Genomic DNA, 57,671 nt, shown 5'->3' with positions numbered 1-57,671 from the left:
TGGCGTATCTTTGAGCCGCTGTCGCTGACCACCGGCGTGCGTATGGACGACCACGAAACCTACGGCGACCACTGGAGCCCGCGTGCTTACCTGGTTTATACCGCCACGGATACCCTCACGGTGAAAGGGGGCTGGGCGACCGCCTTTAAAGCTCCCTCTCTACTTCAGCTCAGCCCGGACTGGAGCAGCAACTCCTGCCGCGGCAGCTGCAAGATTGTCGGCAGCTCCGATCTGAAACCGGAAACCAGTGAAAGCTTTGAGCTGGGCCTCTACTTTGCGGGTGACGAAGGGGTATTAGATGGCGTGACGGGCAGCGTGACCGCGTTCCAGAACGACGTTGACGATATGATCGGCATCAACCGCACCTCAAGCGTAACGGAAGCACCGAACTATCCGAACTTTGTGGGCTTCGACAGCAACGGCGTGCCAGTCTTTAAATATTACAACGTCAACAAAGCGCGCATCCGCGGTGTGGAAACGGAAGTGAAAGTGCCGTTTAACGACCAGTGGAAACTGACGCTGAACTACACCTATAACGACGGACGGGATCTGAGCGACGGGGGCAACAAGCCGCTGCAAAACATGGGCTTCCATACCGCTAACGGTACGGTGGACTGGGCACCGCTGGACGACTGGGCGTTCTACGTGTCGGCAAACTATACCGGCGAGAAGCGAGCAACCACAGCGACGGAAGGAACGCCAGGCGGCTACGTTATCTGGAATACCGGCGCGTCGTGGAAAGCGACGAAAAACGTCAAGCTCCGTGCGGGCGTGCTGAACCTGCTGGATAAAGACCTCAACCGCGACGACTACAGCTATAACGAAGATGGCCGTCGTTACTTCGCGGCGGTGGATTACTCGTTCTGATTTTCCCGGGCTCTCTCCCATTGGGGAGAGAGCCCGTAGGGCGGATAAGCATCAGCGTCATCCGCCGGGTTCAGAATGCTAAGCCAGATGCTCCGCATGGAACCGTAAATGGTCCTCCACGAATGAAGCAATAAAATAGTAGCTATGGTCGTAGCCCGGCTGAACGCGCAGGGTTAACGGCCAGTTTTTTTGCCTTGCCACTTCGGCAAGCTGCGCGGGCTGGAGCTGGTCGGCAAGGAACTGATCCGCATCGCCCTGGTCGATCAGTGTCGGGATTGCGTTTGCCGGATCTGCGGCCATTAACAGGCAGCAGCTGTCCCACTTCTGCCACTCGCTTTCGTCATTGCCCAGATAGGCTGCAAACGCTTTTCGGCCCCACGGCACGCGGGTTGGATTGACGATTGGCGCAAAGGCGGAAACGGAACGGAAGCGGCCCGGATTTTTGAAAGCGATGCTTAGCGCGCCGTGTCCACCCATGGAGTGGCCGAAGATGGACGCCTTTTCGCTGATGCTGAAGTTGTCGGCGATCAGCGCGGGCAGCTCGTCACAAATATAATCATACATGCGGAAATGTTCCGCCCACGGCTGCTCGCTGGCGTTCAGGTAGAAGCTCGCGCCCTGGCCCAGATCGTAGCTTTCGTTATTCGGCACGTTGTCGCCGCGCGGGCTGGTATCCGGCATCACCAGAACAATACCCAGCTCGGCTGCGACCCGCTGTGCGCCTGCTTTGGTGGTGAAGTTTTCATCGTTACAGGTTAATCCGGAAAGCCAGTAAAGAACGGGAGGAGGCGTAGTGGTCCGCGGAGACGGCAGAAAAATACTGAACGTCATTGGGCACTTCAGTACCGCAGAATCATGGCGCCACCGCTGCTGCCAGCCTTCAAAACAGCGGTGTTCTTCGAGGAGTTCCATCCAGAGGTTCCTTAATTATATTCAGTATCGTTGAACAATTTTCACTTCAACCCAGTCTAGCTATGCTGCATCATGCTGACAACGGTATTGTAACATTTGAGGTGTCTGTGGCGGCGCGCATTGCGTTAACGGGGTTTCTGGTGCTGGTGGTGGCGATGGGGATTGGGCGCTTTGCCTTTACTCCACAGGTGCCGCTGATGATCTCAGAAGGTCAGCTGACCTTGACATCAGCAGGTCTGGTCGCAGCCATCAACTATCTTGGCTACCTGGTTGGCGCATGGGATGCCATGCGCGCGCATCGGCGTGTCGAACTGCGTCTGCTGGCAGGTGTCTGGGGGGCGGCTATTCTGACGCTGCTCTCGTCGACCGTTGATTCAGCGCTTTGGCACGCCGTGATTCGTTTTCTGATCGGCTGGGCGAGCGGCTGGGCGATGGTGCTGATAGCCGCGTGGAGCAATGAGAAGCTGGCGCATCTGGGCAAGCCGGGATTAAGCGCCGCCGTATTTGCCGGGCCTGGGGCTGGGATATTCCTCAGCGGTCTGCTGGCGGTGGGGATCCATAGCCTGGATTTAACCGCGAGCGAAGCCTGGCTGGTTTACGGCATTCTTGCGCTGGTCTTCGTGTTATTGATTGCGCGAAATTTACCCCGTAAAGGGGAGCTGCATCGCCCGGAAACCGCACCGCAGCCGCTGGTACTGAATGCTCCCCTGAAACGCCTGGTGTGGAGCTACAGCCTGGCGGGATTCGGGTATATCCTGCCGGCGACGTTTTTATCGCAGATGGCGGCGGCCCGCTTTCCGGCCAGCGTATTCGCCCAGTTCGCCTGGCCGATTTTCGGCGGGGCAGCGGTGGTGGGCATCGCCATCGGCATTGCCACGCGCCATCTGCTGCACAGCAATCAGCGCCTGGCTTTGGTACTCTGGCTGCAGGCGGTCGGCGTATTCGCCTCTGATTTGGTGCCCGGCATGACGGGCCTGGTGCTGGGGGCCGTGCTGGTCGGCGGCGGGTTCCTTTGCGCGGTACAGCTTTCGCTGCAGTACGGTCGCGAAATGGCACCGGAACACACGAGATACCTGGCCGGGTTGCTGACTACGGGCTACGCCGTCGGCCAGCTTATCGGGCCTGCATTATCCGCATTATCAACGGCATTAACACATCAACTGGAACCGGCGTTATACGTTGCCGGGGTAGCATTAATTATTGGCGGTGCGCTGGTCTGGAAAAGGTATTGACGATTTCAATAATTATCCTTCCCACCACTGGATTATGCGAGCGCGCTCGCGCACAATGAGCGCACACTTTGTCCCACGTAGGGCAGAGGTCAGCCACACCTGCAGGAGAAAACAGCATGCCATCATTAAGTCACGAAGCCGCTCTCGTTCACGAGGCCCTCGTTGCACGCGGCCTGGAAACGCCGCTGCGTCCGCCGATTCGTGAAATGGATAACGAAACCCGCAAGCGCGAGATTGCCGGACATATGACGGAAATCATGCAGTTGCTGAATCTGGATCTGAGCGACGACAGCCTGATGGAGACGCCGCACCGTATCGCCAAAATGTATGTCGATGAGATTTTCTCCGGCCTCGATTACGCGAACTTCCCGAAGATCACCGTCATTGAAAATAAGATGAAGGTTGATGAAATGGTGACGGTTCGCGATATCACGCTGACCAGCACCTGCGAACATCACTTTGTGACCATCGACGGCAAAGCTACCGTGGCCTATATCCCGAAGGATACGGTCATCGGCCTGTCGAAAATCAACCGCATCGTGCAGTTCTTCGCCCAGCGTCCGCAGGTTCAGGAACGCTTAACCCAGCAGATCCTGATTGCCCTGCAAACCCTGCTTGGCACCAACAATGTGGCGGTATCTATTGATGCGGTCCATTATTGTGTGAAAGCCCGTGGGGTGCAGGACGCCACCAGCGCGACGACGACAACCTCACTAGGTGGGCTGTTTAAATCCAGCCAGAATACACGCCAGGAGTTCCTGCGCGCCGTTCGTCATAGCTAATTACTAAGCAGGCAGGCTACCATGGAAAGAAATGTCACGCTGGATTTTATCCGTGGTGTCGCCATCCTTGGTATTTTGCTGCTCAATATCGTCGCCTTCGGCCTGCCCAAGGCGGCGTATATCAATCCTGCCTGGTCCGGCTCCGTCTCCCTTCATGATGCCTGGACATGGGCCGTGCTCGACCTCTTCGCGCAGGTCAAATTTCTCACCTTATTCGCTTTGCTGTTTGGCGCGGGCCTGCAGATGTTGTTACATCGCGGCAAGCGCTGGATTCAGTCCCGCCTGACGCTCCTTGCCCTGCTCGGCTTTATGCACGCTTTGCTGCTGTGGGATGGCGATATTCTGCTGGCCTACGGCCTGGTCGGACTTATCTGCTGGCGCATGATCCGCGAGGCGCCGACGACCCGGCAGCTGTTTAATACCGGGGCGCTGCTTTATCTCATCGGGGTAGGGGTGCTGCTGCTGCTCGGCTTTATCTCGGGTAATGCGCCGAATCGCTCCTGGGTGCCGGATCTTGCCAACATTCAGTATGAACAATATTGGAAGCTGAACGGCGGCGTGGAAGCCATCAGCAACCGCAGCGATCTGCTCTCCTCGAATCTGCTGGCGCTCGGCGCACAGTACGGCTGGCAGCTGGCAGGCATGATGCTGCTGGGGGGAGCGCTGATGCGCAGCGGCTGGCTGAAAGGGCAGTACAGTTTGCCGCACTATCGCCGTACAGGCTGCTTGCTGATCGCGGTGGGCATGGTGATAAACCTGCCGGGAATTTACGCCCAGTGGCACCTGGACTGGAGCTATCGCTGGTGTGCTTTTATTCTGCAGGCGCCGCGCGAGCTGAGCGCACCGTTTCAGGCGATAGGCTATGCCGCTTTGGCCTACGGCTTCTGGCCGTGGCTGTCCAGATGGCGTCTGGTAGCGGCAATTACCTGCGTTGGCCGCATGGCCCTGTCTAACTATCTGCTGCAAACGCTTATCTGCACCACATTGTTCTACCGCCTCGATCTGTTTATGAAGTTCGACCGCCTGCAGCTGCTCGCCTTAGTGCCGGCGGTATGGGCGGTCAATATTCTCTTCTCCGTGCTGTGGTTACGCCACTTCCGCCAGGGGCCGGTTGAGTGGCTGTGGCGACAACTAACCGCACGTGCTGCGGGTGTTTCATTAAAGCCGTCAGCAAGATAATGACTTGCATCACAAACGTTAATGAATTGTATGTAACCGTTTTCATGAGTGTGATCCTCTTCACGTAAAGCCGCCCCGACTCGCTGCCAGAATAGCCACCTTGCCAAACACAGGGTTCCGCTATGAGACCGACACATCCTCCGCACGGTGATAACTATGATCACCATCCGTGACGTTGCACGCATTGCCGGTGTTTCCGTAGCGACGGTTTCCCGCGTCCTGAACAACAGCGCGCTGGTCAGCCCTGAAACCCGTGAAAGCGTGATGCGGGCCGTGGCTCAGACCGGCTATCGTCCCAACGCCAACGCCCAGGCGCTTGCTACCCAGGTGAGCGACACCATCGGCGTGGTGGTGATGGATGTCTCCGACCCCTTCTTCGGCGCGCTGGTTAAAGCGGTGGACGTTGTGGCTCAGGAGCACAATAAATATGTGCTGATCGGCAACAGCTACCATCAGGAAGAAAAAGAGCGTCACGCTATTGAGGTGCTTATCCGCCAGCGCTGCAACGCGCTGATCGTGCACGCCAAGGCGCTGAGCGACGAAGAGCTTGCCGAATTCCTTGAGCATATTCCCGGCATGGTGCTGATCAACCGCATCGTGCCGGGTTACGCGCACCGCTGCGTCGGCCTCGATAACGTGAGCGGGGCTTTAATGGCGACCCGAATGCTGTTCAATCAGGGGCATCAGCGCATCGGCTATCTGGCTTCCAGCCACAATATTGAAGATAACGAACAGCGCCGGGAAGGGTGGCTGCGTGGCCTGGCGGAGCAGGGGATTGTGGCTCCGGAGAGCTGGGTCGGCGTGGGCTCACCGGATATGCAGGGCGGGGAAGCGGCGATGGTTGAACTGCTCGGACGGAATTTACAGCTCAGTGCGGTGTTTTCATATAACGACAGCATGGCGGCAGGTGCGCTGACGGCATTGAAAGATAACGGCATTGTCGTGCCGCATCATGTTTCAGTGATTGGCTTTGATGACATCCCCATTGCCCGTTACACGGATCCGCAGCTGACCACCGTCCGCTATCCCATCGTTTCAATGGCTCGTCTGGCGACGGAACTGGCGTTGCAGGGGGCTGCCGGGACGATAGACAGTTCGGCAACGCACTGTTTTATGCCGACTTTAGTGCGTCGCCATTCCGTCTCGCCAAAGCAAATTGTGGGGCCGATCACTCTCCTTCCAAAGACTTTGATGTAACCGGTTTCAATTTGTGAGTAAATTCACAGTTAATTAACATTGCGCTGTCTATGATGTCAGCGTTTTATAGGCTGAAACTATATGTAACGGTGATTAATCGGTTTCACTATAGGTATTAAGCCAAAAACCAGCCATAAAATGCACTTCAGGATCGTTACAGAACACGGAAGCTTATTTTTTTAGGATAATTTTCGGCATTCAGTAACGTTTCTATAACATTGCTGCCCTGCCTGAATCTCACGTAGAACTACCCTGCAAAAAAACCGGAGATACCATGAATAAGAAGGTTTTGACCCTGTCCGCTGTTATGTCTTGCATGCTGTTTGGCACGGCTGCTCACGCTGCTGATACCCGTATCGGCGTGACCATCTATAAATACGACGATAACTTCATGTCAGTCGTGCGCAAAGCTATCGAAAAAGATGCAAAAGCCAGCCCGGACGTTGAGCTGCTGATGAACGACTCCCAGAACGACCAGTCCAAGCAGAACGATCAGATCGACGTGCTGCTGGCGAAGGGCGTGAAGGCGCTGGCTATCAACCTGGTTGACCCGGCAGCAGCAGGCACGGTCATTGAAAAAGCCCGCGGCCAGAATGTCCCAATCGTGTTCTATAACAAAGAGCCGTCTCGTAAAGCGCTGGATAGCTACGACAAAGCTTACTACGTGGGCACGGACTCAAAAGAATCCGGCATCATCCAGGGCGATCTGATCGCTAAACACTGGGCGGCAAATCCGGCCTGGGATCTGAACAAAGACGGTCAGGTTCAGTTTGTGCTGCTGAAAGGCGAACCGGGCCACCCGGATGCTGAAGCTCGTACCACTTACGTTATCAAAGAGCTGAACACCAAGGGCCTGAAAACCCAGCAGCTGCAGTTAGATACCGCGATGTGGGACACCGCCCAGGCGAAAGATAAGATGGACGCGTGGATGTCCGGCCCGAACGCTAACAAAATCGAAGTGGTTATCGCCAACAACGATGCGATGGCAATGGGCGCGGTAGAAGCGCTGAAAGCGCACAACAAATCTTCTATTCCGGTCTTCGGCGTGGATGCCCTGCCGGAAGCGCTGGCGCTGGTTAAATCTGGCGCGATGGCCGGTACCGTGCTGAACGATGCCAACAACCAGGCGAAAGCAACCTTCGATCTGGCGAAAAACCTGGCGGCGGGTAAACCTGCGGCAGAAGGCACGAACTGGAAGATTGAAAACAAGATCGTGCGTATTCCTTACGTCGGCGTTGATAAAGACAACCTGGCGCAGTTCTCAAACAAATAATATAAGTCAGACAGTTCTGCCCGGGCAAACCGCCGCCCGGGCAGGCCTTACGCTCAGCAACACTTTCGCAGCCAGGTATAACTATGGTCAGCAATCAGACAACAGCGCCTGAATTCTTGTTGGAAATGACCAACGTCAACAAGTCATTCCCCGGCGTAAAGGCACTGGATAATGTGAATTTAAAAGTGCGTCCTCATTCCATTCACGCATTAATGGGAGAGAACGGTGCCGGTAAATCAACGTTATTAAAATGCCTTTTCGGAATTTACAGCAAAGATTCCGGCAGCATTCTCTTCCAGGGACAAGAAGTGAATTTTACCAGCACCAAAGAGGCGCTGGAGAACGGTATTTCCATGGTGCATCAGGAACTGAACCTGGTCCTGCAACGTACCGTGATGGACAATATGTGGCTGGGTCGTTATCCAACCAAAGGCGTATTTGTCGATCAGGATAAAATGTATCGCGACACGAAAGACATTTTCGATGAGCTGGATATTGATATCGATCCGCGCGCCCGCGTAGGCACGCTTTCCGTATCACAAATGCAGATGATTGAAATTGCCAAGGCGTTTTCCTATAACGCTAAAATTGTCATTATGGATGAGCCAACGTCCTCCCTGACGGAAAAAGAAGTCAACCACCTCTTTAAAATTATCCGTAAATTAAAAGAGCGCGGCTGCGGCATAGTTTATATCTCCCATAAAATGGAAGAGATATTCCAGCTGTGCGATGAAATTACGATTTTGCGTGACGGACAGTGGATCGCCACCCAGCCGCTGGAAGGGCTGGACATGGATAAAATCATCTCCATGATGGTTGGCCGCTCCCTGAACCAGCGCTTCCCGGACAAGTCCAACGTGCCGGGTGAAGTGATCCTCGAAGTCCGAAGTCTGACCTCGCTGCGTCAGCCGTCGATCCGCGATGTCTCCTTTGATCTGCATAAAGGCGAGATTCTGGGGATCGCAGGCCTGGTCGGCGCGAAGCGTACCGACATTGTGGAAACGCTGTTTGGTATCCGTGAAAAATCCTCCGGCACCATTATGCTGCACGGTAAAAAAATAAATAACCACAGCGCGAACGAAGCAATCAACCACGGCTTTGCGTTAGTGACCGAAGAGCGCCGCTCGACCGGCATTTACGCCTACCTGGATATTGGCTTTAATTCCCTGATTTCAAATATTCGCAATTACAAAAATAAAATAGGCCTGCTCGATAATACGCGTATGAAAAGCGATACCCAGTGGGTTATTGATTCCATGCGGGTGAAAACACCAGGGCACCGTACTTCCATTGGTTCACTGTCAGGCGGTAACCAGCAGAAGGTGATTATTGGCCGCTGGCTGCTAACCCAGCCGGAGATTTTAATGCTCGATGAGCCTACGCGCGGTATTGACGTAGGGGCGAAGTTCGAAATTTACCAGCTGATTGCTGAGCTGGCTAAAAAAGGGAAAGGCATCATTATTATTTCGTCCGAAATGCCGGAGTTGTTAGGGATTACAGACCGTATTCTGGTAATGAGCAATGGCCTCGTTGCGGGAATTGTAGACACTAAAACAACCACGCAGAACGAAATATTACGTCTTGCGTCTGTGCACCTTTGATAATTTAGGGGCTATTGAAAATGAGTGCGTTAAATAAGAAAAGTTTTCTAACTTATCTGAAAGAAGGCGGCATTTATGTCGTTTTGCTGGTGCTGCTGGCGATTATTATTTTCCAGGATCCGACGTTTTTAAGCTTGCTGAACTTAAGTAACATCCTGACCCAGTCCTCGGTGCGTATTATTATCGCGCTGGGCGTGGCGGGCCTGATTGTTACCCAGGGGACCGACCTGTCTGCCGGGCGCCAGGTAGGCCTTGCGGCGGTTATTGCGGCAACGCTTCTGCAGTCGATGGATAACGTCAATAAAGTGTTCCCGGATATGGCGACCATGCCTATTCCGGTGGTGCTGCTGATTGTCTGTGCCGTTGGCGCGATCATTGGCCTGATTAACGGCATTATTATTGCTTACCTGAACGTGACGCCGTTTATCACCACTTTGGGCACGATGATTATCGTTTACGGTATCAACTCCCTGTATTACGACTTCGTGGGGGCGTCGCCGGTATCCGGCTTTGACTCTAACTTCTCGACGTTTACCCAGGGGTTCATCGCCTTAGGGACGTTCCGGCTTTCTTACATCACGTTCTACGCGCTGTTTGCGGTGATGTTCGTGTGGGTGCTGTGGAACAAAACTCGCTTTGGCAAAAACATCTTTGCTATCGGCGGCAACCCGGAAGCGGCGAAAGTGTCCGGCGTTAACGTCGGCCTGAACCTGATTATGATCTATGCGCTGTCCGGCGTGTTCTACGCCTTCGGCGGGATGCTGGAAGCGGGGCGTATCGGTTCGGCAACCAATAACCTCGGGTTCATGTATGAGCTTGATGCGATTGCGGCGTGCGTGGTAGGTGGCGTGTCGTTCAGCGGCGGGGTAGGGACGGTTGTTGGCGTGGTGACCGGTGTTATCATCTTCACCGTTATCAACTACGGCCTGACCTATATCGGCGTGAACCCATACTGGCAGTACATCATCAAGGGCGCGATTATTATCTTCGCGGTTGCCCTGGATTCACTGAAGTACGCTCGTAAGAAGTAAGAAACGAATCCACCCTGCACGTCATTGTAGGGTGGATAAACGAAGTGTCATCCACCGTCCCGAACTCGAGTATATGGCGGATGACGCAGGCTTATCCGCCCTACGCATTATCCCCACCTTGCCTTATTTCTTCTCTTTCTTCTGTAGTTCCAGCAGCTGCTCTGGCGTTACCGCCGGGTAAGCCTGTGCATCATCCGGCACTTCGTGTATTGCCGGAATGGGGATCAGCGGGCCGAGGAAGCGCGGCTCACTCTTGAAGATATACACATCGGCAATAGCGCCCAGACGAGCGGCAAATTCACGCATGCGTACGGACAGCATATTCTTTGGCGACGGGACGGCATAGCACTGCGCCTGAATGCCTTCATGCAGGGCGATGAACAGCGCGCGCTCGCAGTGGAAGCGTTGGGTAATGATGATGAAGTCGTTGGTGTCGAACACTTTGCGGGTGCGCACAATCGAATCCAGCGTGCGGAAGCCGGCATAGTCGAGCACGATATCAGCGGGGTCAACGCCTGCGGCTATCAGATCTTTGCGCATGGTTCTGGGTTCGTTATAGCTGGACTGCGCGTTGTCACCGCTTAACAGCAGATAATTCACTTTGCCGCTGTTGTAGGCGTTTAGCGCTCCCTGGATACGGTAGAGGTAATATTGGTTAATGACGCCTGTGCGGTAGTACTTGGCCGTACCGAGCACGACGCCAACCTGGCGATAGGGCAGGTCCTGCAGCTCGTCGTAAACGTAGGAGGAGGTTTTCCAGCTCATCCACCGGTCGAGGGCAAGCGCAGTCAACGCAGTCAAGCCGATGAGGACTAACAGGCTATAAAACAAGCGTTTCAACATGGACTTACGAGCTCGTGGTTTGGATGCAATTTTACACAAGGCTACTTTACCTGGCGGGGAAGAGCAAGATAAGCGGGTTTGGTTGAGGGTAATTTCAACAGTGCGGGTGTGGGTACACCCGCATAATTTGGGTCAGGCCAGCAGAGTTCGGTCAATGTTCTGGCAGCCAAGCGCTTTCAGGGTCGCGACCGTCGCATCCCACTGCGTCAGCGGTGCATCAGCAAGTTCTGCCAGCACTGCACGCTGAATGTCGGCGTACTCATAGCCCGACAGGCTCAACAAATTCAGTGCTGCCTGGAGCGGCGGCAGAGACGGGTTGAAGGCAGCGTTTTCCGCATAGCTTCCGGCAATGATGTTGCCGTCCTTCAGCGCCAGCGCCACACCAGCTGGCGCTTTGCTGTACGGGGCATGGCTGCGGTTGGCCGCAACGATGGCCGCCTGGTTGATCTCATCACCTTCTGCAGCGTAGCCGTGGTCCATCTCATCAAGCAGCAAGGTTTCAATGGCAAGATCCCGCGGCCCAAATGAATCCGGCAGGTAATCCCCCAGGGTGGCAGGCTTGCGGCCGGGGAGGTTTATCTGCAGCTTCACGCCGCTGTTCAGCTCATTCATAAACTGGCGGCAGTGGCCGCACGGCGTGTAATTAACGGTAATCGAAGCCAGACCTTTTTCGCCGCGCATCCACGCGTGCGTAATGGCGCTTTGCTCAGCGTGGACGGTTTGCTGCATGGTAGAGCCAGCAAACTCCATATTAGCCCCGAAATAGAGATTACCGCTGACGCCACGGGCCACGGCCCCGACGTTAAAATTAGAAATCGCCGCGCGGGCGCAGGCGGCGGCAAGAGGAAGCAGGGCAAAGGCAAGCGCGTCATCATCCAGACCCGTCTGGTGTTTCAGCGTTTCTACTTCCCGCGCACGTAACATTGCCGGGAAGTGGTCGTCGGCAAGGAGAGGGGGCAGTGCGGCCTGCAGTGAAGCCGGGAGCTGTGCGAAAGCAGCATCAAAACGAGAGCGCATCTATCAGAGCCTCATATCAGGTTATGGAGCCGTAGTTTACGGCCCTTTATGGGCTTTATATGTGATCAGTATCTAATTGCAAATGCAACGAATGAAATAAATGTTGAAAATGCGCGATCTCTCGCAAGTTTTAACCAAAGATTGAGACGATAGCCGGTAATAAAAACGGTGCGAGAAGCGATGTGATGATCCCGCAGATGACCAGCGCAAGCGAGCTGAATGCGCCTTCCTGAAAATCCATTTCCACGCAGCGGGCGGTCCCCAGTGCATGGGCTGCACTGCCGATTGCCAGCCCGCGCGAAGCCCTGGTTTTAATGCGCATAATATTCAGCAGCGTATGGCCCAGCACGGCACCGAGTATGCCGACATAAATCACGCAAAGGGCGCTGATCGCCGGTATTCCGCCAATACTTCCCCCTACGGCCATTGCAATCGGGGTTGTGACCGATTTGGGCAGGATGGAGGCCGCGATTTGTACAGGCGCGCCCATCATCAGCGCAATGCTGGTCCCGGTTATCATCGCCACCAGGCTGCCAATAAAGCAGATGGTAATGATGGATTTCCAGCGCGCGCGGATCTGGTGCAGCTGCTCGTAAAGCGGAAAGGCCAGCGCCACGACCGCTGGTTGCAGCAAATCGTTAAGCACTTTCGACCCCTGGAAATAGTGCTCGTAGGGGATGCCGGTGAGCAGCAAAAAGGGGATCAGAATTGCCATGCTGACTAACAGCGGGTTGAGCAGCGGAGTAGGGAAGCGAACCGCCAGTTTGCGCGCGCCGTAAAAGACCAGCAGGGTTAACGGTAAAGACCACCAGATGGAGTGAATCATTTTTTGTCCGCCTCAGCTTCACCAACAACTTTACGTTCGCCGTGCACCAGATGGGAGCTCCAGCTCACGATAACCAATACCAGCAGCGTGCTCACCGTACAGGAGACAATAATCGGCGCGAATTCCGCCCGCAGCACGTCGAAATACTGCATCACGCCGACGCCAATAGGGACAAACAGCAGCACCATATAGCGGATGAGGAGATGGCAGCCGGGCTTCACCCATTTCGCGGGAAGGATCTGTAAGGAGAGCAGCACAAACAGAATCAGCATGCCAAGAATGCTGCCGGGAATGGCGATGGGCAGCACGGCAGAAAGGGCGATACCGGCATATAAACACAGGTAAATGAGGATAAACGATCTCAGAAACTGCCAGATAACGGTGAGCGAATTACGCATGGAGATAACCCCTTAGGAAACGCATTCATCATACAATTAAATCTAAAATTGTGCTACCGGTCACATCATGACTTATGAGCATACCAAATATTCCTGAAAGGAAGGTTCCAGCATGCTCTGTCACAGGCAATAAAAAAGCGACCCGAAGGTCGCCTCTGGATTGCTGACAAAGAAGGAAAAAGCGTGGTTTTTCCTTCTTTGTGGTCAGCAGGCGAAAATCAATGAATTGATTTTCCTTGTTATTTATTCGGTGAGGTCTTTGCGAAGTACATGCGCTTTAGGTTTGTCATCAGTCTGAAGCGACCCGAAGGTCGCCTTTAACGGTTTGTGCAGGCTGGATAAGCGTCTGCGTCATCCACCATACTAAAGCGTCTTTTAGTTCAGACGTACCGGCATACCGGAACGGTTCTGAATCGCCTGGTCCACAACTGTTGTATCAACGTCAGGCTGAGCGGTAATCGCGGTGACGTTATCTTTCAGCGTAATCGGTACGATTTCACCGGAGTTGAACTGCGCTTCGGTCGTCGACAGCGGGTTGTGAACTTCAAGGTAACGGGAGCCGTCCGGCTCGACGGTGGCTTTCACCGGCTCATCAATGAACTGTACGCGAGTACCGACCGGTACATTCTCGAACAGGAACTTGATGTCTTCGTTACGCAGACGCACACAGCCGTGGCTGACGCGCAGGCCAATACCGAAGTTGGCATTTGTACCGTGAATAGCGTACAGGCGGCCGATGTAGAGCGCATACAGGCCCATTGGGTTGTCAGGGCCGGCTGGCACAACGGCTGGCAGTGGCGTCCCCGCTGCTGCGTATTCCGCATGCATTTTCGCGGTTGGCGTCCAGGTTGGACCTGCTTTCTTACGTTCTACCTTTGTTGTCCAGTTAATCGGGGTGTCTTTACCCAGCTGGCCGATACCGATTGGCAGCACGATGACCGTGTTGGTGCCTTTCGGATAGTAGTAGAGACGCATTTCAGCGCTGTTGATAACGATACCTTCATGAACGGTATCCGGCAGGATCAGCTGCTGGGGAATGTTCAGAATTGTTCCTGCTTTTGGCAGATACGGGTCAACGCCCGGGTTGGCTTCCAGCATGTTAGACAGACCCATCTGGTACTGCGCCGCAAACTCTTCAAGCGGCGAAGTGCTACCTTCAGGGATCGTGATGACCTGGTTTTGACCAATCAGACGGCTACCATCGGTAGGCAGCGGATAGGTCACGGCAGAGGCTGTCTTGCAAAAGGAAACGGCAGCCACAAATGCCAGTAAAATTGTGCGTATTTTCATATTCATGATGTGCGTAGTATTTATGGCCACACAGGCTAGTTAGTTGAAAATCGGATGGGGTTCAGGCGCGCATTATATGTGCATTCCATCGGTGTGGGAAATCGGATGTGGCTTAAATCACACTTTTTTTACATCAGTTAAACTCTAGACAAAGTACAACCAACGCGATCCGAGCACATACTTATGGCATAATGTGGCCAATATCACAAATTACCCCTCATTTATCAGGACATCTCTGTGCTAGTTTCCAGTAACGTCACAATGCAGTTCGGCAGTAAGCCGCTGTTTGAAAACATCTCCGTCAAATTTGGCGGCGGCAATCGCTACGGCCTGATTGGCGCTAACGGTAGCGGTAAGTCCACCTTTATGAAAATCCTGGGGGGCGATTTAGATCCTACCCTGGGTAACGTCTCTTTGGATCCCAACGAGCGCATCGGTAAGCTGCGCCAGGACCAGTTCGCCTTTGAAAAATTCACCGTGCTCGACACTGTGATCATGGGCCACGCAGAACTCTGGGAAGTGAAAGAGGAGCGCGACCGCATTTACGCGCAGCCAGAGATGAGCGAAGAAGACGGCTACAAAGTTGCCGATCTGGAAACCAAATACGGCGAAATGGACGGTTACACCGCGGAAGCCCGCGCGGGTGAACTGCTGCTGGGCGTGGGAATTCCCGTTGAGCAACATTACGGCCCGATGAGCGAAGTTGCACCCGGCTGGAAGCTGCGCGTGCTGCTGGCACAGGCGCTGTTCTCAAACCCGGACATCCTGCTGCTCGATGAACCGACGAACAACCTGGACATCGATACCATTCGCTGGCTGGAAACCGTGCTCAACGAGCGCAACAGCACCATGATTATCATCTCGCACGACCGTCACTTCCTGAACATGGTTTGTACCCACATGGCGGATCTGGACTACGGCGAGCTGCGCGTTTACCCGGGCAACTACGATGAATACATGACGGCGGCTACTCAGGCCCGTGAGCGTCTGCTGTCCGACAACGCGAAGAAAAAAGCGCAGATTGCTGACCTGCAGTCCTTCGTCAGCCGCTTTAGCGCCAACGCCTCTAAATCCCGTCAGGCGACTTCCCGCGCCCGTCAGATTGATAAAATCAAGCTCGACGAAGTGAAAGCCTCCAGCCGTCAGAACCCGTTCATCCGCTTCGAGCAGGATAAGAAACTGTTCCGTAACGCGCTGGAAGTGGAAGCGCTGAGCAAAGGCTTTGAAGAAGGCCCGCTGTTTAAGGACGTGAATCTGCTGATTGAAGTCGGCGAAAAAGTTGCGGTACTGGGGACCAACGGCGTGGGTAAATCCACGCTGCTGAAAACGCTGGTCAGCGAGCTGGCACCGGACGCGGGCACCGTGAAATGGTCCGAGAACGCGCAGCTTGGCTACTACGCGCAGGATCACGAATACGAGTTCGAAAACGATCTGACCGTCTTCGACTGGATGAGCCAGTGGATGCAGGTCGGTGACGACGAGCAGGCCGTGCGCAGCATCCTTGGTCGCCTGCTGTTCAGCCAGGACGACATCAAGAAGCCAGCCAAAGTGCTGTCCGGTGGTGAAAAGGGCCGCATGCTGTTCGGCAAGCTGATGATGGAACGTCCGAACGTGCTGGTGATGGATGAACCAACGAACCACCTGGATATGGAATCCATCGAGTCGCTGAACATGGCGCTGGAGATGTATCCGGGCACGCTGATCTTTGTCTCTCACGACCGCGAATTCGTCAGCTCTCTTGCTACTCGCGTCATCGAAATTACGCCAGAGCGTGTTATCGACTTTACCGGTGGGTATGAAGATTACCTGCGCAGTAAAGGGATTGACTCCTGACAGGAAAAACGCCGTTTTTTCTTTCTTTGTCAGCAATCTAAACCCCGCCTCGGCGGGGTTTTGTTTTTTTACAGGCTCCAGCAATCCTGCACGGATCCTTCCACCACTAAACGTCTTGTCTCGCCTGCCGGCAGCGTCAGCTTTAGCTCCGTCCATGCAGGCTGATAATCACCCTTGCGGCTAAAGGTGAGATGGATCTCCTCCGCCGTGCAATGAATCTCCCACGCAAGCCAAAGCGCATTGCCCTGCTGATAACCCCAGCTCTCCCCGTCATCTTCGAACAGGCTGCCTTTTGACACGCCTGTACCACGCAGCGGGTAGATTTTTAGCTCGCGTACATCGTCAGCACTGGCATCCACGTGCGTAATGCGGGAAGAGTGTGGCAGAGCGGCACCCGCGCGAACCAGCAGCGGCAGATGCTCAAGCGGTGCTTCAACCACGACAGACTGCCCGCCGCTGTACCACTGACCTGTGTAATAGTCGTACCAGCCCGCGCTGTTCTCCGGCAGCCAGACCTCACGCTGGCGCTGCCCTGGTTCCACCACGCTTGCGACCAGCAAATCTCGGCCCAACATGAAGTCGTCGCACTCTTCGAAAGTCTTCGCATCATGCTCGTGATCCAGGAAGGTGGGGCGCAGCATCGGCTCGTCGTCAGCGTGTGCCTGCCAGAGCAGGGTGTAGAAATACGGCAGCAGGCGGTAACGCGTTTCGATGGCGCTGCGGATAGCCGGCGTGACGCCTGCATGCATCCACGGCTCGTTTACCGTCTGGTCGTCGTTCCAGGAGTGGATGGTGAAGCGCGGGTGCATCACACCGTTCTGAACCCAGCGCACGAATAATTCAGCATCTGGTTTATCGCCGGAGAAGCCACCGACGTCGTGGCCTACGTTGTACAGCCCTGACAGGCTCATGCCTACGCCCATGCGGGTGTTATAGCGTAGCGTATTCCAGCTGGTGCGGTTGTCCCCGCTCCAGGTTTGCACGTAGCGCTGCATCCCGGCGCAACCTGAACGGGAAATCAAATACGGGCGCTTGTCAGGCGCAAATGCCTGCTGGGCTTCCAGGGAGGCTCGCATCATTAGCAGCGGCATCACCGGGCGAATGTTTTTGATGGCAATCTCTTCGCCAAAGCCGTGGCAGCGCGCTTCGCCGTCCCACACTTCGAACTCATTGTTATCGTTCCAGGTGGCGTCGATACCCATCTCCAGTATTTGGGTAGTGACCCCGTGCTGCCACCACTTCACGGTTTCCGGATTGGTGAAATCGAGGTGTGAGCCTTCGTCGTCCCAGAAGCTTGAACGTTCCGGGGCGTTTTGCTCAGAATCCCTGATGAACAGCCCGCGCTCCGCCACTTCGCCATAGCGCGGGTGATCCTGCAGCAGGCAGGGTTTGATATTGGCCGCAAGCCTGAGCCCCGCGTCATGGAACGCCTGGCTCATCACCTTCGGCTGCGGCACTTTGTCGTAGTTCCAGTTGAAGACATAGCGCTTATTGTTGATGGAGGTATAGCCGGATGAGAGCTGGAAAGAGTCGCACGGAATCGCGTGCTCTTTGCACAGGCGGATAAAGCTCATCAGCTGCTGCTGGGCATCTGGCGCATCGGTGTAATGCATGGTGGAACCGCTGTAACCGAGGCTCCATTTCGGGCCAAACAGCGTTTTGCCCGTCAGGCGAACGAAAGCTTTGGTGACGTCCACCACTTTCGGGCCGAGGAACAGGTAATAATCCACGTCGCCGGATTCCGCCTGCCAGCGGCGATAGGGCAGGTGGTAGTTGTCAATCTCGTTGCCTAAATCCAGCCAGCTGTTGCTCAGGTTGTCATAGAACATCCCAAAACTGACGTCCGGACGACGCGTGATAGTAAAAGGAATGTGTTTGTAGAGCGGGTCGGTGGATTCGGCGTTATAGCCCATCGCATCCAGGTTACGCATCTCATAGCGTTTGCCTGTTCGGGCCAGCGGGCCCGCTTTCTCACCGAGGCCGTAATAGCTCTCATCTTTAAAGCGGCGCTGATAGTGCGCCACACCGTCGCTGTGGGCGTTAAGCAGGTAGGCGCTGGTCGGGCGGTCGCTCGCCAGCGGCAGCCACCGGTCGTTGTCGCCCTTGTACTCCCACGCAAGCCAAAGCGGCTGGTGGACAATCACGCGCAGTTTATCGCTGCTGATAAGCAGGGTGTCATCCTGTTCTTCTACCGCGAAAGCCGGCAGTGAGAAGCCTTCCAGACTTTCACGACTGCGGCCTTCCCATGGCACGTCATCCTGCGGCGCGATGCTCCAGGTGCGGTTCAGCGCCAGCTTGTTTTCTCGTTTAATCAGCACACGGAACATCCCTTGTTCCAGCACGTACAGGCAGAGTCGATGCTTGCCGTCCACGCTCAGTTCAACGTGGTGCGCATCAGAGTTCAACATTGTCCAGTTCTTCAGGGTTTTCATGTTCACAATCCATTTCAGGCACGCTTAGCGCGGCGTTCAGCAATAAAAGAAACCAGGAATACGGCGCCAATCAGGTCAAAGAAGCCCATGGCGATAAACAGCGGGTTGTAGCCAATCTTGTCGGCGGTGACGCCAATCAGCAGCGAGAAGAGGAAGCTGGCGATCCAGGCCGCGGAGCCACGCATTCCGTTGACGGTTGCCATCTGGCCCTTATCGAATGAATCGACAACCAGCGCGCTCAGCATGCAGGAGATGATCTGGTGCCCGAAGCCGCCCACGGAGATCAGCGCGATGGTGATATAGGGATCTTTGGTGATGGCGACTAAGGCCAGCGAGATCATCAGGAAAGCGCCGGTGACCGAACTTGCCACTATCGAGTTTGTCCGCGTACAGCCGAACCAGCGGGTGTAAAGCTTAGTGAGATAGCCACTCGCCACGCTGCCGAGGTCGGCGGCCAGGAAGGGGAGCCAGGCGAACATGGCAATTTGCTTAAGATCCATACCGCGCTCGCTGGCCAGATAGAGCGGCACCCAAAAGCTCAGGACGGCCCAGGCGGGTTCGGCCATAAACGCCGGAATGGCGATACCGTAGAAGCGTTTGTTTTTACCCACGGTTTTCAGCGCGGTCAGGAAGGGCAGGCGCACCGCCGGAGGCTCGTTATCCTGCTTGATGAAGGCGAGTTCGTCTTTGCTCAGATTCGGATGCTGCTCGGGGTTGTGATAGAACAGCCACCACAGAATGACCCACAGCATGGCCAGCACGCCGGTGAACATAAACGCGCCCTGCCAGCCGAAAGAGGCATGCGCAAAGTAGATGATCGGCGGGGCCAGCATCGCACCGATGGAGAAGCCCACTCCGGCCCAGCCTGCGGCAACGGGACGCTCTTTTTTCGGGAACCATTCACCGATGGTTTTGGCATTGGCAGGCGTTGCCGCCGCTTCTGCTCCCCCCATAAAGAAACGCAGGATAGCAAGCTGTAACCAGCTCCCGGCACCGGCGTGCAGCATACAGACCACGGCCCAGATCCCGGCGCAGACCAGGAAGCCAAGCTTCAGGCCTATCACGTCGATCAGCCAGCCGCAAATGGGCTGGAAGAGGGTGTAGGCCAGCTGGAAAGCGCCGACGATCCATGAATATTGTTCGGTGGTAATGCCAAGGCTGGTTTTTAATTCCGGGGCGAGGATCCCCAGCGAGTTGCGGGTAATGTAGTTCACGGTCACGCCGAGTAAAAACAGCACCAGCACCCACCAGCGCAGGTTACGAATGGTACGTTTAGCTTTTACCGCCGTGACGTCCTGTTGTATGCCATGACTCATGTCGTTCTCCAGGTAGCAGCGTATCTATCTAATTGGTATAACAACCAGGGTTGTTGAAATTTGTTTTTAAATACATGATTAATCTATTTATTATTGGAAGGTGTTTGCCGCGCAGATTTAACCTGTTCGACAAATTGAGACTAATTGAGTTATAAACTGTCCAACAGGAGAATTAATGAGAATTTTTTCACAGACTGCCGTTTATTCGCTTTTTAAAAGCACGTAAGGCGCAGTTTGCGCTAAAGATGGGGTGGTGAAAATTTTTTCATTTATGAAATGGGCGCGGATCACAGAATGAGTAAAAAGCTAAAAATCGCTGAAATTGCGGCGCAAACGGGGCTTTCCATCAGCACGGTTTCCCGGGTGCTTGCGGGTAAGGCCAACACCAGCGAAGCCGCGAAGCAGCGCGTGCTGAGCTGCGCCGAGCAAAATGGCGTGCTCAAAGGAATGGCTGCGGGGAGACTGCTGCTTAATAGCCTTGTCGTTTTTGCCCCGCAGCGCGCCTTTGATGAGCGCTCAGACGTTTTTTACTACCGTGTCATTCAGGGCATCAGCAAAGCGCTGGCCCCCCACGATGTGCGGCTGCGCTACTGTGCTTTAGAAGAGCAGGACTGCGATGCGAACCTTTTTCTGAGCAAAATGAATGAAGAGGGGACCGAAGCTGCGATTCTGCTGGGGATTGACGATCCCCATATTCACGATCTGGCGGCCGACCTCGCCCGGCCCTGCGTGCTGATTAACTGCCGGGACCGCAAGATGCGCCTGCCCGGCGTTGCCCCGGATCATCAGCTGACAGGCGACTTTGCGGCCAGCTATCTTTTTGAACTGGGCCACCGGAGCGTGCTGAACCTGCTTTGCCTGAGGCGCTACACGATGGAGCTGCGCCTGGCGGGTATCCGCGATGCCCGGGAGCGCCATAATTTACCGTTCGATGAAGAACGGCATCTGATCGCCGCCCAAAGTTTCAGCGCCAAAGAGAGCGAGCAGTTAGTCGCTGAGTTTTTGCAAAGCACGCCGCGCGGCGAATTGCCCAGCGCGCTGCTGGTCGGCGGAGATTTTATGGCGGCAGGCGCGGTAAGCGCCCTGCAAAAGGCAGGGCTGCGCGTGCCGCAGGATATGTCGGTGATGAGCATCGACGGCTTTAATCTTGCCGCCATTCATGATGTGCCGCTGACGTCCGTACATGTTCCGCGGGACGAACTGGGCGAGGAGGCCGTGCATATACTGCAACAGCGGCTTATTCGTCCTGATGCCCCAGTGGGAAACTTGCTGCTAAATGGAACGCTTGCGGTGCGGGATTCTGTCCGCCGTATTCGTCCCAATAAGAGTCATACGGCGGTCAGCAATCAGGGGCTTTATGATGAGTGAGAGCCACAAACGTCACACTGCGGGTGACGCGGCAGCTTCATTTCGCGGAACTGGCAGGTCATCGCATCGTACATCACGATTTTCCCGCTCGCCGGCGTGCCGTAGCTGGTCAGCAGCTTGATGGCTTCCATTGCCTGCAACGAGCCAATCACCCCTACCAGCGGTGACATCACGCCCGCCTCGACGCAGGTCAGCGCATTTTCGCCAAACAGGCGGCTCAGGCAACGGTAGCAGGGTTCGTTTTCCTGGTACGTAAAGACGCTGATTTGCCCTTCCATACGAATTGCCGCGCCGCTGACCAGCGGCTTTTTGGCGTTAAAGCAGCGCTGGTTTAGCTGGTTGCGGATGGTCACGTTATCCGTGCAGTCCAGCACCAGATGGTGCTTTTCCACCTCGGCGGCAAGCTGCGGCGCATCGAGCAGGGCATTTATCGTCGACAGCGAAACATGTGGATTGATGAGCGCCAGCGCGCGGCGGGCGGACTCCACTTTTGGCTGGCCGATCGTTGCATCGCTGTGCAGCGTCTGGCGCTGCAAATTAGAGAGGGCAACGGTGTCGAAATCCAGCAGCGTGAGATGGCCCACACCTGCCGCCGCGAGATACTGCGCGGCGGCACAGCCCAGCCCGCCGAGCCCGACGACCAGCACGCGCGCTGCTTTCAGCGCCTCCTGTCCGTCGAAGTCGAAACCACGCAGAATAATCTGGCGGTTATAGCGCAGCATTTCGCTATCGCTGAGTATTTCCGCCACCTTAGCCTCCAAACAGCGCGTTAAACGGCTCGATCTCCACCCAGTCGCCGGCCTCAACGTTGCCGCGCTCGCGCTCCAGCACGATAAAGCAGTTGGCCTGGCTGAACGAGCTGAAAATATGGGAACCCTGGTGGCCGGTGCTGAGCACCTCCAGCTGGCCGTCTTCGCCGGTGCGCACGATCCCACGCTGGAAATCCAGACGACCCGGTGCTTTTTTCAGTTTGCCTACGGTGCGGGCGCGGCTGCGTGGCGGCAGCGCATTACCCTGCTGGCCGCTAAGCTTAGCCAGCAACGGCTGAACGAGCTGATAGAAGGTCAGCGCGGCGGAAACCGGGTTGCCGGGCAGGCCGCAGAACCAGCTGTTTTGCAGGCGGCCAAACGCAAAGGGTTTGCCCGGCTTGATGGCCAGCTTCCAGAAGCCGACTTCTCCCAGCTCTTCCAGCAGCTGTTTGGTGTAATCCGCTTCGCCGACGGAGACGCCGCCGCTGCTGATCACCACGTCGGCCTGGCTGTCCGCCTCGATAAAAGCCGCGCGCAGGGCTTCAGGCTCGTCCTTGATAATCCCTAAATCGATAACCTCACAGCCGAGCTGTTCGAGCATCAGATGCACCGCCAGTCGGTTGGTGTCGTAAATTTGTCCTTCACCCAGCGGCTGGCCCGGCAGCTGCAGCTCATCACCGGTGGAGAACACCGCCGCGCGGACTTTTCGTACCACTTCGACTTTCGGGATACCCAGCGAGGCGATGAGCGGCAGTTCGGCCGCAGACAGTTTTTTCCCGGCAGGCAGCACGCTGCCTCCCTGACGAATATCTTCCCCACGCAGGCGGATATTTTGTCCGTTAGTCACGGCCGCATTGATGCGCACGCCACTTTCCGTCACTTCAGCCTCCTCCTGCATGACGACGGCTTCTGCGCCTTCAGGCACGGGCGCGCCGGTCATGATTCTTACGCAGGTGCCAGCCGGCCACTCACCGGTAAAAGGCTGTCCGGCAAAGGCTTTCCCGGCAACGGGTAAAGCGCCGCCCGCAGCGATATCGCTGATGCGTACCGCATAGCCATCCATCGCGGAGTTGTCGAAGCTGGGAACATCAATCGGCGAAGTGACAGGGTGCGCGGTAATGCGCCCATTAGCCTGTAATAAAGGAACGGTCTGCGTTTCGGTGACAGGGACAATGCGCGAGAGCATCTGCTCCATCGCGCTTTCCAGGGGGATTAGCCCGGCGTTAAATTCCATGAAAACTCCTGCGGCGGGGGCAAAGTAAGGGGCATATTATGGCAGATAAAGCGCATCGACTGAATGTTCCGTTCGGGAGACGACAAAAGGTCAATTTCCTTTACAACACATTTACATCTTTCTATAGTCGAAAATCGAATGAAGATTTCGCAACAATTCTGATAATTATAGAAAAAACGCTGCCACTAACAATTATCACAAGGCTATGTCGGTATGAACAAAGCGGTAATCGCCATCCACGGCGGAGCAGGTGCAATCACTCGATCGCAGCTAAGCGCTGAGAAAGAGCAGCAGTACATCCAGGCGCTTTCGGCGATTATCGAAGCGGGTCAGGCTATCCTCGAAGCTGGCGGTAGCGCGCTGGATGCCGTCACCGAGGCCGTTCGCCTGCTGGAAGAGAATCCGTTATTTAATGCGGGTATCGGCGCGGTGTTTACCCATGCGGGTACCCACGAGCTGGATGCCTGTGTGATGGATGGCAATACGCTGAACGCGGGAGCCGTTGCGGGTGTAAGCCATATCCGTAACCCCATTCTTGCCGCGCGTGCGGTGCTGGAACACAGCCCCCACGTGCTGTTAATCAGTGAAGGCGCAGAGACATTTGCTCAGCAACACGGTCTGGAACCTGTGTCATCGGAGATTTTTTCCACCGAAGAACGCTGGGAGCAACTTCAGCGGGCGCGGGAAAATCATCAAACCGTGCTGGATCATTCCAGCCATGAACCTCTCGATCCTGACCACAAATTTGGCACCGTGGGTGCCGTGGCGCTGGATAAATTCGGTAATCTGGCTGCCGCCACGTCCACCGGCGGTATGACCAATAAACTGCCGGGCAGGGTGGGTGATTCACCGATCGTGGGCGCGGGCTGCTACGCTAATAACGCCAACGTTGCCGTCTCTTGTACCGGTACTGGCGAAGTCTTTATGCGCACGCTTGCGGCGTACGACATCGCGGCCCTTATGGAATACGGTGGGCTTAGCCTCCACCAGGCCACCGAACGCGTCATCATGGAAAAACTCCCGGCGCTGAACGGAGTCGGTGGCGCTATCGCTATCGACAATGAGGGTAACGTAGCGCTGCCGTTCAACAGCGAGGGGATGTACCGTGGCTATGGTTATGCAGGTGATGCTCCAAGCGTAGGAATCTACCGTGACCAGGAGCGTTGATGCCGCATAGCCATGAACTGCCGGACGATCGCGTGTTGTCGATCCGCAATCTGAGCATCCGTTTCCGCCAGGACAAGGTGTTCAGCGATGCGGTGCGCAAGCTTTCTTTCGATCTTAAACGCGGGGAAACGCTGGCGATTGTCGGGGAGTCTGGCTCAGGGAAATCGGTCACCGCGCTGGCGCTGATGCGCTTGCTGGAACAGTCCGGCGGGCAGGTGTCTGGCGATGAATTTCTTTTGCGCCGTCGCAACAAACAGGTTATCAGGCCGAATGAACTGAGCAACTCGCAGATGCGGGGAGTGCGCGGCGCGGATATCGCCATGATCTTCCAGGAGCCGATGACCTCACTGAATCCGGTCTTCCCGGTGGGCGAGCAAATCGCCGAGTCTATTCGCCTGCATCAGGGGCTGGATAAACGGGCGGCCATGCTGGAAGCCCAGCGCATGCTCGAACGCGTGCGTATCCCTGAGGCGAAAGCCATTCTTGGGCGCTACCCTCATCAGCTCTCCGGCGGTATGCGCCAGCGTGTCATGATTGCCATGGCCCTCTCGTGCCGACCGGCGGTATTGATTGCCGATGAACCCACGACGGCGCTGGATGTGACTATCCAGGCGCAGATCCTCCAGCTTATCCGCGTCTTGCAGGATGAAATGGAGATGGGCGTTATTTTTATCACCCACGATATGGGCGTGGTGGCGGACATCGCGGACCGCGTGCTGGTGATGTACGGCGGTGAAGCGGTAGAAACGGGCAGCGTTGAGCAAATATTTCGTGCGCCCGTTCATCCTTATACCAAAGCTCTGCTCTCCGCCGTGCCGCGTCTGGGAGCTATGGCAGGCCAGGATCTCCCGCGCAAATTTCCTTTGCTTAATCCGAGCGACCCGGATAAGTCCGAACCGGAAACCGAACAGAACACGATCCCCGAAGGGGCGACGCCAGTCCTTGAGGTGAAAGAACTGACCACTCGTTTCGACATCCGCAGCGGCATTCTGAATCGTGTGACGAAGCAAGTTCATGCGGTAGAAAAAGTGAGTTTCGATTTATGGCCTGGCGAAACGCTGGGGCTGGTGGGCGAATCCGGCAGCGGCAAATCAACCACCGGGCGAGCTTTGCTGCGTCTGGTTGAGAATCAGGGCGGCAGCATCCATTTTAATGGCCAGCGCATCGATAACTTACCCAATGCGCAAATGCAGCACATTCGTAAAGACATTCAATTTATCTTCCAGGATCCCTATGCCTCCCTCGACCCACGTCTGACCGTGGGCTATTCCGTTATGGAGCCTTTGCTGGTGCATAACGTGATGCCGAGAGCAGAAGCAGAGCGGCGGGTGGCGTGGCTGCTGGAACGAGTAGGGCTTTTGCCGGAGCACGCGTGGCGCTATCCGCACGAGTTCTCCGGCGGCCAGCGACAGCGCATTTGCATTGCGCGGGCGCTGGCGCTGAATCCTAAAGTGGTGATTGCCGATGAGTCCGTTTCGGCGCTGGACGTGTCCATCCGCGCGCAAATCATCAATCTGCTGCTCGATTTACAGCGTGAATTTGGCATCGCCTTTTTGTTTATTTCCCACGATATGGCCGTGGTGGAGCGGATCTGCCACCGGGTTGCGGTGATGTACCTGGGACAAATTGTAGAGATTGGCCCGCGTCGTGAGGTATTTGAAAACCCACAGCATCCTTATACCCGCAGGCTGATGGCTGCCGTGCCGGTGGCCGATCCGACGCACCGTCGGGCGAAACCCGTTTTGCTTTCCGATGAGATCCCCAGCAATACACGCAGCGTTGGGGACGATCCGTACGTGGCGCCGCTGATTGCCGTTGGGCCCGGGCACTTTGTCGCCCGCCACCCGATTGGCACCAGTGATAACCATATTTAGGCAGGGACAACAGGAGAATAAGAATGACACTGAACATGCATACAAAATGGCTGCTGGCGGCGGGCCTTGCGTCCTCCGTCCTCGCCGCGCCGGCGTTCGCTGCCAAAGATGTTGTGGTAGCCGTTGCCTCCAATTTCACGACGCTTGACCCGTATGATGCCAACGACACGCTTTCTCAGGCGGTGGCTAAGTCGTTTTATCAGGGGCTGTTTGGCCTGGATAAAGACATGAAGCTGCAAAATGTGCTGGCGGAAAGTTATAAAGTTTCTGACGACGGGCTGGTTTACACCATTAAGCTGCGTTCGGGTGTGAAGTTCCAGGACGGGACAGACTTTAACGCTGAGGCGGTGAAGATTAACCTCGACCGTGCCAGCAACCCGGACAATCATCTGAAGCGCTATAACCTCTACAAGGCGATTGCTAAAACCGAAGCGGTGGATGCCAGCACGGTAAAAATCACGCTGAAACAGCCGTTCTCGGCGTTTATCAATATCCTTGCCCACCCGGCGACGGCGATGATTTCCCCTGCGGCGCTGAAAAAATACGGCAACGATATTGGTTTCCACCCGGTGGGTACCGGCCCGTATCAGCTCGACACCTGGAATCAGACTGATTTTGTGAAGGTGAAAAAGTTTGCCGGCTACTGGAAGCCGGGGCTGCCAAAACTTGATACCATCACCTGGCGTCCGGTCGTGGATAACAACACCCGTGCGGCAATGCTGCAAACCGGTGAAGCGCAGTTTGCTTTCCCTATCCCTTACGAGCAGGCCGCGCGCCTGGAGAAAAACGACAAGCTGGATTTGGTTGCGTCACCGTCCATCATGCAGCGCTACATCAGCATGAACGTGACCCAGAAGCCGTTCGACAATCCAAAAGTACGCGAGGCCATTAATTACGCCATTAACCGCCAGGCGCTGGTGAAAGTTGCCTTTGCAGGTTACGCAACGCCGGCGGAGGGCGTCGTGCCGCCTTCAATCGACTTCGCGGAAAAATTCAAACCGTGGCCGTACGATCCCGCTAAGGCAAAAGCGCTGTTGAAAGAGGCCGGGTTCCCGAACGGCTTTACAACAACGCTCTGGTCGTCCCACAACCACAGTACCGCGCAGAAAGTCCTTCAGTTTACCCAACAGCAGCTCGCGCAGGTGGGGATTAAGGTGAAAGTGACGGCGATGGATGCCGGGCAGCGTTCCGCCGAAGTTGAGGGTAAAGGCCAGGCGGAAAGCGGCGTGAGAATGTTCTATACCGGCTGGACGGCCTCCACCGGCGAAGCGGACTGGGCGCTGTCGCCGCTGTTTGCCTCGCAAAACTGGCCGCCTACGCTTTTCAACACCGCCTTCTACAGCAATCCGAAAGTGGATAAAGATCTGACGAACGCGCTGAAAACCACCCATCGTGACGAGAAAGCGAAGCTCTATAAGGACGCTCAGGATACGATCTGGAAAGAGTCTCCGTGGGTGCCGCTGGTGGTGGAGAAGCTGGTTTCCGCCCATAGCAAAAACCTCACTGGTTTCTATGTGATGCCGGATACCGGGTTTAGCTTTGATGAAGCGGATTTGAAATAGCCCCGGAGCTGGTGTTGTAGGGTGGATAAGCGCAAGCGTTATCCACCGGGAATATGGCGGGTAGCGGTTGCGCTACTCGCCCTACGTGAACGGAGCTTCCTTGTTTAATTATTTCCTCAAACGCCTGCTGGGCCTGATCCCGACGCTGCTGATTGTGGCGGTACTGGTGTTCCTGTTTGTTCACCTGCTGCCGGGCGATCCTGCGCGGATCATCGCCGGGCCGGAAGCGGATGCGGAGGTGATCAACCTGGTGCGTACTCAGCTGGGGCTGGATCTTCCGCTCTGGCAGCAGTTCCTGCATTTTATTGCCAATGTCGTGCAGGGTGACTTTGGCACCTCGATGGTGTCGCATCGCCCGGTCTCCGAAGAGATCGCCAGCCGCTTCATGCCAACGCTATGGCTGACCCTCACCAGCATGGTATGGGCGGTGATGTTCGGGCTGTTCACCGGTATCGTCTCCGCCGTCTGGCGAAATCGCTGGCCGGACAGACTCAGTATGACGATTGCCGTTTCCGGTATTTCTTTCCCGGCCTTTGCGCTCGGTATGTTGTTAATGCAGGTCTTTTCCGTCGAGCTCGGCTGGCTACCTACCGTTGGTGCCGATACCTGGCAGCACTATATTTTGCCATCCATTACTCTGGGAGCCGCGGTAGCTGCGGTCATGGCTCGCTTCACGCGCGCCTCATTTGTCGACGTCCTGCAAGAGGATTACATGCGGACGGCTCGCGCCAAAGGAGTGAGTGAGGCGCTGGTGGTGATAAAGCATGGTCTGCGCAATGCGATGATCCCGGTTGTCACCATGATGGGGCTGCAGTTCGGCTTCCTGCTTGGCGGTTCAATCGTGGTGGAAAAGGTCTTTAACTGGCCGGGGCTGGGGCGTCTGCTGGTGGACTCTGTTGAAATGCGTGATTACCCGGTTATCCAGGCGGAAGTGCTGCTGTTCTCGCTGGAGTTTATTGTCATTAATCTGGTGGTGGATCTGCTCTATGCGGCCATTAACCCTGCAATCAGGTACAAGTAAGGATGCGACTATTTAACTGGCGACGTCAGGCTGTACTTAATGCCATGCCCCTTGTCCGCCCGGACGGTGTACGCACGCCGTGGCATGAGTTTCTGCGTCGGCTGCGGCAGCAGCCGGTGGCGATGATCGCGGGGGCCTTTGTATTACTGCTGATAATTATCGCGCTGATTGCACCGTGGATTGCCCCGTTCGATGCGGAAAATTACTTCGACTACGACAGGCTGAACGAAGGCCCGTCAATACTGCACTGGTTTGGCGTTGATTCGCTGGGGCGAGATATCTTCAGCCGCGTGCTGGTTGGCGCGCAGATTTCGCTGGCGGCGGGCGTTTTCTCAGTGTTGATTGGTGCGCTAACTGGAACATTTTTCGGCCTGCTGGCAGGGTATTACGAAGGCTGGTGGGACCGGGTGATTATGCGCATCTGTGACGTGCTCTTTGCCTTCCCGGGGATCCTTCTTGCTATCGCTGTGGTTGCCATCATGGGCAGCGGCATGGCCAACGTGATTATCGCCGTGGCCATTTTTAGCATTCCTGCATTTGCCCGTCTGGTGCGTGGAAATACTCTGGTTCTGAAGCACCAGACATATATTGAATCGGCACGCAGTATCGGGGCATCTGACTGGACCATCATTTTTCGCCATATTTTACCCGGCACCGTTTCATCCATCGTGGTCTATTTCACGATGCGTATCGGGACGTCGATCATCTCAGCGGCAAGCCTGTCCTTTCTTGGTCTTGGGGCGCAGCCGCCTACGCCCGAGTGGGGTGCGATGCTGAACGAAGCGAGGGCAGATATGGTGATGTCCCCGCATGTTGCGCTTTTCCCAAGCCTGGCCATTTTCCTGACGGTGCTGGCGTTTAACCTGCTGGGAGACGGGCTGCGGGATGCTCTGGATCCGAAAATAAAGGGATGATTGTGAGGGGGCGTTGATGCAACGTACACAGAGGAGCAGGGCGGGCAAGCGCCACCCGCCGCTGACGTGTTAAACCACGCTTCCCCACAAATCGTACTCGTCGGCGTTATCAACCTTCACGCGAACGACGTCGCCCGGTTTCAGTTTGCTTTCTCCGTTCAGGTATACCGCACCGTCGATTTCCGGGGCGTCAGCCATGCTGCGGCCAATCGCGCCTTCTTCATCCACTTCGTCCACGATGACCATGATTTCGCGGCCAACCTTTTCCTGCAGACGCTGCGCGGAGATTTGCTGTTGCAGCTGCATAAAGCGGTTCCAGCGCTCTTCTTTCACATCCTCCGCCACCTGGTCTGCCAGTTCATTCGCCGTCGCGCCTTCCACCGGGCTGTACTTAAAGCAGCCAACGCGGTCCAGACGGGCTTCCTTCAGGAAGTCGAGCAGCAGCTGGAAGTCTTCTTCCGTTTCCCCCGGGAAGCCGACGATAAAGGTTGAACGCAAAGTCAGATCCGGGCAAATCTCACGCCACTGCTTAATACGCTGGAGCTGGCGGTCTACGCTGCCGGGGCGCTTCATCAGCTTGAGGATGCGCGGGCTGGCGTGCTGAAGAGGAATATCCAGATACGGCAGGATTTTGCCTTCCGCCATCAGCGGGATAACCTCATCTACGTGAGGGTAAGGGTAAACGTAGTGCAAACGCGTCCACACACCTAATTTCGAGAGCTGCTCGCACAGGCTAACCATGCTGGTTTTCACCGGCTCACCGTTATAAAAACCAGTGCGGTGTTTGACATCTACGCCGTAGGCGGAGGTGTCCTGGGAAATCACTAACAGCTCTTTCACGCCCGCATCGACCAGGCGTTTGGCTTCGGCCAGCACGTCGCCAACAGGACGGCTATCCAGATCGCCGCGCATAGATGGAATAATGCAGAAGGTGCAGCGGTGGTTACAGCCTTCGGAAATTTTAAGATAGGCGTAGTGACGAGGAGTCAGCTTGACGCCTTGCTCCGGTACGAGACTCAGGAAAGGATTATGTATAGGTTTTGGTACGTGATGATGAACATGTTTTAAAACCTGCTCATAGCTGTGCGGCCCGGTGATTTCGAGCACCTTAGGATGGACCTCACGGATTTGATCTTCTTTCGCCCCCAGGCACCCGGTCACAATGACCTTGCCATTTTCATTCAGCGCTTCACCGATCGCTTCGAGCGATTCTTGTACGGCGCTGTCGATGAAACCACAGGTATTGACAATAACCATGTCGGCATCGTCATAGCTCGGCACCACATCGTAACCTTCGGTGCGTAATTCGGTAAGAATACGTTCTGAATCAACAAGATTTTTAGGACAGCCGAGAGAGACAAAGCCAATACGGGGTTGATGCATGGGTGTACGCTCACAAAGTAAACAGAGAAAAAAACCGGGCGATTTTACACGGGTTTTTTAGACGGCTCTACTATTATGTCTGAGGGCGCGGGGGAGCAGATAAAGCGCTTAGCATTGGCCTCACTAAAAACCATATCCAACAGCGGATGCTTTGGTGATAGTAATGCTAAGCGTTTGTTGATTAAAAATGGCGCTTATTAAGAGACCAGATAGCCCTGATCGTCGACGTCGGTGCACATGATGGCATTCTTCATCCGCGCAAGGGCCAATGAGTTGAAAGCCTTCATCTTCAGCTTGCGCTTGAGAATGATTTTGTAACCGCTGGCTGTTTTCTGCGACAGGTTCAGTTTGGTTGCCATGGTCGTGTTGTTTAAATGCACGTGCGGCAGAATATCCAGTTCACGTTGCGTTAGTTTGTCCCCTTTGTTCATCACCGGAGATGTTATTATTTTACGAATATGTTGTTGCGAACAATCCATTGAAAAATAGATAACGTTATCGATTTCAAACCAGTCGTTTTTAATCATATCTTCCAGCAGGACAACGTATTTCGTTTGTGACGCGCGGCAAAGATCGATAGCCATTCCTCGTAAGTGCATGTTTTCAACAGCAATTATCAAGTGGTTATTTTGTTCGAACTGAGAAAAAAAATGATCAATATCCTGTGTGCTAAGGACATAATGCACCTCAGTCTGAGGCGACTTTATACCTTCGCAATAGAAATAGTTGTCACTTATTACATCGAATTTCATTTAATAAACCTTGTATTGCAAAGCGTAAAAACTCATTGCAGTTTTCTGAATGTGGTGCGAGGAACCCCTAATTCTGTTGATTATCAGGGATTCGTTTAACCTTATATTGTATAGGGGGACAGGTAAACCCTATAAACCCGTTGAAATGCTAAAATAGTAATTTAAAAAAACAGCATTGTGTTGTCGATTGTTATGATTCCAGTCGATATTAAATTATCGATATCGAAATGACAGGCTGACGTACTGATTAATTAATCACTCTAAACTATATTATCATTACGTTATGACTTGTCATGAACAGAGGCCATCGTATCCTTAGCTTGATTCAAAAGCATCGTGAAGCGCCAGCTGATTGATGTTAGCTGCCATCGAGCGATGATAATGAATGTAACAGTCAAAGGTTAAGGAATGACCATCAGGCAGGTCAAAGTGTTTTAACGGGAATATTTTTTTCAAGGATGGCAGGAATAGCTTCGGTATTAACATAATATAAGGACTTTGCGAACAAATGGCCGCCAGAGTGAGAAGGTTTGCACTCTCGTAGGCGATGTCACGAACCATCATCAATGTTTCGGAGGATTTCAGACCGTCAAGAATGTCCGCAATGCTTCCTATATCCCGACGCCAGCGTAAATGCTGGTTCTGCTGCCAGTCTGCTAATGAGAAGCTTTTACCAATCGTCGGATGAGCTGCATTCACTACAACGCAAACTTCAGAATGCAGGTAGTGGGCGCAGATAATAGATTTGTCATCAGGCAATTTTCCGCCAATATCAATATCCACCTCGCGGTGCTTCAGTTTCACCAGTCTGTTTTCTTCATTACAATCCATAGTAATGAAGCGTAGCGAGGTTGTTTCCGAGTGATTCATCACCTTATAAAGATGCTGAGAGAGAATCATTTCTATTGGCGAATAGGTCGTAATAATGAAGTCACTGCGCGAGGAATTAAGAGAGGATATCTGCTGATATTGTTTTTGTAGCTCAAAAACTTCAGGGTTTGCGGTTAATCCTTTAGCCGTTCGTGTGAAAAGCTTCATGCCGGTAATCTTACGTGCTTGATTAAGCGTGTAGCTGATTGCTGAAGGCGAAATATTTAATTTTTGCGCCGCGAGCGCTGCGCTTTTACACTCAATAACTGCATTGATGATGGCTAGCTGCTTAATATTCAAATCGTCCATTACTATTCCTTAATGCGTTGCAATAGCTTTTATGCTCTTCAACCATATAAACTTTTAACTTTACCGATCATATTGTGTACATAATCGATGACGGTTGATTCTTCAACCAGTTGCAAATTGAAATGCACAAAGCAGTCATACCATGTCTCAATTTCTTCAGGCATTGAATAGCTTCGCAGGTCAAATTTTTTCTCAAGTATCGGCACACAATAAGCAGGCACAACCATAATGCAGTCTGTCGCGGCGCAAAAAGTGAGCATGTTAATAATGCTGCCAGAAATCACTGATATTTTGCGGGCTTCAAAATGTTTTAGTACTGTCCCGGATTGCGTAATATCTTTTGTATAATAATCTACCATTTCTGACCAGACGGCATGCTGATGGCTGTACCAGTCTTTCAGGGTAAACTCAGAACCGATATGACGGTTTTTTGCACTCGCCACGATAGCTACTTTAGATGAGAATAATTTCGTTTTACCGATCATTGAGTCAGCAGGGAGTTTTGAGCCAATATCAATATCTATTTCGCGCTCTCTGAGTAATCTTATTCTTTCCGGAACACTATTCATGTAGGGACGAAAAATATGGCGGAATAAGGGCCGATCTTCTGCAATCTGTGGCATGGCGGGTGCCAGCATCAGTTCAATAAGTGAGAAGGTATTGAAGGTTAATTCTTCACGCTGTAAGGCGGATTCTGATTCATTTTTATCGCTGAGGCTGGAATTGAATTTTTGATAGCGAAGACTTAATTCCAGTGCCGTTGAATCGGGTTTCATTCCCGTTCGTGTTCGAATGAAAAGATGCGCCCCGGTCTGGAATCTCGCTTTATTAAGAGAGTAGCTGATAGCCCCAGGTGAAACATTAAGGATTTCGGCTGTTTTCGTTACACTACCACAACTTACGAGCGTGCTGATAACTTTCAGAAGAGATAAGTCTATATTATTATGCATGGCGATTTTTTACACGCTTATAAGGTTAACAGTGGATTACTCGCTATTTCAAATAATGGATTGATAACTTGATAAATGGCGTGATCGTTTATCAATAGGGCTAATATGGCTAGCGAAGCACTCAGGTGATCAAAATGTAACGGGCCTAAGATAAAAAAACAATGTTTTAATGATAATACCCTATACCACACGGAGTTAATACGCGTAAACCAATCAGTAACTCTTTGAAATCAAATCGCTTCACGAGTGAATTTAAGTTGTTTAAATATAAACTTCTTGAATCTGGGATTTTATAAGTATGATAAGGCCTGTTGGATGTGAGCTATTTGTTACAAGCACAATGAGCTGAACTCAGCACGCTGAGAGGAGCTCTAAATGTTAAAAACGCAATGCTGAAACCATTATTATCCGCCCACGATTTCGTTACCAGGCTAACTTTTTCCTTCCGGCTCAGGTTTGCGGAAAGCGGGCAGTACCGCAAGGATGGGTTTCTTAAGCATGACGATTCATCCTTTTCTGGTGTTTTGCGACATCTCTTATTTTGCCCGGCAGGGCGGTACGCTTTATTATCACTGCCGCTTTGCCCGGATGTTAACGAACCTTAAAAGGATGAAGAAATGCGCAAGATTACCACTATTATCGGTCTTTTCGCCGGATTGCTATTGCTGTCCGCCTGTAACGTTATCCCTACTCCGCTGAACACGCCGCCGGATACCGCCCAGAAGTTTGTCTGCGGTGGTGAAAAACTGGCGCTTGATGGCGATTACGCCTGGTATAACGGCAGACGTTACTCCTATCAGAATATGAGCGGTGGCCAGGCACTTTATCGCTATCACAGCAGTAATCTTGCCGTTAAAAAAACCGGTAATGACCGAACGTTACTGGTTGAGCTGAGCGCTAAGCCTTGCGTTGCAGCTAACTAATTTGAAGCATTTATGATGAGTAAACGTGCGTGAAAAAAGAGTCATGGCTTTGAGGCCTGCAGCAGTACTGTTAGTCATTTCCGGCGTATTGCTGACCGGATGCGGTACGCTTTCTAACGTGGCGCCCGAAGCGGAAGCGCCACAGCTGGCACAGCGTGCCTGTGGGGACTCACAGCCACGTGATATCAACAGCTGGCTGCCAGAAATGGTAGACCTGCGTTCACCGGGAATGGCGGTTGGGGTGATCGATGCCCATAATCAGCGGCACTACTGGCAATTTGGCGTGACGGACAGTGAGCAACATTATCCTGTTAAAAAAGATACGCTGTTTGCGGTGGGGTCACTGAGCAAAGGCATGACCGCTGAAACCACGGCGGTACTGGTTGCGCAGGGGCGGCTGCACTGGTCTGATACGCTTGAACAATTGCTGCCGCCTGGCACCCCGCTTAGCGAAGATGCGAAGCAGATTACCCTGTTGCAACTCGTGACGCACACCTCGGGCCTTCCGCGTCAGACGATGGACCTGCCAATGTTAGCTGCTTTTGTTCGCTATCTTGGCAACGGTGAGAATTTTTATCCGCACCTTGATAGCGACCACGTCATTGACGATCTGGCGACTTTCTCCAGACCATCCCGCAATGAGCCACGTTATTCTAATCTGGGCTACGCGATACTGGATTATGTGCTTAAGTACCAGACAGGGCAGCGTGCGGATAAATTAGCCCACGATTTGCTCTTTCAGCCGCTGGGTATGCAAAATACCAGTTTCACGCCGCAGTCCTTAAAGGCCTTTCCACTCCGGGCCATCGGTCACGCGGGAAGCCAGCCTAAGTTTATCCCTACCGGACAGGTCGTTCCCGACTGGCAGTTCACCGGCAATATGCTGGGAGCTGGGGGCCTTTATACCGATACCGCTGACCTGCTGACCTTTGCTGCCGCCCATCTCAACGGCAGCGGAAATGCCGAGTTGGATAAAGCCATGGCTGACAGCATGAAAGTTTATTATCCGCGCAAGAAAGAGGCGGCAAATATCGCCTGGGTCAGCGACAGCTTCGATGAACAGACCATTACCTACCAGGTGGGCTATATCGGCGGCTACTCCAGCTATATTGGTATTGACCGGCAGCATCACTTTGCGATTGTCGTGTTGCAAAATAGTTTTACCTGGCAAAACAACCTGGGGCACAGTGTGCTGCGCCAAATGTGGCGCGAGCAAAACGTAGCCTCAACCTGCTCGAAAAACGCCTCTCTCTGACGTTTAGCGGTCGTTATTCCCTTCTGTAAATGTGATTGCGGTGGATCAAGAATCCCCGCAAAAACACCTCTGGCCGCCTAAAATATAACCATACTCTATGTGGGTTTTATCAGTTCACAAAGGGAGGGAAAAAGGTATGTCCAGGAGCACAATCGAACGCTATCTGCTGAAAAAAATGGTCGCAGCGCAGGCCGATGTTTCGTCCTATCTTTCTTTGCGACGCGCAAAGGGATACATGTCGGTGACCGAAAGCGAAAAGCTGCGTGACAGCTTGTTTGAGGTTTGTCATGAGTATCGCGAGCAGGCCCCCACGTTTACCGCAAGCCTTGCGGCCCACCAGGCTGCTTCATTCGAGCGGGGAATTGCAGCGCTTTCTGCCGCCGCTATCTCACTGATGACCGGGCGGCATGACTGTCCGCATTATATTGCCATCGATGCCGATAAACTTGAAAGCTGTCTCCATCAGCTTTCAGACAGCCTGAACGAGCTCCACACCGTCCAGCTAGCCATCGATGCCTGACAAGGCGTCAAAAGGGGGGGGCTCCCCATCAAGCTGTTTAAGGTTGTGTAAAAATACCTCTGCCTGGAAGTCGGGCGGCTACCCTTATTCTGTTACCCGCAAAGGAGATAGCCATGCCGACCCGGACCCTCATCGCTTCTGTTCTCTTTCTGACAACAGGTTTCACCTGTGCCGCAGGGGTTAATGTCGACGTCCTGCAAAGCAAGCTCGATCATCCCTGGTCGCTGGCATTCCTGCCGGAGAATAAAGGTATGCTTATCACGCTCCGCGACGGTCAGCTGCGCCGCTGGCAGCCTGGGGAGGGACCAGGCGACCCTATAAGCGGTGTCCCTAAGGTTTGGGCCCACGGGCAAGGGGGGCTGTTTGACGTGGTGCTGGCACCTGATTTTGCAAAGAGCCGCAGGGTATGGCTCAGCTATGCAGAAGCGGGCGATGATGATAAAGCGGGAACCGCCGTGGGCTACGGCATACTCAGCCCGGATTTCCAGCGCCTTGAGGATTTCAAAGTTGTTTTCCGCCAGCAGCCCAAACTCTCTACAGGTAACCACTTTGGCGGGCGGATGGCATTTGATGGAAAAGGGCATCTTTTTATCGCCCTTGGCGAAAATAACCAGCGTCCTGCCGCCCAGGATCTCAACAAACTTCAGGGCAAGGTAGTGCGCCTGAACGAAGATGGTTCGCTGCCGAAAGATAACCCGTTTGTCGGTAAGCCGGGGGTGAGGGCGGAGATCTGGTCCTATGGTCATCGCAATCCGCAGGGGTTGGCTATCAATCCTGCAAACGGTGAGCTCTGGCTGAACGAACATGGCCCGCGCGGTGGCGATGAAATTAACATTCCGCAGGCCGGTAAAAACTATGGCTGGCCGATTGCTACGTGGGGCATCAACTACAGCGGTTTAGCCGTCCCGGAAGCTAAAGGGGAGATCGTGGCCGGTACCGAACAGCCGGGCCATTACTGGAAAGTTTCGCCTGCGGTAAGCGGTATGGCGTTCTATAACGCCGATAAATTCCCCCAGTGGAAAGGCAAGCTGTTCATCGGTGCGCTGAAGGAGGAAAATCTGATTGAGCTGACGCTCAGGGGCGACAAGGTGACGGGCCAGCAGCGCCTGCTTGAGGATCGTCAACAGCGAATAAGGGATGTACGCGTCGGCCCGGACGGCTACCTGTACGTCCTGACCGACGAATCTGATGGGCAGCTGCTGAAGCTCAGCCCAAAAAGTTAGCTCAGGGGGATCATGACGGTTTTCTGAAATGCCGGGCGCTGGGTCAACTGCTGATACCAGCGATGCAGGTTAACGTGTGGCCCCAGCTGAATATCCAGATTGAGTAACGCGTAAACTGAAGGTCCCAGCGCGATATCCGCAGGCCCAAAAGCTGAGCCGCTCAGCCACGGCTGCTTCGCCAGTTCTGCATCCAGAATGCCAAACAGCGCGTCGCACTGGGCGATGCTCTCTTCAATCAGCTTCTGGTCGCGCAGCTCAGGCGCGGTACGCACCAGGCTCATAAACACGCCGCGGTAAGGCGGAACCAGCGTTGCTGACCAGTCCATCCACTTCTCACCGCTTGCACGCGCCGCCGGCTCTTCCACCCAAAGCGTTTTCCTGCCGTACTGTGCTGCCAGGTAGCGGACAATGGTGTTGGATTCCCAAAGCGTCAGATCGGTAGCATCGTCGTGGATGCACGGGATCAGCGCGTTAGGATTCATAGCCAGATATTCAGCATCGTGCGTTTTACCGAATTTCCCGCCGGCAGGAATGGAATGATATTTTTCGCCCAGCTCTTCCAGACACCAAAGCACCTTCTTCACATTGGTTGAATTGTCTCTGCCCCAAACGGTTATCATACAAGCTCCTGGTTAGTGTGATCTGCTCTGCGTTTCGTTTAAGAAAACACCATAGCACTACCACAGGCGATAAAAAAATAAGTGCGACTGCGGCATGTGCGCAAAATATCGAATAAACTTAATAAACTTTACCAATGCCATGTTTCTTTAAGCGGGCTCGCACGTTAGCTTACTTACAACTTGAAACAATGAGTGCGGCGCGCGTCGTGATTTTTTTGAATGGATACTCGGGTGGTTTTATGAAGATTTTGCAAATCCCAGCGTCGTTACGAGCAATGCTTGCAGGGACGACCCTTTTATTGCTTGCAGCGCCAGCAATAGCGGAAGAACAGCCGGCGAATGCGCCGCAGGTAGAGGCGAAAGCCTGGATATTGATGGACTACGCCAGCGGTAAAGTGCTGGCGGAAGGTAACGCCGACGAAAAACTCGATCCCGCCAGTCTGACAAAGCTGATGACCAGCTACGTTGTCGGCCAGGCGCTGAAAGCAGGCAAAATTCATCTCACCGATATGGTCACCATTGGCAAAGACGCCTGGGCTACCGGTAACCCGGTGCTGCGCGGATCTTCGCTGATGTTCCTGAAACCGGGCGATCTTGTCTCGGTAGAAGATCTGAACAAAGGCGTGATCGTCCAGTCGGGCAACGATGCAAGCATTGCTATTGCGGATTACGTCGCGGGCAGCCAGGACTCTTTCGTGAGCCTGATGAACAACTACGCCCAGAAGCTGAAACTCACCAGCACCACCTTTAAAACGGTGCACGGGCTTGATGCCCCAGGCCAGTTCAGTACCGCGCGTGACATGGCGCTGCTGGGCCAGGCGCTGATCCACGACGTGCCCGATGAGTACGCCATCCACAAAGAGAAAGAGTTCACCTTTAATAAGATCAAACAGCCTAACCGCAACCGTCTGTTGTGGAGCTCAAATCTTAACGTCGATGGCATGAAAACCGGCACCACGGCGGGGGCCGGGTACAATCTGGTCGCCTCCGCCACTCAGGGTGATATGCGCCTGATTTCCGTTGTGCTGGGCACCAAAACTGACCGTATTCGCTTTAACGAGAGCGAAAAGCTGCTGACGTGGGGCTTCCGCTTCTTTGAAACCGTCACCCCGATTAAGCCAGACGCCACCTTCGTGACGCAGCGCGTCTGGTTTGGCGATGCCAGCGAAGTGAAGCTGGGGGCAGGCGAAGCGGGTTCAGTGACCATTCCTCGTGGGCAGCTGAAAAATCTGAAGGCCAGCTTTACCCTGGATCAGCCCCAGCTGACCGCGCCGCTGAAGAAAGGGCAGGTGGTCGGTAAGATTAACTTCCAGCTCAACGGTAAAGTCGTTGAACAGCGCCCGCTGATGGTGATGGAGGCCGTGGAAGAAGGTGGCTTCTTCAGCCGTATGTGGGACTTTGTACTAATGAAATTCCACAGCTGGTTTGGCAGCTGGTTCTCCTGATCACCACACCAGACTGATAGCTTCCGCCGCGGCGTGTTCTATAAACTCCGCGGCGGGCTTTTCGTTACTGATAATGGTATGAAACGACGATAGCGGCCCCATGCAGGCCGGGCGCACCTTGCCAAACTTGCTCCCATCCACCACCAGCACGCACGTTTGCGCCATCGACAGCGCCCAATGCTTCACCGGCAGCTCATCCAGATTAAAACAGGTCGCACCGTGACGCGTGTGCAGCCCGGCCGCAGAGAAAAAGGCGATATCCGGACAGAGGTTGCTCAGGCACTCCTGAAAGTTAATCGGCTTGAATATCGCATTGCTGGCGTGGAACTCGCCGCCGCTTAAGATGACGCGGCAGTTGGGCTTATCCTGCAGGGCAAGGAAAGTATTCAGGGAGTAGCAAACGCCGGTGAAGGGCAGGTCGTCATCCAGCGCTTCAATAATGTAAGGCGTGGTGGTACCGCAGTCGAAGAACAGGGTTTGATGAGGACGGATCATGGCGGCAGCCCTGCGTGCAGCCTGACGCTTCTCCTCGACATGGCGCGTTTTCTGGTCGCTTAGCAGATAGTGGCTGGCAGAAGCGCTGCGCGGTTCAAGCACAACGTAGCCGCCTAAAAGGACGACCGGCCCGGCTTCAGCGTTGAGATCGCGGCGGATGGTCATCTCTGATACGCCAAGCAGCCGGGCTGCCTCTTTCAGATGGATTTTGTCGCTGCGTTTAAGCGCCTGAATCAGGCGGGTAATGCGTTCGTCGCGCCGGGTTTCCATAATGCCCTCTGAACAGTAAAAACCCGGCGTTGCCGGGTTTTTAAATCGTTGGGCGGATAAGCCTGCGCCATCCGCCGTTTGTGTCAGAGCAGATATTACCTGCCGTTCGCCGCTTAGTCACGCACCCAGCCCCGGCGAATCAGCGGTGCAAAGCAGAAGCGGTGAATCTGATGCAGACGTTTGTAGATCTGCACGCCGGTAAGATTCCAGATCATTTGCGACAGCATGCATGAACAGAAGCCCACCAGCAAACCCCCCAGCATATCCATCGGCCAGTGTACGCCAAGATAGACCCTTGACCAGGCGATGGCGCAGGCAAGCACAAACAGCACCGCGCCAGACCACATGCGATGCCAGAACAGGAACGCGAGGGCAAAAGTAAAGACTACCGTACCGTGGTCGCTTGGGTAGGAGTCATCCGCCGCATGATGGAGGAAATTGTAGCCAAAGCCGTCAACAAACGGACGGTCGTGCGGGAAAATATGGCCGACTATCCATGAAAGCGAGACGCTGATAACAATCGCCATCGCCGTCTTGATCACCATTTCACGCTGGGCAGTAATCTGCCTGCGTTGGCCCCATAGCCAGAGAATGGCAATCAGCAGCGGGACGATATTAATTAAATCTTTGGCGATAAAAATGGCCAGTTTAATGGCCCACTCCGGCGATGTCGGGGTGGCATTGATCAGCAAAAAAAGCGTCTGGTTGAGCTGTTCCATCATGACTTTTGCGATTCCTTAACCAACAGCGTGGAGACGATGCCGTACACCACAACCTGCGTTAACCATACCCACCAACCTGCCCACAGGTTGTGGCTGAAAAAATGTGCGCCGCGCATCACCTGGCCGTAGCCCATGATCAGGCCGAGGGCGGCTCCGCCTGTAAAGCAGCACCATGCGAGCGTCGGACGCTCACGGTAAAACAGGAAAAACAGCGCCATCACCGCGAAGCCGCTGGAGGCATGGCCGCCAGGGAAACAGCGTCCTGGCCCGCTGCCGTCCGGCACGTGGCCGAACAGCGGATAAGAGATAGCCTTGCCGCCGTACTCCACCAGATCCCACGGACAGGAGTGATGGCTGGTTGCCTTGAGGATCCCAATGGCCAACGCGCCCACGCCGAACAGCAGCGCAACGGTGATTAAACGTGGCTGGCGGCTAATCAGACCATACAGCAGACCGATAATTCCCCCGGCGATGACGATATCCTTCAGCAGCCGATGGTTAATCAGATCCAGCAGATGATTTTGCTTCCAGGGGAAGCGGTGGCTCGCTGCGTCATACCAGTAGCCGGTAAGCAGGCGATCCAGCCCTTCATTGCGCGACAGCCAGGTAAACACCATGGCCAGCAACAGCAGCCAGCAGAACTGGTAAAGGTAAAAGCGTGCCGGCAGACGGTAAAGAGGGTTAGTCTTAATCAGCAAATTTTTGCCGGACGACAGGTGTTTTTCTTGGGTGGCCATAGCTGCATGCGTTAACAGAAAAAGTCAGCTTACGCAGGCGATCTTAAGAAAACCTTAAACGACAAGCAGGTTGTGCTATATCCCGGTTTCTCCTCCATAATTCACTATCAGCCGTGCGGGCAATTTATTAAACTGCGCGTGATTTTTGTTTCTTCAGGTCATTATCCTCTCGAGTTACTAATGCAAAATAATAAACGACTGGGTCGCCAGGCACTGCTGTTCCCGCTGTGCCTGGTGCTCTATGAATTTTCTACCTACATCGGCAACGACATGATCCAGCCCGGCATGCTGGATGTCGTTAAACAGTACAACGCTGGTATCGAATGGGTGCCTACGTCGATGACGGCCTATCTCGCAGGCGGCATGTTTTTACAGTGGCTGTTAGGGCCGCTGTCGGACCGCATTGGCCGCCGTCCGGTGATGCTGACCGGCGTGGTCTGGTTTATCGTCACCTGCCTTGCCACCCTGCTTGCGCAAAACATCGAGCAGTTCACCTTCCTGCGCTTCCTGCAGGGGATAAGCCTGTGCTTTATCGGCGCGGTGGGCTACGCGGCGATTCAGGAGTCGTTCGAGGAGGCGGTCTGCATCAAGATAACCGCGCTGATGGCGAACGTGGCGCTGATAGCCCCGCTGCTCGGGCCGCTGGTGGGCGCGGCCTGGGTGCATTACGCGCCCTGGGAAACCATGTTTATTTTGTTCGCCCTGCTGGCAGCCTTTTCATTCTTTGGCCTGCACCGTGCGATGCCGGAAACCGCCACGCGCCTGGGCGAGAAGCTCTCCCTCAAAGACCTTGGGCATGACTACAAGCTGGTCCTGAAAAACGTCCGCTTTGTCGCCGGATCGCTGGCTGTTGGCTTTGTCAGCCTGCCGCTGCTGGCGTGGATTGCGCAGTCGCCGGTAATTATCATCAGCGGTGAAAAGCTCAGCACCTACGAATACGGCCTGCTGCAGGTGCCAATCTTCGGCGCGCTGATTCTGGGGAACCTGGTGCTGGCGCGCTTAACGTCCGGGCGCAGCGTGCGCTCGCTGATTATTATGGGCGGCTGGTGGATTGTGCCGGGCCTGATTGTGGCGGCGGCAGCGACAGTCGTCTCCAGCCATGCTTATCTGTGGATGACCGCAGGGCTTAGCCTGTACGCTTACGGGATTGGCCTTGCCAACGCGGGCCTGGTGCGCCTGACGCTGTTTGCCAGCCCGATGAGCAAGGGCACGGTGTCGGCGGCGATGGGCATGCTGCAAATGCTGATCTTTACGGTTGGGATTGAAGTCAGCAAGCACGCCTATCTCCATGGCGGCAGCGGGCTGTTCAGCCTGTTTAACCTGCTGGGCGGCGTGCTGTGGCTGGGGCTGATGGTGGTGTTTCTGAAGGATAAGAGCGTGGGGAACCGGACGGATGCATAAACCCGGCGGATGGCGCTGACGCCTGTCCCCCTACGCCGCTATGCTCATTGCTAAAAAAATACCCCGGCTTGCCGGGGTATTTTGTTTTTACTTAACTGCCATTCCAGGCTGAGCGCCGCTGTCCGGGCTTAGCAGGAAGATATCCTTCCCGCCAGGGCCTGCGGCCATCACCATGCCTTCGGAGATGCCGAAGCGCATTTTACGCGGCGCCAGGTTGACTACCATCATGGTCAGACGGCCTTCCAGCTTGGACGGGTCCGGGTAGGCAGAGCGGATGCCGGAGAAGACGTTACGCTTCTCGCCGCCGATTTCCAGCGTCAGGCGCAGCAGCTTGTCGGAGCCCTCCACGAATTCGGCTTTCTCGATCAGCGCAATACGCAGGTCAACTTTTGCGAAGTCATCGAAAGTGATGGTCTCCGCAATCGGATCGTCCGCCAGCGGGCCGGTGGCCGGGGCCGCAGCCGCCTTCACTTCTTCTTTCGATGCTTCAACCAGCGCTTCAACCTGCTTCATCTCGATGCGGTTATACAGCGCCTTGAAGTTGTTCACCTTATGGCTGAGCAGCGGAGTGTTAATGCTGTCCCAGCTCAGCTCGCAGTTCAGGAACGCTTCAGCACGTTCGGCAAGCGTTGGCAGCACAGGTTTCAGCCAGGTCATCAGCACGCGGAACATGTTGATGCCCATGGTGCAGATGCTTTGCAGGTCGGCGTCGCGGCCTTCCTGCTTAGCAACAACCCACGGTGCCTGTTCGTCAACGTAGCGGTTTGCCACGTCGGCAAGGGCCATGATTTCACGCACGGCACGGCCAAACTCGCGGCTTTCCCACGCTTCGCCAATGCTTTGCGCCGCATCGGTGAAAGTTTTGTACAGCGCCGGGTCGGCAATCTCAGCGGACAGCTCGCCGTCGAAACGTTTGGCGATAAAGCCCGCGTTGCGGGACGCCAGGTTAACGACTTTGTTGACGATATCGCTGTTCACCCGCTGCACGAAGTCTTCCAGATTCAGGTCGATATCGTCGATGCGGGAAGAGAGCTTCGCGGTGTAGTAGTAGCGCAGGCTGTCGGCGTCAAAATGGTTCAGCCAGGTGCTGGCCTTGATAAAGGTGCCGCGGGACTTGGACATCTTCGCGCCGTTTACCGTCACGTAGCCGTGCACGAACAGGTTGGTCGGCTTGCGGAAACCGCTGCCTTCCAGCATCGCCGGCCAGAACAGGCTGTGGAAGTAAACGATATCTTTACCGATGAAGTGATACAGCTCGGTGGTGGAGTCTTTCTTCCAGTACTCGTCAAAGTCCAGATCGTCGCGCTTGTCGCACAGGTTCTTGAAGGAGCCCATGTAGCCGATCGGCGCATCCAGCCAGACGTAGAAATATTTGCCCGGCGCATCCGGGATTTCAAAGCCGAAGTACGGCGCATCGCGGGAGATATCCCACTGCTGCAGGCCAGACTCGAACCACTCCTGCATCTTGTTAGCGACCTGCTCCTGCAACGCGCCGGAGCGGGTCCAGGCCTGCAGCATTTCGCTGAACGAAGGCAGGTCGAAGAAGAAATGTTCGGAGTCACGCATTTCTGGCGTCGCGCCAGAAACCACTGATTTAGGCTCGATAAGCTCGGTTGGGCTGTAAGTCGCGCCGCAAACTTCGCAGTTATCGCCGTACTGATCGGCAGCTTTGCATTTCGGGCAGGTGCCTTTAACGAAGCGGTCCGGCAGGAACATGCCTTTCTCCGGATCGTAAAGCTGCGAAATGGTGCGGTTTTTAATGAAACCGTTCTCTTTCAGACGGCCATAAATCAGCGACGCCAGCTCGCGGTTTTCATCGCTGTGCGTGGAGTGATAGTTGTCGTAGCTGATGTTAAAACCGGCAAAATCCGTCTGATGTTCCTGACTCATTTCGCCAATCATCTGCTCAGGGGTAATACCTAACTGCTGTGCTTTCAGCATGATAGGGGTGCCGTGGGCGTCGTCCGCGCAGATGAAGTTGACCGTGTTGCCGCGCATTCGTTGGTAACGGACCCAGACGTCAGCCTGAATGTGCTCGAGCATGTGACCGAGGTGGATTGAGCCGTTAGCGTACGGGAGTGCGCACGTTACCAATAATTTTTTCGCGACATGAGCCATAGTAGGAATTGCATCTTCTAGAGAGAAAAGGGCTTTGATGTTAACCGAAAGCCCGCCCCGGGGTAAACCACACAAGGTGCACAAGGAAATTTTATCGCCCCAGGCGGCATCTGGTATGCTTAACAAACTGCAATTGTCGATAAAAAACATAAGGAGTCGGGATGAGCTCTCAATCCCAGCCAGGTAAGTCCCCGGAGCAGCTGCGCGCTATGGTTGCCGGAACGCTGGCCAATTTTCAACACCCAACCCTGAAGCACAATCTCACTACGCTCAAAGCCCTGCACCACGTCGCGATGCTTGACGACACGCTGCACGTTGAGCTGCTGATGCCGTTCGCCTGGCGCAGCGGCTTCGAAGCGCTGCAGGAGCAGTGCAGTTCGGATCTGCTGCGCATCACCGGTGCCAAAGCGGTGGACTGGAAGCTCAGCCACAACATCGCCACCTTAAAGCGCGTCAAAAATCATCCGGGCATCAGCGGCGTGAAGAACATTATTGCCATCAGCTCCGGCAAGGGCGGCGTCGGCAAGTCCAGCACGGCGGTTAACCTTGCCCTGGCGCTGGCCGCAGAAGGGGCGAAGGTCGGCATTCTGGATGCGGATATTTATGGCCCGTCGATCCCGACCATGCTGGGCGCGGAGCACGAACGTCCAACCTCGCCGGACGGCACGCACATGACGCCGATTACCGCACACGGGCTTGCCACTAACTCCATCGGTTATCTGGTGACAGACGAAAACGCCATGGTCTGGCGCGGCCCGATGGCCAGCAAGGCGCTGATGCAGATGCTGCAGGAAACCATGTGGCCGGATCTGGATTATCTGGTGCTGGATATGCCGCCGGGCACCGGCGACATCCAGCTGACGCTTGCGCAAAACATTCCTGTTACCGGTGCCGTGGTCGTTACCACGCCACAGGACATTGCGCTGATCGACGCCCGTAAAGGCATCGTGATGTTTGAGAAGGTGGACGTGCCGGTGTTGGGTATCGTCGAGAACATGAGCATGCACATTTGCAGCAACTGTGGACACCACGAGGCTATTTTCGGCACCGGCGGCGCGCAGAAGCTGGCGGAGCAGTATCACACTTCGCTGCTGGGCCAGATGCCGCTGCACATCACGCTGCGTGAAGATCTGGACGCGGGTACGCCAACCGTCGTCAGCCGCCCGGAGAGCGATTTCACGACAATTTATCGTGAACTGGCTGGCCGAGTCGCGGCACAGCTGTACTGGCAGGGTGAAGTTATCCCAGCCGATATCGCTTTTCGGGCCGTTTAATTGTTATAGCGGGTGAGTAATCTTACCCGCTCTATACACGCCCGGGCCTGGTAGGGTGGAAAAGCGATAGCGCCTTCCACCAATCAGGGATTTAAACAGCGTAGTTTTTGTTACAACGCCCGTGCTTCCCGATATACTGCCCGCTTTTCGAGAGTTTGAACGAGAGATTTTCCACCATGATGAACAACGACGTATTACGCAGCGTGCGCTACATGCTGAACCTGAACAATGACGACATGGTGAAAATTTTCGCCCTGACGGATACCACGGTCACCGCTGAGCAAATCGTGACCTGGACCAAAAAGGAAGAAGAAGAGAATTTCAAGCTCTGCCCGGACATTCTGATGGCTAACTTCTTAAACGGCCTGATCTACTTCCGTCGCGGTAAAGACGAAAGCCGTCCCGCGCCAAAACTTGAACGCAAGATGACCAACAACATCATCCTGAAAAAGCTGCGTATTGCCTTCGACCTGAAAAGCGACGACGTGCTGGAAATTCTGACCTCGCAGGAATTCCGCATCTCCATGCCGGAAATTACCGCGATGATGCGCGCGCCGGAACACAAAAACTTCCGCGAGTGCGGCGACCAGTTCCTGCGCTACTTCCTGCGCGGTTTGACAGCGCGAGTGCAGCCTAAGAAATAGTTGGCTGGTTTTGGTGGATGACGCTTTCGCTTATCCACCCTACAACAGCAGTTGACAACTATTCTTAACCCCGCGCTTCGTTCTTCCGTTTTACAATATCCGCCATGACCGCCAGCGCAATCTCCGCTGGCGTTTTGCTGCAAAGCTTCAGGCCGATGGGTGCCTGAATTCGCTTTAATTCTTCTCTGCTTAACTCCGCAATATTCTGCAACCGCTCCAGCCGCTTTGCGCTGTTCTTATGCGATCCCATGACGCCGATATAAAACGCAGGGGTATTCACCGCCTCCATCATCGTCAGGTCGTCCATGCGCGGGTCATGGGTCAGCGCCACAATGGCGGTATTGGCGTGGCAGTTTTGCTGCTCCAGATAGTTCGCCGGGAACTGTTTGAGAAGCGTAATGCCCGGCTTAAGCTGTCCGACAAAGTTTTCCAGCGCCTCAGGGCGGTTTTCACAGACCACGACCTCAAACCCCAGCGACTGGGCGAAGTCCGCGCAGTAGAGCGCCACGCTCGACAGGCCAGCGATAAGCAACCTCGGCGCGGCGGCAACATGAAGGGTGATCTCCTGTCCGTTAATCTCCACCTGAGTGACGTCCGCAAAATCGGTCACCTCCAGATGGCTACAGGATTGCCCGACATGCAGGCGTTTTTGCAGGGCGAAATGGCCGTTCAACGCTTCGAGCATCTTTGTCACGTAGCCGACGCTGCTGTCACCTGCCGGAAGATACTCCACCAGAATATCCAGCACGCCGCCACAGGGCAGTGCGATGCCGGGCGTCAGGCCGCCTTCACCGTATCGTACGATCTGGCTGGCAGCGCGGTATTCGCCAGCGCCGATGCGCTGTAAAAAATCGTCCTCGACGCAGCCTCCGGAGAGCGATCCGCAGAAACGGCCGTCCGCCGTTGCCACCATCAGCGCACCCGGTGAACGCGGGGAGGAGCCGTAGGTTCTGAGTACGGTACAAAGCCAGACTGGCTGCTGTGCCAGGAAGCTGAGAGTCTGGTTGAGCACGCTAATATCAAGATGTTGCATGGCATCATTACTCGCTGAGGGCAGTTAGTTGTGACGGAAGATCAATATCACGCAAAAAGTCTGAATCTTCTAATTCTATGAAATGTATTGCCTGGTCACGCAAAAGGTCGCGCGCACCGCTGTCGCCTTTTAGCTGACATAGCTTTTCGGCCCAGACGGATGAGAAGCCAACGGGATGACCTGGATGCCCACTCACGCGAGGGCGCACGAGCGAATGCTGCTCAAGCGCGCAGGCTATCTGTACGAAAACATCGGGGGGAACAAACGGCATGTCAGCAAGATGCACCAGCCAGCCGTGCCAGGCTGACGTGGCGGCGACACCTGTAGCAATGGATTCGCCAAGCCCGGCGCTTTCGAGAAGAGTAAAAGGTATCCGCTGAGCGATACAGCTTTGCTGCACCTGAGGGTTATCGGGGCGGGTGACAACATGCACCGCAAGATTGCTTGCACAGGCGTTGCGCAACGTTTGTTCGAACACGCTGCCATCGGCTAGCGAGGCATTGAGTTTGTGGCCGACACCACCTGCATGACTGAAGCGTTCACCGAGGCCCGCAGCGGCGATGAGAATGCCGGGTTTCATCTCACTTTCTCCGTATTTTATCGCGTTCGTTTTTGTTTTATTTATGGAAATGAGATGTTAATTCTCACACGATTTAACTTAAAAGCATATACTTATCATCACTACGAAGATGGACTTTCTACCCCCTTCGCCAGTTCACAATAAAGACAATAATAGTATTTAAGGGATGCTTTATGAGCAATTTCAATCCATCGCGGCGCCGCTTTATCACCGGCGCAGTGGTCGCAGGTGTGTCCGTCTATCTGGCACCCCTCTATAGCCGTGCCTATGCCGCGCTATTCGAAGAAAAAATCCTTCTCGCGCCCAACTGGGACGCGGAGAAAAAACGCATTCGCTTCAGAATTGATGGCCGTTCAAAAGTCATGGGGCATAAGGTTTTTGCCCGCGACATTCGCGCCGTTGATATGCCGCACTGGCCGCAAAAGCAGGCGCATGCCTTTATTATTCGTACTACCAAAGCCGATCGCCTGTTCACGGGAGTCGATCTCTCTTTACTGGGCAACGATCTGCAGCCGGACCGTCTGGTAACAGCAGAGGATCTGGCTCGTGACGGGCTGGCTTTCCCGGCGTTTTATGGCGACGACATGCTGCTGCCGTCGGGCAAAACGCCAGCCTATCTGGGCCAGGCCGTAGCCATCCTCATTTACCATGATTTTGCCCGCTTCCGCTTTGCCAAAGACAAGATCAAATTCAAAGAAGGCGTCGTGAAATACGGCGCAGAAACAGGCGTGCTTGAGCGTGACCCGTGGGGGACGTTCCGCTTTGTCCGTGTTGGCGGCGCAACCTCGCAGGATGACGACCAGTTCTCCAGCCTGAAAGACATGCCGATCTTCCCGGTGGCGATGAAAAAACACCTGCCGGTGTGGCCTGAAGGACGCGAAGGCGGCAAGCTGGACGAAGAGGGCATGCACTTCGCCGCGACGATTGCCGATGAGCTAAAAAGCCCGCCGGAAGACTGGCTGGTGCTCTCCCGTCGCTACACCACGCAATCCATAGATACCGCGGCTCTTGAACCGGATAACGCCAACGGCTGGTTCGACGAAGCCACGCAGACGCTGCATCTGGTGGTGCCAACGCAGTCGCCACAGGAAGTGGCCGACGAGCTGCCGCGCATGCTGGCAAAACGCACTCAGCCGGTAAAACAGCTGATTCTGCATCCTTGCTACACCGTGGGCTACGGCTCGAAAGATCACTACAACTTCCCTTATTACGGCGCGGTAGCGGCGATGTACGGCGACGGTCATCCTGTGCGCCTGGCGAACGACCGCTACGAGCAGTTCCAGACCTCCATCAAGCGCCACGCGTTCGACATGGACTACACCATTGGGGTGAACAAAAGCACCGGTATGATGCAGTCCTTCTACGGCGCGATGATCGCCAACGGCGGCGGGCGCAGCAACTTTACGCCATCCGTAGCGATGGTGGGGGCAACCGCCGCGCAGTCCATTTATTATTTCCCGAAAAGCGACCTCTCTGCGGTTGGCATCGCTTCCCGCGCGATTGACGCCGGTTCGGCACGCGGCTACGGCACGCTGCAAAGCATGGCCGCCACCGAGATGATGGTGGATGAAATTGCCGCCGAGCTGAAGCTCGATCCGATTGAGTTCCGCATGCGCAACGCGCTGAAGTCCGGGATGAAAAACACCCAGGGGGCAATCCCTGCGGGCGCAATTCGCGTGGATGAAGTGCTGGCGAAGGCGGCGAAGCATGAAATCTGGATCGATCGCGCAAAGCGTAAAGCGGAATTCGAAAGCAAAAACCCAGGCAAGCTTTACGGCGTGGGCTTCGGTTGCGTGCAGAAAGACTTCGGTACGGGCGCGGAAACTTCCTTTGCCCGCGTAGAGTTCAGCGAAGACGGGCAAATTACTTTGCATCACAGCGGGGCGGAAATGGGCACCGGGATGTCCACCTCACAGTCCGTTCTTTGCGCGCAGTGGCTGGGCAAACCTGCCGATCAATCGCATTTCTCCGTGACTGACTGGTCTACGCTGCCGATCGTCACCAGCGGTGACCCGTATATCATGTCCCAGGAAGAGCAGGACAAACTGGCCGCTAATCCGGCGTGGTCGCCATCCTACTGCTCACCGTCCAGCGCCAGTAACTCTGCATTCTACTTCTCTCACAGCACGCGTGAAGCGGCTCGTCTGGTGTTCGAACATGGCTTATGGCCTGCGGCAACGGCTATCTGGTCAACGGGTATTGGCGGTGGCCAGGCGGCTCCGCTGGTGGTGCGTATCGAAGATGCCCGTTGGGTGGAAGGTGGCCTGACCTGCGCCGGGATGGAAATTCTCAGCTTTGAGCGTCTGGCGAAGAAAGCCTACGAGCTGGGCCTGCTGACAGGGGCGGTGGTTCACGTCTTTAACCGCTGGCAGTGGGCGGAAGCAGATTTCACCATCGCGAACCAAAGCCGTCGCCTGCCGGTTGACGGGCTGTCCGTGCGCACGGGGAAAGGCGAGTTTGCCACGATCAATCGTGAACACGTGTACTACCCGCCAACGCAGCGTAACAACGCGTCGGTAACTTATTACAGTGCGGTTGGCACGCTGGTGGAAGTCGCGGTTGGCCGTGCTGACGGCAAAGTGGAAGTGCTTAACCACCACTCGATTATGGAGTGCGGCAACCTGATTGTACCGGAGCTGGTTTCCGGGCAGCTGCAGGGCGGCCTGGCCATGGGGATAGGCCATGCATTACACGAATATCTCCCATTGTATGAAGACGGGCCGGGTGACGGGACGTGGAACTTCAATCGTTATCACCTGCCGCGCGCAGCCGACGTTGCGGTCTGGCAGCAGACCGGCGACATCATGCCTGCGCTTTCGGAAACCGATCCGCCAAAAGGCATGGCTGAGGTCGTTATGATCCCGGTTGTCGCCGCGCTGGTTAACGCCATCGCCGACGCCACCGGCCACCGTTTCCGTGATTTGCCCGTCCGTGCTGAAAATATTCGTGAGGTATTACCATGAGCATCAAAACCAGGCCGCTAACCCTGACCCTGAACAACAAGCAGTACGGCCCGCTGGACGTGCCGGAAGGGCTGATGATGATCGACTTCCTGCACGAATACGTTCACATGACGGGCTCCCGTCTGGGCTGCGGGCAGGGCATCTGCCACGCCTGCGTGGCGATTGTCGATAACCCAAGCGGCACCAGCGAAGAAGTGCGTACGTGCATCACCGGCGCGCATTTCTTCAACGGTAAAAAAGTGCGTACCGTTGAAGGTATCGCGAAAGTGGACGAGCAGGGCGGAGTCGTTGAACTGTCCGCCATCCAGCAGGCGTTTCTTGACCACTACAGCTTCCAGTGCGGCTACTGCACGCCGGGCTTTGTGAATGCGGCAACCATCTTTGTTGAACAGCTTAAGCGCCAGCCGATTGCCCGCGAAGATCTGGAAGGGGCTATCTCCAAAGCGCTGGAAAATCACATCTGCCGCTGTACGGGCTATGTGCGCTACTACGAAGCGGTGCGCGACGTGGTGCTGAAAACGCCGGGGCTGCTGAAGGAGACGGTGAAATGAAAAAGCGTCTCGCGCTAATCGTGCTGGCGATAATCATTATTATCGTCGCCGTGCTCTACTGGCGGGAATACCGCACCTGGGACGGCCCGGTACAGAAAGTCACCGCCAGCAAAGAGCAAATCGAACGGGGTAACTACCTGACCAAAGCCGCGGACTGTGCGGCCTGCCACACGGCATCGGGCGGTGCGCCGCTGGCCGGGGGCTATCCGCTGGAATCGCCGTACGGCACGATTTACGGCAGCAACATTACACCGTCTGCCGACTACGGCATTGGCCGCTGGACGAAAGACGATTTCTACAAAGCGCTGACCGACGGCGTGGCGCCGGGCGGACGCCATCTGTTCCCGGCGATGCCTTACACCTCCTACAAGGGCATTTCGCGGCAGGATTCAGATGATATGTACGCGTATCTGATGACGCGCCCGGCGGTGGACGTAGCCATTCCTGATAACGACATGGCCTTCCCGTTCAACCAGCGCGTCGCGCTGATTGGCTGGAATATTCTGTTCCACAGCAAAGATCCGCTGCCGGCGATTTCAGAAGGCGATTCCGCCGACTGGCACCGTGGCCGCTATCTGGCGGACGTGCTGGGCCACTGCGGTGAGTGTCACACCGAACGTGGCCTGCTGGGCCAGATGAAGCTGGATAAGGCGATGCAGGGCGGGCCGCTGGGGCGCTTTATGGCACCGGACATCACGCCGAAAGCCATGGCGCAGCGCGGCTGGACGCAGGGCGACGTGAAGCAGTTCCTGGCGACGGGTCTTGCGCCGCAGGGTAGCGCGTTCAGCGAAATGCATATGGTGGTGGATCTCAGCACGCAGCATCTGACGAAAGAAGATCAGCACGCGATGGCGACCTACCTGATGGGCGAGCAGCCACCGGCAGCCGCTGCGGCGAAGCTCGGCCAGGGTAATGACGCAGGGCGCATGACGTATCTGGACCAGTGTGCAGGCTGCCACGCCCGTGAAGGCGAGGGTAAACCGCACGTCGCAGTGCCGATGCTGAACAACGCCACGCTGCGCCAGCCGGATGCGAAAAACCTGATTGTGTCAGTGATGGATGGTCTGCCTGCGCAAAACTTCCCGAACGGCGAAAGTATGCAGAGCATGCCGGGCTTCGGCGATCGTCTTAACGACGAGCAGATTGCCGAGCTGGTGAACTATCTGCGGGTGACCTGGGGTGGCTTACCGGGGGATGTGACCGCCGAACAGGTGAAGGCTTTGCGCCCTGAGAAGTAACTAAAACCGGCGGATGACGCTACGCTTATCCGCCCTACCACAATGCAAACGTAGGGTGGATAAGCGAAGCGTCATCCACCTTATTTTTTTACTGGCAGGCCTTCATTTCAGCGTTGGTCAAATCCGCACGAGAACAGTCCAGATCACGACCCGACGGGCCTTTCACCGCCTGCTCGTCTTCCAGCAGGATCTCACCGTGGGCGCGGTTTTTACCCGTCCAGCTTACAGACGCGTTACCGTCCGGCATTACCGCGATAGACAGCACCACGCCCTGACCGCGTGCTTCGTAAAAGTTGTCATTTATTTTCTTCAGCTTCATCTCTTTGCCGTTCAAATAGACCGGGCCGTTCTGGTCGATATGCACGTCACCCGGTGCGCCTTTGCCGTTGAACAGCGGCAGCGCAGCGCTGGCCGAAAATGCAACGAAGCCCAGTACCAATACCATCGTTTTCAGTTTGCTCATCATTAACTCTCTTATTTTAAGATTCCCATTACTCACGCCAGGTGAATATATGAAATGGAATATTTATAGGGCGAGATAATGCGGCCGTCCGTCACCCGTCACGTTGACTTAAATCAAATTGGTGAATGTGTTTTGAGGGGAAATATTCTTAATAACTATAGCTTGCGGCAAAGGACTTTCGAGCGGTTTGTAAACTCTTGCATTCGAAGGTGCCACTGGCTTATTCCACCAGCGGCAAGCCTGACTACTCCTCGGTGACAATCTTCGTTGGTTGCTCAAGGACCATGGTTTGCGTCTGGCTGAGATTAATGTCCGCCGCGCGCAGCATCTTAAGGATTTCATACAGCAGGTCGCTGCGCGTGCCGCTGACCATGCGTGGGCTGTTCACATAGCCGGTTACGCTTAGCACAATCCCGTTCGGCCCTAACTCCTTGAAGCTTACCGATGGCTCAGGGTGCTCCAGAATAGACTCATGCAGCTTGTAAGCCTCAAGCAGTAAGTTACGCACCTGTTCCGGGTCGATATCCAGCGGGAAGGTCAGCGCGATGGTCGCGACACCCTGTGCGTTGCCCATCGTGGCGTTGCGCACGTTTTGCGAGATAAGCTGAGAGTTAGGGACAATCACCGTCGATTTATCGCTGAGCTGAATTTCAGTGGCGCGGACGTTAATGCGACGAATATCGCCCTCCACTCCGCTGATGCTGACCAGGTCACCGACTTTTACCGGACGTTCGGTCAGCAGGATCAGGCCGGAAATAAAGTTCTTCACGATCTCCTGTAAGCCAAAACCGATACCTACCGACAGGGCGCTGACTATCCATGCCAGCTTGTTCCACTCGATGCCCAGCATCGACAGCGTGAGCATAATAATCAGCACGTAGCCGACGTTGGTGAACAGCGTCACCAGCGATGCGCGCATGCCGCGGTCCATGGTCGTTTTGGGCAGGAAATCTTTATCCAGCCAGCGGCGGGTGGAACGCAAAATGTACCAGCCGATCACCAGGAACAGCACGGCATTCACCGCATGCGCGGGAATAATGTTCATGCCTTCGAGGCCTTTTCCGCCCCACATATCGGCAATTTTACTCAGCAGCTCCAGCGGCGTGGTGGCCCCCAGCGTACCGTTGAGCAGCGCAAAGGCGGCCAGCAGCAGTAGGGTCGCCTTACCCAAAGCGGAACAGAGGGTAGAAGCCAGCGACAGGTGACGGTCATTGACGCTAAGGGTACTTTTTAAGATCGTGCCGCTCTGGGTCGAAGGTGAAAAAATGCTTTCCGACAGATCCACCACAAAGTGAATCAGCAGATAGAGCACGCTGAGCACAATCCCGACCCACAGCAGCTCAAAAGTGACAAAACGCGCCAACGGGATATAGCCGATCAGCAGCGACAGCAGGATGATAAACGCGGTGAGGCTGATGATCAGATGAATCAGCCCGGCAAGCGTAGAGCGAACCTCCGTCTGCTCGCCATCGGCGCGCATCTTGCGACGCATGCGGTTAACGCGGATTGGCGCAATAATGCAAATCAGCGCCACCAGCAGCGCGGAGAGGCCGTTGCCAAACAGCGTTGCGTCGATGCTCGCGCTGACCAGCGCGTTCAGCTCTTCAATTGAGCCAAAGATAAAGATGGAACCGGCCAGCAGAACGGGGAAGGAGGCCAGTGACTTTGCCAGCCGATCGGCCATGCCCGGCAGCCGCCATGTAGGGTGTCGGTTGGAGAGCAGGGCGATGCCGACGCCGGCAATCACCGCCGAAACATAGGTCAGCTGAATAAGTTGGTCGGCAAACTCTGCCACCATCTGCGAGGTGTCCGGCAGCCGCGTGAAGATATAACACAGCAGCTGCATGCTGATGCCCAGCGTGAAAGTCGTGCTCAGCGTGGTAAAGCAGGCCAGGAAGCTGCGGCGTAATCGCCCCTGCGGCAGCCAGCGCGGCAGTATCCAGTTGACGGGGAAATCGAGAATGCGACGCCCGAGCGTACCAATGCCAATGGCCAGCAGCAGGAGTAAGCCCGAGCCAAATCGCCACTCTTCAGCCCATGCCTGATGCCAGGCGTTGTCGATCTGCGCGCCAAAATCCGTGAAACGCTCCGCATCTCTGTCGCTGGGGTCGATAAGCGGCGACCAGAATTTCGCGCCCAGAATGCTGCCGGTGTTCAGCGCAATTTGCGTTTTCAGCGCGTCACGGCGCAGGCCGGAGATTTGCGCAGAAAGGTTTTGCGCCCCTACGCCAATGGCCTTCGTCTGTTCAATCTGGGTTGTAAGCAGCGTTTTACTGTTGTTGAGCTGTTTGCGCTGGCTGACCACCTGCGGCGTTTCTTTCAGCGTAGCCGGCGCGGGAGCGGGGCCAAGGACATCCAGCTGGGCTTTGATCTGCGCCAGCTGCGGGGCCAGCGCGGTAGCCAGTTTATCTGCATCCGCGACAAGTTTTTGCGCATCTTCGTTCAGGCTGGAGAACTGCTTATCGACCTTCGCCGTGGAGGCACGCTGTTTAAGCGAGTCCAGCCGCTTTTGTAAGGCAGGAAGCTCGATGCTGGCATTCACCTTGACCGGTTGCTCGCTCGTCGTTTGCCCGGAGTTTTCATCCGCTATTGAGAGTGCGGGCATGAAAAGTAAGCAGGAGAGCAGGGCCAGTATAAACGGCAGCCTTAAAAATTTTGACATAGAGGAATGTACCCGGGAAATCGTAAATGAATCGGTCAACGACAACCGCTTAAGAATACCTGTTATTTACGATATGAATAGTTCTGTTTGTCTGACCACGCGGAGAGGGGAAAGAACCAGGGAAGGAAAGAAACCCTGCGGCAGGCGCCGCAGGGTTGATAGCTTACGGTGTAACGATGTTGAACCAGAACTCGAACTTGTCCATATAACCAAGCACTTCATCCAGTTTGCCAGCGTCGCCGGTGATTTTCAGGTCACCTTTGTCTTTGGCCTGCTGCAAGGTCTCTTCTTTCAGCACAATACGGTTGAGTGTATCGCGGGAAAGGTTGATGGTTGCATCAGCGTCTTTCGC

Annotated in this window: 50 protein-coding genes and 1 pseudogene (1 of these 51 running past the window's edge); 26 read left to right on the top strand and 25 right to left on the bottom strand. The window is 55.0% G+C overall.

Features of this window, described 5'->3' with window-relative positions:
- Window positions 1-867, top strand: the end of a protein-coding gene (gene cirA / locus HYQ67_RS07480; protein ID WP_202302922.1) for a catecholate siderophore receptor CirA. It extends 1,116 nt beyond the left edge of the window; the window shows 867 of its 1,983 coding nt (coding positions 1,117-1,983); its start codon lies beyond the left edge, outside the window; it ends in the stop codon at window positions 865-867.
- Between the two features lie 78 nt (window positions 868-945).
- On the opposite strand, the gene fghA is transcribed toward cirA, so the two are convergent.
- A complete protein-coding gene (fghA, locus tag HYQ67_RS07475) occupies window positions 946-1,779 on the bottom strand; it encodes an S-formylglutathione hydrolase (protein ID WP_202302920.1) in 834 nt (277 codons plus the stop codon).
- A gap of 107 nt (window positions 1,780-1,886) precedes the next feature.
- Here fghA and HYQ67_RS07470 point away from each other — a divergent pair, with 107 nt between their 5' ends.
- The 7 genes from HYQ67_RS07470 to mglC all read left to right on the top strand — a co-directional run bounded on the left by HYQ67_RS07470 (window position 1,887) and on the right by mglC (window position 10,074).
- Window positions 1,887-3,011, top strand: coding sequence for a YbfB/YjiJ family MFS transporter (locus tag HYQ67_RS07470; RefSeq protein ID WP_202302918.1), 1,125 nt, complete (start codon window positions 1,887-1,889; stop codon window positions 3,009-3,011).
- A gap of 116 nt (window positions 3,012-3,127) precedes the next feature.
- Window positions 3,128-3,793: a GTP cyclohydrolase I FolE gene (gene folE / locus HYQ67_RS07465; RefSeq protein WP_202302916.1), complete on the top strand. Its 666-nt coding sequence runs from the start codon at window positions 3,128-3,130 to the stop codon at window positions 3,791-3,793.
- A 21-nt stretch (window positions 3,794-3,814) separates the two neighbouring features.
- Window positions 3,815-4,972, top strand: coding sequence for a DUF418 domain-containing protein YeiB (gene yeiB / locus HYQ67_RS07460; RefSeq protein WP_202302914.1), 1,158 nt, complete (start codon window positions 3,815-3,817; stop codon window positions 4,970-4,972).
- A gap of 156 nt (window positions 4,973-5,128) precedes the next feature.
- On the top strand, window positions 5,129-6,169 hold the full coding sequence (galS, locus tag HYQ67_RS07455; RefSeq protein ID WP_202302912.1) for an HTH-type transcriptional regulator GalS: 1,041 nt from the start codon (window positions 5,129-5,131) through the stop codon (window positions 6,167-6,169).
- A 274-nt stretch (window positions 6,170-6,443) separates the two neighbouring features.
- Window positions 6,444-7,442 carry a galactose/glucose ABC transporter substrate-binding protein MglB gene (gene mglB / locus HYQ67_RS07450; protein ID WP_202302910.1) on the top strand — a complete coding sequence of 333 codons (999 nt, stop codon included), beginning with the start codon at window positions 6,444-6,446 and terminating at the stop codon, window positions 7,440-7,442.
- Between the two features lie 83 nt (window positions 7,443-7,525).
- Window positions 7,526-9,043, top strand: coding sequence for a galactose/methyl galactoside ABC transporter ATP-binding protein MglA (gene mglA / locus HYQ67_RS07445; RefSeq protein ID WP_202302908.1), 1,518 nt, complete (start codon window positions 7,526-7,528; stop codon window positions 9,041-9,043).
- Between the two features lie 20 nt (window positions 9,044-9,063).
- Window positions 9,064-10,074, top strand: coding sequence for a galactose/methyl galactoside ABC transporter permease MglC (gene mglC, locus HYQ67_RS07440; RefSeq protein ID WP_202302906.1), 1,011 nt, complete (start codon window positions 9,064-9,066; stop codon window positions 10,072-10,074).
- Window positions 10,075-10,197: 123 nt separating this feature from the next.
- Here the strand turns inward: mglC and sanA are convergent, their stop codons facing one another.
- The 5 genes from sanA to ldtB form a co-directional block, all read right to left on the bottom strand.
- Window positions 10,198-10,917, bottom strand: coding sequence for an outer membrane permeability protein SanA (sanA, locus tag HYQ67_RS07435; RefSeq protein WP_202302904.1), 720 nt, complete (start codon window positions 10,915-10,917; stop codon window positions 10,198-10,200).
- A 132-nt stretch (window positions 10,918-11,049) separates the two neighbouring features.
- A complete protein-coding gene (gene cdd, locus HYQ67_RS07430; protein ID WP_202302902.1) occupies window positions 11,050-11,934 on the bottom strand; it encodes a cytidine deaminase in 885 nt (294 codons plus the stop codon).
- A gap of 130 nt (window positions 11,935-12,064) precedes the next feature.
- A complete protein-coding gene (locus HYQ67_RS07425) occupies window positions 12,065-12,760 on the bottom strand; it encodes a CidB/LrgB family autolysis modulator (RefSeq protein ID WP_202302900.1) in 696 nt (231 codons plus the stop codon).
- A complete protein-coding gene (locus HYQ67_RS07420) occupies window positions 12,757-13,158 on the bottom strand; it encodes a CidA/LrgA family protein (RefSeq protein WP_202302898.1) in 402 nt (133 codons plus the stop codon). The genes HYQ67_RS07425 and HYQ67_RS07420 overlap by 4 nt, the downstream gene beginning before the upstream one ends.
- Window positions 13,159-13,533: 375 nt before the next feature.
- Window positions 13,534-14,454, bottom strand: coding sequence for a L,D-transpeptidase (ldtB, locus tag HYQ67_RS07415; protein ID WP_202302896.1), 921 nt, complete (start codon window positions 14,452-14,454; stop codon window positions 13,534-13,536).
- Between the two features lie 231 nt (window positions 14,455-14,685).
- Here ldtB and HYQ67_RS07410 point away from each other — a divergent pair, with 231 nt between their 5' ends.
- On the top strand, window positions 14,686-16,281 hold the full coding sequence (locus tag HYQ67_RS07410) for an ABC-F family ATPase (protein ID WP_202302894.1): 1,596 nt from the start codon (window positions 14,686-14,688) through the stop codon (window positions 16,279-16,281).
- Between the two features lie 68 nt (window positions 16,282-16,349).
- Here the strand turns inward: HYQ67_RS07410 and HYQ67_RS07405 are convergent, their stop codons facing one another.
- Both HYQ67_RS07405 and HYQ67_RS07400 read right to left on the bottom strand, forming a co-directional pair.
- Entirely contained in the window at window positions 16,350-18,713 is a 2,364-nt protein-coding gene (locus HYQ67_RS07405; protein ID WP_202302892.1) for a glycoside hydrolase family 31 protein, read from the bottom strand.
- A gap of 14 nt (window positions 18,714-18,727) precedes the next feature.
- Window positions 18,728-20,029 carry an MFS transporter gene (locus HYQ67_RS07400; RefSeq protein WP_202302890.1) on the bottom strand — a complete coding sequence of 434 codons (1,302 nt, stop codon included), beginning with the start codon at window positions 20,027-20,029 and terminating at the stop codon, window positions 18,728-18,730.
- A gap of 294 nt (window positions 20,030-20,323) precedes the next feature.
- On the opposite strand from HYQ67_RS07400, the gene HYQ67_RS07395 reads away from it, so the two are divergent.
- Window positions 20,324-21,397, top strand: coding sequence for a LacI family DNA-binding transcriptional regulator (locus tag HYQ67_RS07395; RefSeq protein ID WP_237391147.1), 1,074 nt, complete (start codon window positions 20,324-20,326; stop codon window positions 21,395-21,397).
- On the opposite strand, the gene moeB is transcribed toward HYQ67_RS07395, so the two are convergent.
- Together moeB and moeA are read right to left on the bottom strand one after the other, a co-directional pair.
- Window positions 21,385-22,146 carry a molybdopterin-synthase adenylyltransferase MoeB gene (gene moeB, locus HYQ67_RS07390; protein WP_202302886.1) on the bottom strand — a complete coding sequence of 254 codons (762 nt, stop codon included), beginning with the start codon at window positions 22,144-22,146 and terminating at the stop codon, window positions 21,385-21,387. The two genes, HYQ67_RS07395 and moeB, sit on opposite strands and share 13 nt — an antisense overlap.
- 1 nt (window position 22,147) lies before the next feature.
- Complete coding sequence (gene moeA / locus HYQ67_RS07385; RefSeq protein ID WP_202302884.1) at window positions 22,148-23,380, bottom strand: molybdopterin molybdotransferase MoeA; 1,233 nt, start codon at window positions 23,378-23,380, stop codon at window positions 22,148-22,150.
- Window positions 23,381-23,593: 213 nt separating this feature from the next.
- Here moeA and iaaA point away from each other — a divergent pair, with 213 nt between their 5' ends.
- The 5 genes from iaaA (at window position 23,594) to gsiD (ending at window position 29,918) form a co-directional block, all read left to right on the top strand.
- Window positions 23,594-24,547, top strand: coding sequence for a beta-aspartyl-peptidase (gene iaaA, locus HYQ67_RS07380; protein ID WP_202302882.1), 954 nt, complete (start codon window positions 23,594-23,596; stop codon window positions 24,545-24,547).
- Window positions 24,547-26,421, top strand: a complete 1,875-nt coding sequence (gsiA, locus tag HYQ67_RS07375) for a glutathione ABC transporter ATP-binding protein GsiA (protein WP_202302880.1) — start codon at window positions 24,547-24,549, stop codon at window positions 26,419-26,421. The genes iaaA and gsiA overlap by 1 nt, the downstream gene beginning before the upstream one ends.
- 23 nt (window positions 26,422-26,444) lie before the next feature.
- Window positions 26,445-27,983, top strand: coding sequence for a glutathione ABC transporter substrate-binding protein GsiB (gsiB, locus tag HYQ67_RS07370; RefSeq protein WP_202302878.1), 1,539 nt, complete (start codon window positions 26,445-26,447; stop codon window positions 27,981-27,983).
- A gap of 100 nt (window positions 27,984-28,083) precedes the next feature.
- Window positions 28,084-29,004 (top strand): glutathione ABC transporter permease GsiC, encoded by a 921-nt coding sequence (gene gsiC / locus HYQ67_RS07365; protein ID WP_202302876.1) that lies wholly within the window; start codon window positions 28,084-28,086, stop codon window positions 29,002-29,004.
- Between the two features lie 2 nt (window positions 29,005-29,006).
- Window positions 29,007-29,918, top strand: coding sequence for a glutathione ABC transporter permease GsiD (gsiD, locus tag HYQ67_RS07360; protein WP_202302874.1), 912 nt, complete (start codon window positions 29,007-29,009; stop codon window positions 29,916-29,918).
- Window positions 29,919-29,987: 69 nt separating this feature from the next.
- On the opposite strand, the gene rimO is transcribed toward gsiD, so the two are convergent.
- The 5 genes and pseudogenes from rimO to HYQ67_RS24365 form a co-directional block, all read right to left on the bottom strand.
- Window positions 29,988-31,301, bottom strand: a complete 1,314-nt coding sequence (gene rimO, locus HYQ67_RS07355) for a 30S ribosomal protein S12 methylthiotransferase RimO (RefSeq protein WP_202302873.1) — start codon at window positions 31,299-31,301, stop codon at window positions 29,988-29,990.
- Between the two features lie 197 nt (window positions 31,302-31,498).
- On the bottom strand, window positions 31,499-32,053 hold the full coding sequence (locus HYQ67_RS07350; protein ID WP_202302872.1) for a helix-turn-helix domain-containing protein: 555 nt from the start codon (window positions 32,051-32,053) through the stop codon (window positions 31,499-31,501).
- Between the two features lie 315 nt (window positions 32,054-32,368).
- Window positions 32,369-33,232, bottom strand: coding sequence for a LysR family transcriptional regulator (locus HYQ67_RS07345; protein WP_202302871.1), 864 nt, complete (start codon window positions 33,230-33,232; stop codon window positions 32,369-32,371).
- Window positions 33,233-33,270: 38 nt separating this feature from the next.
- A complete protein-coding gene (locus HYQ67_RS07340) occupies window positions 33,271-34,008 on the bottom strand; it encodes a type 2 periplasmic-binding domain-containing protein (RefSeq protein WP_237391146.1) in 738 nt (245 codons plus the stop codon).
- Between the two features lie 3 nt (window positions 34,009-34,011).
- Window positions 34,012-34,182 (bottom strand): annotated as a pseudogene (locus HYQ67_RS24365) (LysR family transcriptional regulator); the annotation flags it as partial.
- A 617-nt stretch (window positions 34,183-34,799) separates the two neighbouring features.
- Here HYQ67_RS24365 and HYQ67_RS07335 point away from each other — a divergent pair.
- The 4 genes from HYQ67_RS07335 (at window position 34,800) to HYQ67_RS07320 (ending at window position 38,103) form a co-directional block, all read left to right on the top strand.
- On the top strand, window positions 34,800-35,105 hold the full coding sequence (locus tag HYQ67_RS07335; protein ID WP_202302869.1) for a hypothetical protein: 306 nt from the start codon (window positions 34,800-34,802) through the stop codon (window positions 35,103-35,105).
- Window positions 35,106-35,148: 43 nt separating this feature from the next.
- Window positions 35,149-36,360, top strand: a complete 1,212-nt coding sequence (locus HYQ67_RS07330; RefSeq protein WP_202302868.1) for a serine hydrolase domain-containing protein — start codon at window positions 35,149-35,151, stop codon at window positions 36,358-36,360.
- Between the two features lie 136 nt (window positions 36,361-36,496).
- A complete protein-coding gene (locus HYQ67_RS07325) occupies window positions 36,497-36,880 on the top strand; it encodes a biofilm formation regulator BssR (protein WP_202302867.1) in 384 nt (127 codons plus the stop codon).
- Window positions 36,881-36,993: 113 nt separating this feature from the next.
- Window positions 36,994-38,103: a PQQ-dependent sugar dehydrogenase gene (locus tag HYQ67_RS07320; protein WP_202302865.1), complete on the top strand. Its 1,110-nt coding sequence runs from the start codon at window positions 36,994-36,996 to the stop codon at window positions 38,101-38,103.
- On the opposite strand, the gene HYQ67_RS07315 is transcribed toward HYQ67_RS07320, so the two are convergent.
- On the bottom strand, window positions 38,100-38,723 hold the full coding sequence (locus HYQ67_RS07315) for a glutathione S-transferase family protein (RefSeq protein WP_202302863.1): 624 nt from the start codon (window positions 38,721-38,723) through the stop codon (window positions 38,100-38,102). The two genes, HYQ67_RS07320 and HYQ67_RS07315, sit on opposite strands and share 4 nt — an antisense overlap.
- Before the next feature lie 239 nt (window positions 38,724-38,962).
- Between HYQ67_RS07315 and dacC the strand changes: the two genes are divergently transcribed.
- Window positions 38,963-40,168, top strand: a complete 1,206-nt coding sequence (gene dacC, locus HYQ67_RS07310; RefSeq protein ID WP_237391145.1) for a serine-type D-Ala-D-Ala carboxypeptidase — start codon at window positions 38,963-38,965, stop codon at window positions 40,166-40,168.
- Here the strand turns inward: dacC and deoR are convergent, their stop codons facing one another.
- The 3 genes from deoR to HYQ67_RS07295 all read right to left on the bottom strand — a co-directional run bounded on the left by deoR (window position 40,169) and on the right by HYQ67_RS07295 (window position 42,392).
- Window positions 40,169-40,933 (bottom strand): DNA-binding transcriptional repressor DeoR, encoded by a 765-nt coding sequence (gene deoR, locus HYQ67_RS07305; RefSeq protein ID WP_202302861.1) that lies wholly within the window; start codon window positions 40,931-40,933, stop codon window positions 40,169-40,171.
- Between the two features lie 113 nt (window positions 40,934-41,046).
- Complete coding sequence (gene ybjG / locus HYQ67_RS07300) at window positions 41,047-41,655, bottom strand: undecaprenyl-diphosphate phosphatase (protein WP_202302859.1); 609 nt, start codon at window positions 41,653-41,655, stop codon at window positions 41,047-41,049.
- Window positions 41,652-42,392: a phosphatase PAP2 family protein gene (locus tag HYQ67_RS07295; RefSeq protein WP_202302857.1), complete on the bottom strand. Its 741-nt coding sequence runs from the start codon at window positions 42,390-42,392 to the stop codon at window positions 41,652-41,654. Before HYQ67_RS07295 ends, ybjG begins: the two co-directional genes overlap by 4 nt.
- A 180-nt stretch (window positions 42,393-42,572) precedes the next feature.
- On the opposite strand from HYQ67_RS07295, the gene HYQ67_RS07290 reads away from it, so the two are divergent.
- The gene (locus tag HYQ67_RS07290) at window positions 42,573-43,793 is read left to right on the top strand and encodes an MFS transporter (RefSeq protein WP_202302855.1); all 1,221 of its coding nucleotides are present in this window, start codon (window positions 42,573-42,575) and stop codon (window positions 43,791-43,793) included.
- Between the two features lie 87 nt (window positions 43,794-43,880).
- Here the strand turns inward: HYQ67_RS07290 and metG are convergent, their stop codons facing one another.
- Window positions 43,881-45,911: a methionine--tRNA ligase gene (metG, locus tag HYQ67_RS07285; RefSeq protein ID WP_202302853.1), complete on the bottom strand. Its 2,031-nt coding sequence runs from the start codon at window positions 45,909-45,911 to the stop codon at window positions 43,881-43,883.
- 161 nt (window positions 45,912-46,072) lie between these two features.
- Between metG and apbC the strand changes: the two genes are divergently transcribed.
- Both apbC and HYQ67_RS07275 read left to right on the top strand, forming a co-directional pair.
- Window positions 46,073-47,185, top strand: a complete 1,113-nt coding sequence (gene apbC / locus HYQ67_RS07280; RefSeq protein ID WP_202302852.1) for an iron-sulfur cluster carrier protein ApbC — start codon at window positions 46,073-46,075, stop codon at window positions 47,183-47,185.
- A 176-nt stretch (window positions 47,186-47,361) separates the two neighbouring features.
- On the top strand, window positions 47,362-47,829 hold the full coding sequence (locus HYQ67_RS07275; protein ID WP_202302851.1) for a YehS family protein: 468 nt from the start codon (window positions 47,362-47,364) through the stop codon (window positions 47,827-47,829).
- A 64-nt stretch (window positions 47,830-47,893) separates the two neighbouring features.
- Here HYQ67_RS07275 and HYQ67_RS07270 read toward each other — a convergent pair whose 3' ends face one another.
- Both HYQ67_RS07270 and HYQ67_RS07265 read right to left on the bottom strand, forming a co-directional pair.
- On the bottom strand, window positions 47,894-48,862 hold the full coding sequence (locus HYQ67_RS07270; protein WP_202302850.1) for an XdhC family protein: 969 nt from the start codon (window positions 48,860-48,862) through the stop codon (window positions 47,894-47,896).
- A 7-nt stretch (window positions 48,863-48,869) separates the two neighbouring features.
- A complete protein-coding gene (locus HYQ67_RS07265; RefSeq protein ID WP_202302849.1) occupies window positions 48,870-49,442 on the bottom strand; it encodes a nucleotidyltransferase family protein in 573 nt (190 codons plus the stop codon).
- A 173-nt stretch (window positions 49,443-49,615) separates the two neighbouring features.
- On the opposite strand from HYQ67_RS07265, the gene HYQ67_RS07260 reads away from it, so the two are divergent.
- The 3 genes from HYQ67_RS07260 to HYQ67_RS07250 are packed head-to-tail and all read left to right on the top strand — an operon-like array spanning window position 49,616 to window position 54,194.
- On the top strand, window positions 49,616-52,405 hold the full coding sequence (locus tag HYQ67_RS07260) for a xanthine dehydrogenase family protein molybdopterin-binding subunit (RefSeq protein ID WP_202302848.1): 2,790 nt from the start codon (window positions 49,616-49,618) through the stop codon (window positions 52,403-52,405).
- Window positions 52,402-52,956: a (2Fe-2S)-binding protein gene (locus HYQ67_RS07255; protein WP_202302847.1), complete on the top strand. Its 555-nt coding sequence runs from the start codon at window positions 52,402-52,404 to the stop codon at window positions 52,954-52,956. Before HYQ67_RS07260 ends, HYQ67_RS07255 begins: the two co-directional genes overlap by 4 nt.
- Window positions 52,953-54,194, top strand: a complete 1,242-nt coding sequence (locus HYQ67_RS07250; RefSeq protein ID WP_202302846.1) for a cytochrome c — start codon at window positions 52,953-52,955, stop codon at window positions 54,192-54,194. Before HYQ67_RS07255 ends, HYQ67_RS07250 begins: the two co-directional genes overlap by 4 nt.
- A gap of 88 nt (window positions 54,195-54,282) precedes the next feature.
- Here HYQ67_RS07250 and HYQ67_RS07245 read toward each other — a convergent pair whose 3' ends face one another.
- The 3 genes from HYQ67_RS07245 to HYQ67_RS07235 form a co-directional block, all read right to left on the bottom strand.
- Entirely contained in the window at window positions 54,283-54,660 is a 378-nt protein-coding gene (locus tag HYQ67_RS07245) for a hypothetical protein (protein ID WP_202302845.1), read from the bottom strand.
- A gap of 241 nt (window positions 54,661-54,901) precedes the next feature.
- Window positions 54,902-57,319, bottom strand: coding sequence for a DUF3772 domain-containing protein (locus HYQ67_RS07240; protein ID WP_202302844.1), 2,418 nt, complete (start codon window positions 57,317-57,319; stop codon window positions 54,902-54,904).
- Window positions 57,320-57,482: 163 nt separating this feature from the next.
- A partial coding sequence (locus HYQ67_RS07235) for an alkyl sulfatase C-terminal domain-containing protein (protein WP_202302843.1) occupies window positions 57,483-57,671 on the bottom strand: 189 nt, incomplete at its 5' end.

The organism is Dryocola clanedunensis subsp. sulfonylureivorans (assembly GCF_016756775.1).
GTDB classification, from domain to species: domain Bacteria; phylum Pseudomonadota; class Gammaproteobacteria; order Enterobacterales; family Enterobacteriaceae; genus Dryocola; species Dryocola clanedunensis.
Note: the sequence above shows the minus strand (reverse complement) of the source record. Positions and strands in the feature narration are given on the sequence as shown.

Bases quoted from the DNA above. Each gene is read 5' to 3' on its own strand.
- fghA (WP_202302920.1), bottom strand. From the start codon at position 1,779: ATGGAACTCCTCGAAGAACACCGCTGTTTTGAAGGCTGGCAGCAGCGG.
- folE (WP_202302916.1), top strand. From the start codon at position 3,128: ATGCCATCATTAAGTCACGAAGCCGCTCTCGTTCACGAGGCCCTCGTT.
- yeiB (WP_202302914.1), top strand. From the start codon at position 3,815: ATGGAAAGAAATGTCACGCTGGATTTTATCCGTGGTGTCGCCATCCTT.
- galS (WP_202302912.1), top strand. From the start codon at position 5,129: ATGATCACCATCCGTGACGTTGCACGCATTGCCGGTGTTTCCGTAGCG.
- mglB (WP_202302910.1), top strand. From the start codon at position 6,444: ATGAATAAGAAGGTTTTGACCCTGTCCGCTGTTATGTCTTGCATGCTG.
- mglA (WP_202302908.1), top strand. From the start codon at position 7,526: ATGGTCAGCAATCAGACAACAGCGCCTGAATTCTTGTTGGAAATGACC.
- mglC (WP_202302906.1), top strand. From the start codon at position 9,064: ATGAGTGCGTTAAATAAGAAAAGTTTTCTAACTTATCTGAAAGAAGGC.
- sanA (WP_202302904.1), bottom strand. From the start codon at position 10,917: ATGTTGAAACGCTTGTTTTATAGCCTGTTAGTCCTCATCGGCTTGACT.
- cdd (WP_202302902.1), bottom strand. From the start codon at position 11,934: ATGCGCTCTCGTTTTGATGCTGCTTTCGCACAGCTCCCGGCTTCACTG.
- HYQ67_RS07425 (WP_202302900.1), bottom strand. From the start codon at position 12,760: ATGATTCACTCCATCTGGTGGTCTTTACCGTTAACCCTGCTGGTCTTT.
- HYQ67_RS07420 (WP_202302898.1), bottom strand. From the start codon at position 13,158: ATGCGTAATTCGCTCACCGTTATCTGGCAGTTTCTGAGATCGTTTATC.
- ldtB (WP_202302896.1), bottom strand. From the start codon at position 14,454: ATGAATATGAAAATACGCACAATTTTACTGGCATTTGTGGCTGCCGTT.
- HYQ67_RS07405 (WP_202302892.1), bottom strand. From the start codon at position 18,713: ATGAAAACCCTGAAGAACTGGACAATGTTGAACTCTGATGCGCACCAC.
- HYQ67_RS07400 (WP_202302890.1), bottom strand. From the start codon at position 20,029: ATGAGTCATGGCATACAACAGGACGTCACGGCGGTAAAAGCTAAACGT.
- HYQ67_RS07395 (WP_237391147.1), top strand. From the start codon at position 20,324: ATGAGTAAAAAGCTAAAAATCGCTGAAATTGCGGCGCAAACGGGGCTT.
- moeA (WP_202302884.1), bottom strand. From the start codon at position 23,380: ATGGAATTTAACGCCGGGCTAATCCCCCTGGAAAGCGCGATGGAGCAG.
- iaaA (WP_202302882.1), top strand. From the start codon at position 23,594: ATGAACAAAGCGGTAATCGCCATCCACGGCGGAGCAGGTGCAATCACT.
- gsiA (WP_202302880.1), top strand. From the start codon at position 24,547: ATGCCGCATAGCCATGAACTGCCGGACGATCGCGTGTTGTCGATCCGC.
- gsiB (WP_202302878.1), top strand. From the start codon at position 26,445: ATGACACTGAACATGCATACAAAATGGCTGCTGGCGGCGGGCCTTGCG.
- gsiD (WP_202302874.1), top strand. From the start codon at position 29,007: ATGCGACTATTTAACTGGCGACGTCAGGCTGTACTTAATGCCATGCCC.
- rimO (WP_202302873.1), bottom strand. From the start codon at position 31,301: ATGCATCAACCCCGTATTGGCTTTGTCTCTCTCGGCTGTCCTAAAAAT.
- HYQ67_RS07350 (WP_202302872.1), bottom strand. From the start codon at position 32,053: ATGAAATTCGATGTAATAAGTGACAACTATTTCTATTGCGAAGGTATA.
- HYQ67_RS07345 (WP_202302871.1), bottom strand. From the start codon at position 33,232: ATGGACGATTTGAATATTAAGCAGCTAGCCATCATCAATGCAGTTATT.
- HYQ67_RS07340 (WP_237391146.1), bottom strand. From the start codon at position 34,008: ATGAAACCCGATTCAACGGCACTGGAATTAAGTCTTCGCTATCAAAAA.
- HYQ67_RS07335 (WP_202302869.1), top strand. From the start codon at position 34,800: ATGCGCAAGATTACCACTATTATCGGTCTTTTCGCCGGATTGCTATTG.
- HYQ67_RS07330 (WP_202302868.1), top strand. From the start codon at position 35,149: ATGGCTTTGAGGCCTGCAGCAGTACTGTTAGTCATTTCCGGCGTATTG.
- HYQ67_RS07325 (WP_202302867.1), top strand. From the start codon at position 36,497: ATGTCCAGGAGCACAATCGAACGCTATCTGCTGAAAAAAATGGTCGCA.
- HYQ67_RS07320 (WP_202302865.1), top strand. From the start codon at position 36,994: ATGCCGACCCGGACCCTCATCGCTTCTGTTCTCTTTCTGACAACAGGT.
- HYQ67_RS07315 (WP_202302863.1), bottom strand. From the start codon at position 38,723: ATGATAACCGTTTGGGGCAGAGACAATTCAACCAATGTGAAGAAGGTG.
- dacC (WP_237391145.1), top strand. From the start codon at position 38,963: ATGAAGATTTTGCAAATCCCAGCGTCGTTACGAGCAATGCTTGCAGGG.
- deoR (WP_202302861.1), bottom strand. From the start codon at position 40,933: ATGGAAACCCGGCGCGACGAACGCATTACCCGCCTGATTCAGGCGCTT.
- ybjG (WP_202302859.1), bottom strand. From the start codon at position 41,655: ATGATGGAACAGCTCAACCAGACGCTTTTTTTGCTGATCAATGCCACC.
- HYQ67_RS07295 (WP_202302857.1), bottom strand. From the start codon at position 42,392: ATGGCCACCCAAGAAAAACACCTGTCGTCCGGCAAAAATTTGCTGATT.
- HYQ67_RS07290 (WP_202302855.1), top strand. From the start codon at position 42,573: ATGCAAAATAATAAACGACTGGGTCGCCAGGCACTGCTGTTCCCGCTG.
- metG (WP_202302853.1), bottom strand. From the start codon at position 45,911: ATGGCTCATGTCGCGAAAAAATTATTGGTAACGTGCGCACTCCCGTAC.
- apbC (WP_202302852.1), top strand. From the start codon at position 46,073: ATGAGCTCTCAATCCCAGCCAGGTAAGTCCCCGGAGCAGCTGCGCGCT.
- HYQ67_RS07275 (WP_202302851.1), top strand. From the start codon at position 47,362: ATGATGAACAACGACGTATTACGCAGCGTGCGCTACATGCTGAACCTG.
- HYQ67_RS07270 (WP_202302850.1), bottom strand. From the start codon at position 48,862: ATGCAACATCTTGATATTAGCGTGCTCAACCAGACTCTCAGCTTCCTG.
- HYQ67_RS07265 (WP_202302849.1), bottom strand. From the start codon at position 49,442: ATGAAACCCGGCATTCTCATCGCCGCTGCGGGCCTCGGTGAACGCTTC.
- HYQ67_RS07260 (WP_202302848.1), top strand. From the start codon at position 49,616: ATGAGCAATTTCAATCCATCGCGGCGCCGCTTTATCACCGGCGCAGTG.
- HYQ67_RS07255 (WP_202302847.1), top strand. From the start codon at position 52,402: ATGAGCATCAAAACCAGGCCGCTAACCCTGACCCTGAACAACAAGCAG.
- HYQ67_RS07250 (WP_202302846.1), top strand. From the start codon at position 52,953: ATGAAAAAGCGTCTCGCGCTAATCGTGCTGGCGATAATCATTATTATC.
- HYQ67_RS07245 (WP_202302845.1), bottom strand. From the start codon at position 54,660: ATGATGAGCAAACTGAAAACGATGGTATTGGTACTGGGCTTCGTTGCA.
- HYQ67_RS07240 (WP_202302844.1), bottom strand. From the start codon at position 57,319: ATGTCAAAATTTTTAAGGCTGCCGTTTATACTGGCCCTGCTCTCCTGC.